Consider the following 53,428-nt stretch of genomic DNA (forward strand, 5'->3'; position numbering starts at 1 on the left):
ACCGGCGAACGCCGCCTCTATCTGGTGCTCGATGGCGGCAAGGCCATGCGCTATGGCATCGGCGTGGGTCGCGAAGGCTTCACCTGGGCCGGCACCAACCGCATTACCCGCAAGGCGGAATGGCCCGGCTGGACGCCGCCCCCGGCCATGCGCAAGCGCGTGCCCGACCTGCCGGCCTATATGCCCGGCGGCCCCGACAATCCGCTCGGCGCCCGCGCCCTCTATATCGGTTCGACGCTTTATCGCGTGCACGGCACCTCGGAACCCTGGACCATCGGCCAGGCCGTGTCGTCGGGCTGCATCCGCATGACCAATGACGACGTGATCGACCTCTATGAGCGCGTCCAGGTCGGCGCCCGCATCGTGGTCAATCACTGACACCGAACAACAGATGTTTCGAAAGGCCGCCGCGAGGCGGCCTTTTTTATGCGTGCGCCTTTGCATTCCCCCCGACCCGGACTAGATTTGCCGCATGACCGCGCCCACGAACCCGTCCCGCCCGCTCATCGACCGTTTCGGCCGGCGCATTTCCTATCTGCGCATTTCGGTGACGGATCGCTGCGATTTCCGCTGCGTCTATTGCATGGCCGAGGACATGACCTTCCTGCCCAAGAAGGAGGTCCTGAGCTTTGAGGAAATCGAGGCCATTGCCGGCGCCTTCATCGCGCGGGGCACCACCAAGATAAGGCTGACCGGCGGCGAGCCGCTGGTGCGCCGGGACATCATGGACCTGGTCCGCAGCCTGGGCGCCCGCATCGGTTCGGGGCTGGACGAGCTGACCATCACTACCAACGGCAGCCAATTGGCCCGGCATGCCGATGGGCTGTTCGCCGCGGGCGTCCGGCGCATCAATGTTTCGCTCGATACGCTGGATGCGGATCGCTTCGCCGCCATCACCAGGCGGGGGCGGATCGCCGACGTGCTCGCCGGGATCGCGGCGGCGCAGGCAGCGGGCCTCGCCATCAAGATCAACATGGTGGCCATGCGCGGCCTCAACGAGGACGAGATCGAGCCGATGATGGCCTGGGCGCATGCCGGCGGCATGGGCCTGACGCTGATCGAAGGCATGCCGCTGGGGGAAGTCGGCATGGATCGTGTCGATGCCTATCTGCCCCTGCGCGAGCTGCACGACCGTTTGGCGCGGCGCTATACGCTGACCCGGCTGGACAAGCGCACCGGCGGCCCGGCCCGCTATGTCCACGTCGCCGAAACCGGCGGCACTCTGGGCTTCATCACCCCGATGAGCCACAATTTCTGCGAAAGCTGCAACCGCGTCCGCCTGACCGCGACCGGCCAATTGTTCCTCTGCCTCGGCCAGGACGATCAGGTGAACCTCCGCGACGCCTGGCGCGATGGCGGCCCGGCCGCCCTCGACGCGGCCCTCGACCACGCCATGCTCATCAAGCCCAAGGGCCACGACTTCGTCCTCGACCGCACCCGGCCGGAACCCGCCGTGGCGCGGCATATGAGCGTGACGGGTGGGTAGCATTGAAAAACCCAACTACTTGGGTTATCTGGGATGGTGACGGTCCATCGTGAAGGCGGAATGCGTTTCGTGATCTATCTGAATGATCACGAGCCCGCCCATGTTCACGTCTATGGCGATGGGGAAGCACGCATCGACATCATGACCCTGAATGTTCTTTCCATTCACGGCATGAACCGGCGTGATGCGGCCCGTGCCTTGGCGATCACGATGGAACACCGATCCCTGTTTCTACAACGCTGGACTGAAATTCATGGCTGAGATCGAGTTGGATGATCAGCATTACAAGGAGGCGGTGGAGCGCGGGCTGACGGAGCGCACTGGCCGCCCTGCTCCCGTCTCGGTCCGATACGAACGGTCATCGGGCCGAATTGTCGTGGAATTTGACAACGGCACCGCCTTTCTCGTTCCCGCGGGCCTGTTGCAGGGGCTGGAGAAGGCCGAAGCGGACGATATTGCCAATGTGGAGCTGCTCGGCGAAACGGGGCTGCACTGGCCGTCTCTGGATGTGGATTTCACCATTGCCGGATTGATGCAGGGCATCTTCGGCACCGCCAGGTTTATGGATGCAAGCCGCAAAGGCGGGCAATCCCGCTCTGCCGCGAAGATCGCTGCGGCACGGCGCAACGGGATGCGCGGCGGGAGGCCCCGGAAATCGTCGTAAGCGTTACTTGTCGTCGTCCACCATGGCGAAGTCGGCATGCGGGCGGGTTTGCGGTCCGTCACCAGTGAAGCGGACGGACCAGCCAACCGGCAGTCAACGGTCCAGCACCGCGTCGACAAGAGCACTCAAGTCCTCTTGGGATGCTCCCGCTGACATGGCCACGATGGCGACCCCAGTAGATGGGCTTCGGACCGCCTTGGCAGTGCATCCGGTCCATTCCCCGCCATGGATTAGCAGTGGTTGTCCATGGCGTTGGCGCAGCCCTATGCCCCAACCGTATTCCACGAGGCCGCCGTTGATCAGATTACCCGGCCTGGTGACGAGATCAGCGATGCCGAGCGTGTCACGGTTTTGATGGTGCAGCCACAGCGAAAAAGCTCTGGCTGTTGTCCAGAGCCCGCCATCGCCTGTCGTGAGCGGGCGGCTCGATCCCATCAAGGAGGTCTGAGGAAAGCCGCTGACATCAGGCTCCGCAAACCCCATGCCATCCAATCCCAGCGGCTCGAGTAGGCGAGTTCTGATGAAACGCGCGAAGGCACATCCAGCAGCTTTCGCGACCACGTGCGCCAGCAGCACGTAGCCGAGATTGGAATAGATGTGGGTTGTGCCAGGCTTGGAGATGAGGTGCGGAAGGCGCTGCACGGCCGCCAGAGCGAATGCATCCGTCCAGTCTTCCTCGGCAGGCTCGACTTCTCCCGCGGCTGGCAGGCCCGAAATATGGTGGACGAGATGGCGTGTGGTGATGTCTCCGGCCCATCCTGGTAAATCCGGAAGGTAGTGTGCGACGGGCAAATCCGGATCAAGTTGGCCTTCTTGCACCAACAAGGCAGCGGCCGCACCGGTGATCTGTTTTGCGAGGCTCGCCGCATAGAAACGATCCGTGAGCCGGACAAAATTTCCGTCGGGCCACTTCCCCCTCCCGACCTCTTCCACCTGGCCAGCACCATCACAAACGGCGATCATCAGGGGCACATGGGAGGCCACCGCGCTCTGATCAACAAGTCGGGCGAGTTCGTCCACCATATGAACTGTCTAGCACACGATCATGCCCAAATGTCTGGTTTTGGCGATCCGCTAGGCGCATCTCGCATCGGTATACGCCAGATTTCGGGAATGGTGCTGATCGGCCTGAACGACCGGAATGGGATCGAAAACCATCATCGGTCCTGACGCCATGCTGCTGGCAGTCATCGCCGCATGCCTTCGCGCGACGGCGCGGTCAGCCTACTTGTCGTCGTCCACCACGATGGCGAAGTCGAGCGGCAGGGCGGTGGTGTATTTGATCTGGCCCATGGCGAAGGCCGAGCTGACATCGGTGAGGTTTATCTTGCTGATCAGGCGCTTATAGAAGGTGTCATAGGCGCCGATATCGGGCACCACCACCCGCATCAGGTAATCGACATCCCCGCTCATGCGGTAGAATTCCACCACTTCGGGAAATTCGTCGATCACACCGGAGAATTTGCGCATCCAGGCTTCGTTGTGCTCGTTGGTCTTGACCGAGACGAAGACGGTGACCCCGACATTGACCTTGGCCGGATCGAGCACGGCGACGCGGCGCTGGATGACGCCGTCTTCTTCCATCTTCTGGATGCGGCGCCAGCAGGGCGTGGTGGACAGGCCGACCTTGCGGCCGATTTCAGCCACCGGCATGGTCGCATCCCGTTGCAGGAGCGACAGAATTTTCCGGTCGATCTTGTCCAGTGCCATGACGCCCTCGTGAAATCAGTTTTTATCTTTACCCGCCAGACCCGACGACGGCGCGGAGATCAGTGCCACATACGCCCTTCTCGCGCAATAAAATTGCGCAAAGCAAGCTATGGAACCGGAAAAGAGAAAATTAACCATGCCAGTCCCGGCGCGGTCCGTCCAGTGGGTACGATGCCCCCCGCGATTTCATAGGCTGTTAACCACACGGCCCTAATCTGCCGCCTGTGTGTCGCGAGCGCGTCTTATGCTCGCCTTATCGAGTAACGAGTACGAGTTCCATGCCGTCCCAGCTGGCCAATGAAGCTGAAATTCGCGCGCCTGTGAGCGCCGACGGCAAGCGAAATGCCCAGAAGGCGGTGAGCGAGGCGCGCCAGCGGCTGACCTCCAGTTCGGGCACGCGCGCCGATTTCGATTTCGAACTGATGCATGATTATGCCGCCTCGCGCGTCGGGGCGGCGTTGCCTATGGCGGCGATCGTGGGCATTCTGGCCATCGTCGCCAGCTTCTGGGTGCCGATCACCATCACCGCGCTCTGGGCCGGGCTCGTCATCGCCAGCCTGCTGATCGTGGTGCAGATGGCGCGGCGCTTCACCCTGGCCGATCCGTCCAAGTTCAATGCCGGGCGCTGGACCACCAGCTTCGTGGCCGTGGAAACCATAGGCGGGGTGGCGCTGTCGCTCCTGGCGCTGTTCACCCTGGTGGCCGAACCCTCCGATCTCACCCCGGTCATGTTCGCCATGGCGCTGGTGGCCATTGCCAGCAATGCCATCGCCACCCATACCCTGCCCCCGGCCACCCTGATGAGCACCCTGCCGGTGACCATGACCGTCTCGGCGGCGCTGATAGCGGTGGGCGGCACGCTCAATTACACGCTGGCCGCCGTCACCGTCTGCGGCGAAATCTTCTTCCTGTTCCTCGCCCGCCAATTGCACAGCTCCGAGCTCGAGACGATTTCGCACCAGTCCGAAAAGGACACGCTGATTTACGAGCTGGAGGAAGCGCGCAACATGTCGGACGAGGCGCGCCGGCATGCCGAGCAGGCCAATGTCGCCAAGAGCCAGTTCCTGGCCACGATGAGCCACGAGCTGCGCACGCCGCTCAACGCCATTATCGGCTTTTCCGAGGTGCTGAAATCGGAGCTGCTGGGGCCCCACCAGGTGCCGCAATACAGGGAATATGCCGGCGACATCCATGGCAGCGGGCAGCACCTGCTGAACCTCATCAACGAGTTGCTCGATCTCAGCCGCATCGAGGCGGGCAAATACGAGCTCAACGAGGAAGTGGTGTCGCTGGTCGATATTGCCGAGGATTGCCGGCGCATGATGGAATTGCGCGCCAAGGCCAAGGGCATCGAGCTGGTCTTCAGCTATGGCGATGGCCTGCCCCGGCTGTGGGGCGACGAACGCGCCATCCGCCAGGTCATGCTGAACCTGTTGTCCAACGCCATCAAGTTCACGCCCCAGCACGGCAAGGTGACGCTGGTGGTGCAGCGCAGCCGCGATGGCGGCCAGATGGTTTCGGTCAAGGATAACGGCCCCGGCATTCCGCAGAACGAGATCGAAACCGTGCTCTCCTCCTTCGGCCAGGGCTCGCTGGCGCAGAAGACGGCCGAACAGGGCGCCGGGCTCGGCCTGCCCATCGTGCAGAAGATCATGGACCTGCATCAGGGCCGTTTCGATCTTTATTCCAAGCTGCGCTTCGGCACCGAGGTCTTCGCCACCTTCCCCCGCGCCCGCGTCATGGACGCACTGGCCCCTGTGGTGGAAAAGCGCAATCGGCTCGAGATTTATTCCGAAGCCGGCTGAGCGGGCGCCGCCCTATCGCAAATTCGCCGTTATCGGCTGGAGGATGGCGCCATGCCCGCATTGAAATTCCCCCGCCTCGCCCTCGCCCTTGTCGCCCTGATGCTGGCTTTTCCGGCCGTGGCGCAGGAGCCGGCGGCGCAGATGAATGTCGCGCCGGTTCCCGAAACCGATCCGGCCGTCGATTTCGACACCAGCTATCGCCCCTCGCCCACCGTATCGTCCCGCCTGCAACGGGAATTCCTGGATTCGGTGCGCTGGTCCGCCGGGGTGGAGGCGCGCGACAATCTGGCCGCCGCCTTCGCCGAGCGCTCGCCGGTGGAAATCTGGCATGAGCTGGTGGCCGGGCAGGGCCTGGAGCCCAACAATGTCGCCGACGCGCTGACCGCCTATTGGGTGCTCAACTGGATCACCGCCAATGGCGCCTATACTGCCGAGATCGACAATGCGCCGATCCAGCGGCAATTGCGCGTGGCCTTTGCCAACGACGCCAACTTCCGCACCATGGGCGATCAGCAACGCCAGCAGCTCGCCGAGGGATATATCTTCAATTTCCTGCTCGAGCATGCCGCGCTCAACCGGGCCGTGGCGGCGCGCGATCTCGACGCGCTGAACCGGCTTGCCGCCGCGTCGGTCACCCGTTTCCAGCGCAGCATGGGCGTCAACCTTTTGGCGCTGGTGCCCAGCGCCCAGGGTTTCGGCCCGCGCCCGCGTCCGTGATCAGGCCGATTTCCCGCTGACGGCGGCGCTTTCGAAGGTCGCCATATTGTCGTGCAAGTGCAGGGCCGTCTTGGCCATGACGGCGGCGAGGGCGGCGCCGCTGCCCTCGCCCAGCCGCATGCCCAGGTCGAGCAAGCCGGTCTGGCCCATCTTGTCCAGCACGCGGGCATGGGCGCCCTCTGCCGAGACATGGGCGAACAGGCAATGGTTGATGGCGGCCGGATTGACCGCATGGGCGATGGCGGCGGCCGCGCTGGCCACATAGCCGTCGATGATGACCGGCACCTTCTGGTGCCGCGCGGCCAGGAGCGCCCCCAGCATGGCGGCGATCTCGCGACCGCCGAGCCGCGCCAGAATGGCCAGCGGATGATCCAGCGCGCCGGCATGCCGCGCCAAAGCCCGGTCCACCGCATCGGCCTTGCGCGCCAGGCCCGCATCGTCGACGCCGGTGCCCCGGCCGACCCAGTCGGCGCCGGTGCCGCCATAGAGCGCGGCATAGATGGCCGCGGCGATGGTGGTGTTGCCGATGCCCATTTCCCCGATGCAGATCAGGTCGGGCTTGCCCGCCACCGCTTCCATGCCATAGGCGATGGTGGCCGCGCACATCTGGTCGTCCAGTGCCGGTTCCTTGGTGATGTCACCCGTCGGCAGTTCCAGCGCCAGCTCGAATACCCGCAGGTTGATCTCGTGCAGCCCGCAGATCTGCGAAATCGCCGCGCCGCCATTGGTGAAATTGGCGACCATCTGCGCCGTCACCTCGCGCGGAAAGGCCGAGACGCCCTGGTCGGTCACGCCGTGATTGCCGGCGAAGATCGTCACCATGGGATTGCCCAGGCGCGGCTTGGCCCGGTGTTGCCAGCGGGCGAGGAACTCCACCAATTCTTCCATGCGCCCCAGCGAGCCCGGCGGCTTGGTCAATTGCGCGTCGCGCGCGCGCACGGCGGCAACCGCGGTTTCGTCGCCATCGGGCACGGCCACGAGCAGTTCGACGATATCGGCAAAGGCGGGATTGAGGGCGGGCATGGCAGGTCCGGCGCGATGTGTTAGGAAGGCGGGGACTTGTTGCCCATTACGGAGACAATTGCAATTGACGCCGGAGACTGGCATCGATCCCGGCCTGCGCGACGCGTACCGGCCCGAACCGCCCCCGAGAGGCTTCGGGCTCAAGGACGATCTGGTCATGGCCCTGCGGTTCTTCTCCCGCCTGCCGACCGGCGACAGCCCGCACGAAAAGCCGGATCTCGGCCGAATCGCCATGGCCCTGCCGCTCGCCAGTCTGGTGATGGGCGTTCTGCCAGTGCTGCTGCTGATCGGCGGCGTCGGGGCCGGGCTGCCGCCCTATTTCGCCGCCGCCCTGGCGGTCGCCGCCATGGTGGTGGTGGGCGGCGGCATGATGGAGGATTCGCTGGCCGATGCTGCCGACGGATTGTTCGGTGGCGCCACCCGCGAGCGGCGGCTGGAAATCCTCAAGGACAGCCGCCACGGCACGTACGGCGTCGCGGCCTTGTGCCTCTTCCTGGTATTGCGGGTGACTGCCCTGGGGAGCATTGCCGCCATCAATCCGCTGGCGGCCGGCGCGCTCTGGCTGGCCGCCAATATTGCCGGGCGCTCGGGTGGCCTCTGGATCGCAGTGGCCCTGCCCCCGGCGCGACCGGACGGTGCCTCGGCGACCGCCGGCGCCCTGCCCCGCTCGCGCTTTGCCATCGGCGCGGCCCTGGCGGCCCTGCTCGTCTTCGTCATCGGCGCGCCGGCCTCGAGTCTCTTGGGCGTCATCCTCGCCCTCGTGGCGGTGATGCTGGCGGCCCTGGCCTGGACGGCCCTGTGCCGGCATCTGGTCGGCGGCCAGACGGGCGACCTGATCGGCGCGGCCGCCGGACTGGGCGAGATCGCGGCGCTCGCCATCCTGCTCATCTTCGCATGACGCCTTGAATTTGCCTTGCGCCGTGCCTTTATCGGGAGGGACGGCCAGGAAGCGGAAGGACCGGGACAGCATGATCTTTATCGGCATCGCCCTGCTCGTCGCCATCGGCATCGCCCTGATGATCAGCGCCGATGCCGGCAGCCTTATCGGGCTCAGCCAGATGCAGACGGCGCAATTGGTGCCATTGGTCGTCATTCTCATCGTGTTCGCCGGCGGCCTTTTCGCCCGCCGCCATCGCGCCTCCGAGCTGGTGGGCGGCGTCCTGCTCTGGGTCGGCATCTTCGCCATCGCCATGGTGACCTATGCCTATCGCGACGAATTGATGGGCGTGGTGGGCCGGGTGGCCGGCGAAATGCAGCCCGGCCTCGCCATTGTCGACGCCAATGCGGGCACCGCCACGTTCCGGCGCGGTTTCGGCGGGCATTTCGAAGTGCAGGCGACCATTAACGGGCATACCACCCCGATGATCTTCGACACCGGCGCCAGCGCCGTGGTGCTGACCATCCAGGATGCGGAAGCGGCGGGCGTCGATACGGCGGGCCTGCGCTACATGGTGCCCGTTTCCACCGCCAATGGCCGCGGCATGGCGGCGCGGATCCGGCTGGACAGCATCGTGGTGGGCGGCATCGAACGGCGCAATGTCACCGCTTTCGTCACCGAGGCCGGCGCGCTGGAAACGAGCCTGCTCGGCATGACCTTCCTCGAAACGCTGAGCCGCTATTCGGTGACGCAGAACGCGCTGGAGCTGGTGGATTGATGGCGGAGCAAGCCGGACAGTTCAGCCGCGAGGGTTGCACGCTTCATTACTGGATATCCGGGCCGGACGACGCGCCCGCCCTGGTCTTCAGCCACGGCGCGACGCTCGACAATCAAAGCTGGGCCGTGCAGGCGGACGCCCTGGCCGAGACCCATCGCGTCATCCGCTGGGACCTGCGCGGCCATGGCCTTTCCCGCCCGAGCAGCGGAGCGCACAGCATTGACCGCTTCGCTGCCGACCTGATCGCCCTGCTCGATCATCTCGGTATCGGGCAAGCCGTGCTGGTGGGCCTGTCGCTGGGTGGCTATGTCTCGCAGGCGGTCGCCCACGACCATCCCGAGCGCGTCGCCGCCCTGGCCGTGTTCGACGCCACCAATCTGTACGATACGCCGCTTTCGGGCTTCATGACTGCAATGATGGCGCAGTCCTCCCTCCTGATCGGTCTGTTCCCCTGGCGCCGCCTGATCGAGATGACGGCGCGCCAATCGGCCGTCACGCCCGAGGCGCAGGATTATATCCGCCAGGTCGTGTCGCAGCTCACCAAGCCCGAATATATCGCCATCTGGGGCGCGGTGCAGACCGGCTTGCGGCGCGATGCCGACTACCGCTTCGCGGGGCCGACGCTCCTGGCCATGGGCGATCGGGACAAGGTCGGCGTGGTGGATGCCGGCATGCGCCATTGGGCGAAGCGCTGGCCGGGCGCCCGGTTCGAGATCGTTCCGGGCGCCGGTCATTGTTCCAATCAGGACAATCCCGAATTCGTAACGCAGGTGCTGCGGGACTTCCTCAAGTGAAAGGGCCGGTCTTTCGACCGGCCCTTCGGTTTTGCTTCAGCTCACGGCGAACTGGATCGCCTGGCTGCCCACCACGTACCAGGTGACGAAAAGCGCATTGATGAATGCGCCCGGCAGATAGCTGCCGGTCCGGCGCCAGGCAAAGGTGGACAGGAAGGCCACGATGGCCAGCAGCGGCACGAATTGCATGCCGATCACGGTGGTCAGCGATTCATTCATGCTGAACAGGTGCCCGGTGAACAGCAGCGTCAGGTACTGGAAGCCCAGGAAGATTATGAAGCCGACGATCAGCACCGCGATGTTGGACAGGTATTGCGCCACGCGGCCGTCGGTGCGCACCGACATGCCTTTGTGCAGGCCGCGCATTGCCAATACGAAATAGATCGTGAACGGTACCAGATAGATCAGGGCGATCTTGGTGCGGACCAAGTCCAGCGGCTTGAGGGCGACGACCCAGAAGCGGAAATCCACCTTGAAGAAGAAATCGGTGGCGGCGACGACGATGTAGCCGATGCCGACGGTGGCCAGCGCGATCAGCACCGAACCCCAGATATCGCCGCGTCCTTCGACCTTGCTGCCCTTGAACACCAGGCCCAGCGCCAGAACGATGACCCCGTTCAGCACCGCCCAGAGGGCGATCTGGCTGGTGAAGCTCTGCGGCAGGATGGCCGAAGCCGGAAACACCAGCGTCGCCCAATAGAAGAAGGGATAATAGGTCAGGACCGGGATCATGGTGGCGAGCGCGAAATGCAGCCACCACTTGCCGTTGCGCTTTTCATAGGCGGCGCCGGTCGGCTCCTTGCGCAGATGCGCGAAAGCCTGCGTCTTGAGCAGCATGTCGAAGGTGCCGGCCAGAAGGACGACGAAACCGATCAGCGCGATCAGCGTGCCGATTTCCTTCCAGAGCCAGATCTGGTCGCCGGCCGGAATCGGCTTGGCCCCGTCAAGAGTCTGGTCGAACCAGGCGATGGCGTCCCCGATGGCCTCGGGCGAGAAATGATTGCCCGGATGGGTGGTATTCGGCTGCTGCAGGATGCGGGCGGTGCCGTCCGCGATATCCCCATAGACCTGGCCGATGACGACCGGCTCGCTGACGCCGAAGGCCGTCTGCAGCTTGGTGCTGGTCGGCACGTCCTGGGCGCGATCGACGCCCCACATGGTGCCCGAGAACTCGTCATACTTGGAGAAGACGACGGCGAGATTACGCGGCCAGGTGGTGTCGGCCTCCTTGGCAAAGGGCGCGCCGGTGCTCGAGCCCTGCAAGACCACGGCCTTATAGGCATCGGGCATGGCCGCCGCGGCTGCGAGGACAGTCCAGCCGCCCATGGAATGGCCTTCGAGGCCGATATTGTCGGTATCCACGAAGTCAAGCGAGCGCAGATAGGCCAGGCCTCCGGGGCCGCCGAAGCCATTGGCGAAGGCCGGGGCATCCGAATAGCCGTGGCCGCCCTGGTCCAGCGCCAGCACCACATAGCCGCGACGGGCGAATTCGATGGCGAAGCCGTCCTGGGTTTCGCGGCTATTGAAATAGCCATGCACGGCCAGGATGGCCGGGGCCTTGTTTTCCGCCGAAACGCCGGGCGGCACATAGAGCAGGCCGCTCAGCACCTGGCCATTGGTGCCATGAAACCGCAGATCCCGAATGGAAATGCCGCCGGATGTCTGGATGAAATGCGCGAGCAGCGCGCCGATGAGTATGATGATCCAGCCTGCGTGAAACAGGCGATTTTTTATTGCCATTGAAAGGCGCTCCCCACTTTCCTGCTGAAACCATTCAGCAAAGCCACGCGCGGAAATTACACCGGAGACGAAAGAAAATCGAACGAAAACGAAAGATTATTCAGCGCAAACCGAAAGCCGCCGCCGGGCCGAATTTTGTCATGCGGCACAATGGGATCGCACCGGCGCCGGCGCCGGCCGCTTCAGGGGCGGCGGAAAATTTCGATCCGCTCAGGCGGATGCAGCCAGTTCGCGGTTTTCCACCACGTCCAGCGCGCGCATGAAGACGTCCGGCCCGGCCTTGGGCTTGCAGGCATCGACGCTGAGGATCTGGCGGAACTGCCGCGCGCCGGGACGGCCATTGGCGAGGCCGAGCATGTGGCGGGCAATATTGTTGAGCCGCACCCCCTGCCCCAATTGCGTTTCGGCATAATCGGCCATGGCCGCCATGATGCCGGCGAGGTTCGGCACGGGCCGGTCGTCGCCGAAGATACGCGCATCCACCTCGGCCAGCAGCATGGGATTGTGATAGGCGGCCCGCCCGAGCATGACCCCGTCGGTATGGCCAAGCTGTTCATCGGCCTGGTCCAGGGTCTCGATTCCACCATTGATCATCACCGGCAGCGGCGCCAGCCGGGCGCGCAGGCGGTGGACGCGGGGATAGTTCAGTGGCGGGATGGTGCGGTTTTCCTTGGGGCTCAGGCCCTGCAGCCAGGCCTTGCGGGCATGGACGTAGAGCGCGGCCACGCCGGCTTCCACCATGGCATCGGCGAAACGATCCAGGCTTTCCTCGATATCCTGGTCATCGATGCCGATGCGGCACTTGACCGTCACCGGCCTGTCGGTGGCGCCGCGCATGGCGCGCACGCATTCGGCCACCAGCTCCGGCTCGGCCATCAGGCAGGCCCCGAACCTGCCCGATTGCACACGGTCCGAAGGGCAGCCGACATTGAGATTGATCTCGTCATAGCCGAAGCCTTCGGCAATGCGCACCGCTGCCGCCAGCTCCGCCGGATCGGACCCGCCGAGCTGAAGCGCCACGGGATGCTCGACCGGATCGAACCGCAAATGCCGCTCCGCATCCCCATGCACGATCGCCCCGCTATTGACCATCTCGGTAAACAGCAGGGCATGGCGCGTCAGCAGGCGATGGAGGACCCGACAATGCCTGTCGGTCCAGTCCATCATCGGGGCAATGGAAAATCTGCGCGATTGGTCCAGCAAAACGGTTCCGATTGTTCTTCTAGGCCATCCCATATGGGATCGTTCGGGGCGTTTTGCACCAGTGGGGGCGCGGGGACAAGGGCCGCGCCCGCCGCAGGGGTTCAAAGCCGCGTCAGCCGAGCCTGGTCTTGCGGCGCATGAGGCCGATGAAGAAGATGCCGCCGACCAGGCCTGTGATGATGCCGATGGGCATGTCCTGGGGCGGGATGATCACCCGTGCGGCCATGTCGGCCAGGACCAGCACGATGGCGCCGACCAGGGCCGAGAGCGGCAGGACGCGGCGATAATCGCCGCCCACCACCATGCGCACCAGATGCGGGATCATCAGGCCCACGAAGGAAATGATGCCGGAAAAGGCCACGGCCGCGCCGGTCAGCAGGGCGCAGACGACGAAGACCAGGATGCGGAAGCGCCCGGCGGGCAGGCCGAGCGTGGTCGCCGATTCATCGCCCAGGGTCATGGCGTTGAAATTGCGCGCATTGAACAGCAGAAAGGCGCCGCAGCCGGCCAGCGCCAGCAGCGGATAGGGCAATTGCGCCCATTGGGCCAGGCCCAGCCCGCCCAGCATCCAGAAGACCACCGTATGGGTGGCGCGCGGATCGCCCAGGAAAATGCCCAGGCTGCCCAGCGAGGTGATGACGAAGGAGATGGCCACCCCGGTCAGGACCAGGCGGCTGGCGTCGCGCGCCTGGGTGAAATTGGCGATGCCCACCACCAGGGCCGTGGTCGCGAGGGCCCCGCCAAAGGCGAAGAGCGGCACGGTGATGAGGCCCAGGAACATGCCGGTATGCAAGAGCACGATGATGGCCCCCAGGGCGGCGCCCGAGGAAATGCCGAGCAGGTGCGGATCGGCCAGGGCATTGCGCGTCACCGATTGCAGGGCCGCGCCCACCAGCGACAGGCTGGCCCCGACAATGGCGCCCAGCACCACGCGCGGCAGGCGCACTTCCCACACGATATTGTCCCGCCCCGGCGACCAGGTCTGTTCGACGCTGCCCGGCGCGAGGTGGCTGAGAATGACGCTCCAGACGATATCGGGCGGGATGCCCACCGCCCCGACGCTGACCGCGAGGACCGAAATGACGAAAAGCAGGACCACCAGGCCGCAGACGATGAGCGGCATGGAATGGATCAGCGCGTGGCGCGGGCCGTCGACGAGATGCTTGTGGGACATGAACATGCGGGCCGGCTTGCGCCGGCCCTACTCCGAATTACTCGCGGAAGGCCGCGGCGAGGGTCTTGATGGCGTCGATATTGCGCGGCCCCGGCGTCGCCTCGACATAGGGCAGCACCACGAAGCGGTCGTTGACCACCGCCGGAACATCCTTGAAGGCGGGATTGTCGCGCATGAAATCGGCTTTCTGCTCGGCGGTCACGCTGCCGTAATCGACGATGACCACGACATCGGGATTGCGCTCGATCACCGGTTCCCAGCCGATTTCCACCCAGCTCGAGTCCACGTCGTCCATGATATTGACGCCGCCCGCCGCCTCGATCAGCGCCGTGGGCATGGCATAGCGCCCGGCCGTGAACGGCTTGTTCTCGCCGGAATCGTAGACGAAGACCTTGACCGGCGCATCGAGCACGGCGAGCCCGGCGGTGAATGCGTCGAGGTCCTGCCGATATCCGGCCACCAGCGCCTCGGCCTGTTCCGCCACGCCGAAAATACGGCCGAGATTGAGTAGGTCGGCATACATGTCCTCGATGGAGGCCTTGGGCTTGTCCATGATATGGATGCAGCTCTCGGTCAGCTCGTAGACGGCGATGCCGAACTCGGCCAGTGTATCGGGCGTCACTTCCCCGCCCACGCGCATGCCGTAATTCCAGCCTGCGAAATAGAAATCGGCATCGGCGCCGAGCAGCACTTCCTTGGTGGGATAATTGGGCGACAGCTCGGGCAGGTCGGCCACACCTTCGCGCAGGGTTTCGTCCAGCGTCTTCCAGTCCGAAATGCCGGTATAGCCCACCATATTGCCGGTAAGGCCCAGGGCCAGCATCATCTCGGTCAGGTTCACGTCGTTGGAAACCGCGCGGCTGGGCGCGGCCTCGAAGGTCACCGCGCGGTCGCAGCTTTCGACCGTGACGGGAAAGCCCGATGCCATGGCGCCGCTGGTCAGCAGCGTGGTGGACACGGCAAGGATCGGCAGGAACAGACGCATGGATTTGCCCTCAGGGATCGGATGAATTCAGGTGAAAGGAAAAGCGCGGCCGGCCGGTGGCCGGATGGCTGTCGATGGCGGCCTCGACCGCGAAAATCCGCCTTATATTGTCCGGCGTCAGCGCCTCGAGCGGCGTGCCCAATTGCACGCTGCGCCCCTGTTCCAACACCAGCACCCGGTCGGCATGGGCCGAGGCCAGCGCCAGGTCGTGCAGCGAGACGATCACCGTGGTCGGCAGGCCCGCCAGCAGGTCCAGCACTTCGAGCTGGTGGCGGATATCGAGATGGTTGGTGGGCTCGTCCAGGATGAGCAGGTCCGGCTTCTGCACCAGCGCCCGCGCGATCATCACCCGCTGCTTCTCGCCGCCCGAGAGCGAGCCGAAATCGCGCCCGGCAAAGGGGGTGAGGTTCATCAGCGCCAGCGCATCCTCGACCGGGCCATAGGCCGGGTCGCTGAACTGGTCGAGATGGGGCGTGAGGCCCAGTTCGATGATCTCGGCCACGCTGAGCCCGAAATCGGAGGCCGGCTCCTGCAGGACAGTGGCGACCCGCCGCGCGATGGACCGGGGCTTGAGCGCCCAGATATCCTCGCCATCCAGCAGGACGGCGCCCTGGCTGGGTCGGTGGAAGCGATAGAGGCAGCGCAACAGGCTCGATTTGCCGGCGCCGTTGGGGCCGACCACGGCCAGCATCTCGCCGGGCTCGACGGAAAAATCGATATCCCGGACGATGGGCGCCATGCCCTGCGGCCCCCAGTTGAGGCCGCGAACGGTCAGGCGCGCCGGATTAGCGCCGACTAGGCGTCGTGCAAGCTCCATCGGAACCTCCGCCATAGAGGCAGGGAGGCTCGGAAGAACCGGTCAGGCAATAAGCATCGATATGGTCGTCGTGCGCCATCGTCGTTCCCCTCGGCACACCCCGGCCGGGTTTCGTTGATGTCGACGGCAGGTCTCCTGGCTCGCGGGTCCTGGCGCTTCCGGCCTTCCCAGCCTTTCGGCCAGTGGCATTCCGGAAGAACTCACCGCTTACAGTTGCGGGGGCAGCCACGGTTTTGGTCCCTGATGGGTACGCCGCACCGTGTTCCCTTTTGATCCCCTTGGAGATGTCTCGGCGGGGAACCTTCGACGGGGCGATATGGCCGCAGGCCGGCGGCGATGTCAACGGCCTGATGACAGAATGGCCGGGAAAGCGCCATTATGCCTTGGCCCGGCGCGCCTGATCTGGATCAAAGCGGTTTGCGGCGCGTTGCACCAATGTGGCCGGCACCGAAGCGGGAAAGGAACCGAAATGTACCAGAACATCATCTGCGCCATCGACGGCTCGGAATTGAGCAGCAAGGCACTCGGGCAGGCCCTGGCGCTGGCCGGCGCCACGGGCGGCAAGGTCACCGCCGTCACGGTCACCGAGCCTTCCGTCATCGTCTCGCCCGGCGCGGAGATGATGATGGTCGATACCAGCGCCATCATCGACGATCTCGACAAGGCCAAGTCCGAATCCGCCAAATCCATCCTGGCGGAAGCCGAAAGCCAGGCCGCCGCGACCGGCGCCGCCATCGCCAAGCTGCATGTCGCCAACAGCACGGCGGCCGACGGCATCCTGCATGCGGCGCGCGAGCAAAAGGCCGATCTCATCGTCATGGGCTCGCATGGCCGGCGCGGCCTCGGCCGCCTGCTCCTGGGCAGCCAGGCCTCCGAAGTCCTGTCCCATTCCGAGCTGCCGGTGCTGATCGTCAAGTAGCGGCATTTGCCGGATTAAGCAGGTTTACCCCCAGTAGACCTCACCCTGAGCCTGTCGAAGGGCGAGGTCGTGGCACTCGGCTTTCGGCGGGCCCGCCCTCGTGGTTCGACAGGCTCACCATCAGGTCTTCGGGACAACCTGCTCGCACACTCACGGATCGTCAAAGCCAGCTAACATGTCAGTTCTGGCGCCTTGACCTGAAATCGGCTAAATCCCGGCCAGACCTTACCGGGGCCGGACATGACGCAGACAATCCCCCGCCATATCGCCGTCATCGATATCGGCAAGACCAATGCCAAGGTGGTGCTCATCGACAGCGCCGGCGGGCAGCAGGTCGCCGCCCGCAGCACGCCCAATGTCGTCCGCCGGGACGGTCCCTATCCGCATATGGATGTCGACATGCTCTGGGCCTTCATCCTGGACAGCCTCAAGACGCTGGGCGCGGCGCATGGCATAGACGGCATTTCCATCACCACCCATGGCGCCTGCGGCGCGCTGCTGGCGGGCGACGCCCTCGCGCTCCCCATCCTCGATTATGAATTCGACGGGCCGGAGCGCCTGGCGGACGATTACGCCCTTGTCCGCCCCGATTTTTCCGAGAGCCTCTCGCCCAGATTGCCGGCGGGCCTCAACCTGGGCGCCCAGTTCTTCTGGCAGGCGAGGACGTTCCCGGAGGATTTCGCCCGCGTCACCGCGCTCCTCACCTATGCCCAATATTGGGCCTGGCGGCTGACCGGAATGCAGGCAAGCGAGGTGACCTCGCTGGGCTGCCATACCGATCTCTGGGCCCCCGCCGGCGGCGCGTTTTCCAGCCTCGTCGACAGGATGGGCTGGCGCGGCCGGTTCCCGCCGGTTCGCCCGGCCGCATCGGTGCTCGGTCCGCTTCTGCCGGAAATCGCGGCGGCGACGGGGCTTGCCGCCGCCACGCCCGTCACCTGCGGCATTCACGATTCCAATGCCTCCCTCCTGCCGCATCTGGGCCGGCAAGAGCCGCCCTTCACCATCATCTCCACCGGCACCTGGACCATCCTGATGACTGTCGGCGGCGACACCGGCGCGCTGGACCAGAGCCGCGACAGCCTTGCCAATGTCGATGCCCATGGCCGTCCGGTTCCCACCGCCCGCTTCATGGGCGGGCGCGAATTCGATGCGCTGGCGCCCGAGATCGCCGAGCCCTCGCCCGCCGATATCGCCCATGTCATCGCCCATGACATCCAGGCCCTGCCCAGCTTCATGCCCGGCGTCGGGCCCTTTGGCGGGCAGGCGGGACGCTGGACACACGATCCGGCCGGCCTCACGCCCGGCCAGCGCAATGCGGCGGCGTCCTTCTACCTGGCGCTGATGGCGCGCGCCTGCCTCGATCTTTGCGGCCTTGGCCGCTCGATCACCATCGAGGGACCGCTGGCGCGCAACACGCTGTTCGGCGCGACCCTGGCGCGGCTGACAGGCGTGCCGGTGCTGGCCTCGGGCGATGCGACGGGAACCAGCCTCGGCGCCAGCCTGTTGTTCGGGGGAGCCCTGCGGGAGGCAGGGGGCAGGAATGCATTCGCGCCCCTCGAGGCGCCGGGATTGGATGCCTATGTTGAATCCTGGCGCCAAAAGGTCCAATCCTGATCCAGCACGGCGCCGGCAAGGAGAGATCGATGGCAGACCGCAAGCACCGCGTCATTATCGTGGGCGGCGGTTTCGGGGGGCTGGCGGCGGCAAAGGCGCTCAAGCGCGCCGATGTCGATATCGTCCTCATCGACCGGCGCAATCATCACCTGTTCCAGCCCCTGCTCTACCAGGTCGCAACCGCGGCGCTCAATCCGTCCGAGATTGCCTGGCCGATCCGCCATCTGCTGCGCCGGCAGGACAATGTCCGCGTGCTGATGGCCACGGTCACCGGCGTGGACGCCGCAAGCCGCCAGGTGCTGCTCGAAGACGGCAGCCGCGAGCCCTATGACAGCCTCATCCTCGCCACAGGCGCCCAGCACGCCTATTTCGGCCATGACGAATGGGAGCCCTTCGCGCCCGGCCTCAAGACGGTGGAAGACGCCACCGCCATTCGCCGCAAGCTCCTCCTGGCGCTGGAGGCCGCCGAGCGGGAAAGCGCTCCGGCGCGGCGGCGGGCGCTGCTGACCTTCGCCATTATCGGGGCCGGCCCCACCGGCGTCGAAATGGCCGGGGCGATCATCGAGCTGGGCCGCGCCAGCATCAAGGGCCAGTTCAACACCATCGACCCGCATGACCTGCGCGTCGTGCTCATCGAGGGCGGCGAGCGGGTCCTGCCCAATTTCGCGCCGGAATTGTCCGATTACACCCTCGCATCGCTCCGCCGCATGGGCGTCGAGGTCGAGCTGGGCCACATGGTGTCGGCGCTCGATGCCGATGGCGTGTCCTTCGGCGACAAGCGCATCGAGACCAAGACCATCATCTGGGCGGCCGGCGTCGCCGCCTCGCCGGTCGCCGAATGGCTCGGAATCGAGAGCGACCGGGCCGGGCGGATCAAGGTGGCGCCGGATCTCTCGGTGCCCTTCATGCCCGATATCTTCGTCATCGGCGATGTCGCCAGCATCACCCGGGAAGACGGCAAGCCCGTGCCCGGCGTGGCGCCGGCCGCCAAGCAGGCGGGCAAGCACGTGGCGCGGGTCATCATGCGGCGGCTGGCCGGCGACGCCACGCCCCTGCCCTTCCGCTACCAGCATGCCGGCGACCTCGCCACCATCGGCAAGAGTTCGGCGGTGATCGATTTCGGCTGGCTCAAGCTCAAGGGCTGGTTCGCCTGGTGGGTCTGGGGCCTCGCCCATATCTATTTCCTGGTCGAAACGCGCACCCGCATCGTCATCACGCTGAGCTGGCTATGGATTTACCTCAGCGGCCAGCGCAGCGCCCGGCTCATCACCCATGGCATGGCGCCGGAGAGAAAGCCCCTCGAAGAGGTCGACGAAAACTAGGTCTCGGTGTCGAGCGCGGTGACGCGCTTGGCCAATTGCCGCTCGCGCAGCCAGATATAGAGCCCGCTCATGACGATGATCGCCACGCCCAGCACGAACCATTCGTCGGGCGGCTGGTTGAAGATCAGCCAACTGGCGATGGAGAGATAGACCAGGCTCAGATAGCTGAACGGGGCCAGCGTGGCAGGCGTGGCGAAGCGATGCGCCACCGAATTGAGGAAATGCCCGCCCAGCCCCGCCGCCCCCATGATGAAGAAGGCCACCCAGGAGATCGGCTGGCTGGGCCAGGTCCAGTCGGTGAAGGCCACCGGCAGCAGCAGGATGATCGGCATGGCGCCGGCATAGAATTGCTGGGTCTGGGCGCTGTCCACCCCGGCCAGCTTGCGCGTCAGGATGGAGAACAGCGCCAGGAAGACGGCGCAGCCCAGGCTGAGCAGGGCCGCCGGCTGGAAGGCTTCCGAACCCGGCCGCACGATGATCAGGATACCGCAGAAGCCCACGGCGATGGCCAGCCAGCGCCGCCAGCCCACCGCCTCGCCCAGCAGCGGCCCGGACAGGGCGCAGATGATCAGCGGCGAGGTGAACTGGATGGCGCTGGTCACCGTCAGCGGCAGATAGCGCATGGCCAGGAAATTGAGCCCCGTGGTGATCAGCAGGCAGGTGCCGCGCAGGATTTCCAGCTTGAGATTGTTGCTGACGAAGAGCTGCCGGCCGCTCACCGGCAGAAACAGGAGCAGCAACAGCAGAAAGTGCATGCCATAGCGCATGAACACGATCTCGGTCGTCGGCAGGCCCTCCACCGACAGCCATTTCGCCGACACGTCCAGCACCAGCAACACAAGCTGGGACATCAGCACCAGCAGGATGCCGAAATTGGCCCGGCTTTCGATGGGAGAAACGACGCTAGCCATGGGCCAACGGCAAAGGCAGGAAAAACGGAGACATTACGGATCCAGACGCCGCGCGAACAGCGGCCCGGACAGGGTCGAAGATCGCCCGCGGGAAGTCAAGCTTGTATGGAAGCTGAAATTCCCGCGGGCGCGGGATCAGAATGTCTGGGCCAGGTGCCGCACCTGCAGCGATCCGGCCAGGTCTGCCGAGGTGACGCTCGCCCCATGGCGCGGATGGAAGACCAGCTCCACCGGGCGCCCGGGCAATAGCGTCAGCGCATTGTCGGAGAAATAGCCCGGCCGGTCGACGCTGGCCGTGGCGAAGAAGGCCGGCCGGTCCGCTTCCAGCGTCAGCACCGCCTGCCCGTCCCGGTCGCTCCAGCGCGCCGCCACATTGGCGGGCACCAGGTCATAGGCCTTGTAGGGCTTGGGGAAATAATCGTTCTCGCCCAGCGCCCGGCCCCCGGCATCCGTCCAGGCGAAGAACAGGAATTCGTCGGCGGCCAGCCCTGCCATGGGCAAGGTGGTGACCGCGATGGCCGCATCGGCGCCGATGGCGCTGTTGCCGGAGAAGACGACACGGCTTTCCCCGGTGACCTTCACCGCCCGGACCTCGAGCCCGATCGATACCGGGCGGCCCGTGTCATTGATGGCCTTGAGCGCGATTTCACTGCTGTCGCCATTGGGCACGGCCACGACATTGACGAGATTGTAGAAGCGCCGCGCCATATAGTGCATCAGCTTCCACTGCCCGCCATAATCCAGGCTCGACCAGCTCGCCACCGGCCAGATATCGTTGATCTGCCAATAGAGCGTGCCCATGCAGCGCGGCTTGGTGGAGCGCCAATATTCGATGGCGGTCTTGATGGCCAGGCCCTGCTGGATCTGGCTCAGGAACACCATCTGGTCGAAATCGCGCGGGAAGCGGAAATAGCGCGTCATCGTCTCGATGATGCGGGCATTGCCGCCATTGTTGCGCTGGTGGTTCTCCATCACCGGCGAAGAGGGGTTGCGATCCTCGGGCTGGGCGAAGGTCTCGATGACATTCATCGAGGTGAAGGACTGGAAGCCGAATTCGCTGGCAAAGCGCGGATTGATGGAGCGATAGGCATCGAAGCTCTTGGCCGAGTGCCACACATCCCAGTAATGCAGGTCGCCGCGCGTATCGGAATGCCAGCCATCGGAGAAATCGAGATAGCCCAGCGAGGGCGAGGAGGGCCAGAAGCGCTGCGCCGGGTCCTCGTCCTCGACGATGCGATGCAGCAGGGAATTGAGCCGGTCGTAATTGGCCAGGTATCGGCCCGGATCGGCCTTGGTCTCAGGATACCAGTTGAGCGAGCCGATCACTTCGTTGTCGCCGCACCACAGCGCGATGGAGGCATGATGGCTCAGCCGGCGCACCTGCTGGGTGATTTCCAGCGCCACGCTGTCGAGGAATTCGCGATTGGATGGATAGCTCATGCACGAGAACATGAAATCGTGCCAGATGAGGATGCCGAGCTCGTCGCAAAGATCATAGAACCAGTCCGGCTCATATTGCCCGCCGCCCCAGATGCGCAGCATGTTCATGTTGGCGGCCCTGGCGCTTTCCAGCAGGTCGCGGATGACGGCGGGCGTCACCCGGCTCGGAATGGCGTCGGCGGGAATCCAGTTGGCGCCCATCATGGTGATGTCGCGGCCATTGACCCGGCACTTGAACGAATGGTCGATCTCGTCCTTCTCGATCACCCAAGCCAGATCGCGCAGCCCGATCTTGCGCGTTGTCAGCTCGCCTTCGAGGTCGGTCACCAGCTCATAGAGCGGCTGCGCGCCCTGCCCCGCCGGCCACCAGATTTTCGGGTTCCGGATGGTGACCTTATGGATGAAGACGTTTTCGCCCTTCTCGACCACCACTTTGTCGGTGATCACCTGCCCGTCGATCCTGTGCTCCAGTTCCACCTCGCCCTGGGCGAAGGCGAAAAGTCGGGTCTTTATCGAGAGTTCGACTGCGTTCTCGCCGTGCACCTGGTCCACCTGCACGCTGTCCTGCCGCGCGAGCCGGGCCTTGCGCAGGCTCATCGTGCCATAGATGCCGATGGGCATGGTGCAGATGCCCCAGTCCCAGCCGGCATGGCAGGCGGCCTTGCGGATGAAGTTCATATGAATGCCCTTCAGCCCGTTGGTCTGGTAATTGTAGGTGAAGGGGATCGGGAAGGGATGCGCGTCGGCGCGGGCCTTGGCCACGTCCGGGGCGATGGCGAATTCGATGCGCAGCCGGTTCTCGCCGGCATGCACCTTGCCGGTCACGTCGATATCGTTGCGCACGAAACTGTTATCTGTGCGCGCCACTTCCGCGCCATTGAGGAAGATGGTGGCGATGCAATCGACCTCGGCCAGGGTCAGGGTCAGGTAGCCGTCGATATCGGCCGGCGTGGCCAGGAAGCTGCGCTCCATCACCCAGGCGGTTTCGTTGACCCACATCACCTCTTTCTCGTTCTCGCCGAAATAGGGATCGGGGATCAGTCCGGCCTCGAGCAGCGCGTAATGCACGTCGCCCGGCAGGTTTATGCTGGTCGTAATGTCGCGGCTGGGCGCGGTCAGGCTGAACGGACCGCCCAAGTCGAGGGCGGAATTACGGGCGACGATGGCCATGTGTCCTCCAGGGCCGGCAGGACGGCAAGACAAGTCCGAGCGCCGGCGAAATCGATTTCGATGCCCTTTTAGCGGGAAGGCGGCACGCTTCCAATGGGCAAGAGCGTGCTTTCGGCACCGCCCATGCAAGCCCGGTCCGGGCAGCCGCCCACCGAAAACGTTTTACGATTCTATTAGTGTATTTCCCCGTACCGTCGCGCCGGGGGGATGAGCAACATGTTAGTGTTCCGGTACATACGCGACGCATTTACCGATCCACCGGATATTCCGGAGCTGACACTGGCCCAATGGCGGGCGCTGGGCCGGCAGGTGCCGCTGCTCTACGCCATGCTGGTCAGCAATTCGCTCATCGTGGCCTGGACGCATTTCAGCGTCGCCCCCATCGAGCTCACCCTCTATGTCCCCGTCATTCTCACCGTGCTGTGCGTGGTCCGCACCGGGATGTGGTGGCGCAATCGCGACCTGGCCATTTCCGCCGACAAGGCCCGGCGGAGCCTGATGACGATGATCTGGGTCAGCACGGCCATGGCGATCGGCTTTGCCGCCTGGAGCCTCAGCCTCTTTCCCTATGGCGATGCCTATCAGCAATCGCAGATCGCCTTCTATATGGGCATCACCACCATAGGCTGCATGTTCTGCCTCATGCATGTGCGCGCCGCCGCCCTCATGGTCGGCATCTGCGTTCTCGTGCCCTTCACGATCTTTTTCGCTGCTTCGGGCCAGGCCACCTTCGTCGCCATTGCCATCAACATGGTCATGGTCATCGTCGCGCTGCTGATCATCCTGCTCAACAACAACAACGATTTCGCCGCACTGGTCAGCTCGCGCAATGCGGTGGCGCAACGCCAGGTCGAGACCCAGCGCCTCCTGGACGAAAACCATCGCCTCGCCAATCTCGACAGCCTGACCGGCCTGCCCAATCGGCGCAGTTTCGACCGCCACCTGGCCGCTGCCCTGCGCGAGGCCGATTTGCGCAATGGCGCCGTCGCCGTCGGCCGGCTCGATTTCGACGGCTTCAAGTCGGTCAACCAGATCTTCGGGCAATTGACCGGAGACCGCGTGCTGATCGAAGCGGCCCGCCGCATCGAAAGCCTGCGCCGGCCCGATACCGTCGTGGCCCGCCTCGACAGCAACAGTTTCGCGCTGATCGTCCAGGGCCCGGTCGACGATGCCTTCATGGCGCGATGCGGCGAGACGCTGTGCGATGCCATGCGCCAGCCTTTCGACATGCCCAGCGGCCCCATCCGGCTCTCCGCCTCCGCCGGCTTTGCCGCCTCGCGTCCCGGCGACAGCGCCCATAGCCTTTATGACCGCGCCGATTACGCCACCTCCGCCGCCAAGCGCGAGGCGCGCGGCCGGGCGGTGGTGTTTTCCGAGCGCCATGCCAGCGAGATCACCAGGGTGCGCCGCATGGAGCATCTGCTGCACACCGCGCGCCTTGAGGACGAGATCTATATCCTGGTGCAGCCGCAATTCGACGTCACCCTGGGGGCCACGACCGGGTTCGAGGTGCTGGCCCGCTGGCGCAGCCCGGTGCTGGGCGAAGTCTCCCCGGGCGAATTCATTCCCATGGCCGAGCGCACCGGCCAGATCAGCAAGATCACCCGGATCGTGCTGCGCCAGGCCCTGGCGCTGGGGGCCCTGCTGCCGCCGCGCCTGCGGCTCTCGGTCAATCTGTCCGCCCACGATATCGGCTCGCCCACGGCCATCGAGCAGATCGTCGCTCTGGTCGGGTCGCATGGCAAATCCTGCCGCGTCGATTTCGAGATCACCGAAACCGCCGTCATGCGCGACCTGGACCAGGCCAATCAATCCCTGCTCGCGCTGCTGGGCCTGGGCGCCCGCATCGCGCTGGACGATTTCGGCACCGGCCATTCCAGTCTTACCCATGTGCAGAAGCTGCCGCTGCACCGCATCAAGATCGACCGGTCCTTCGTGATGGAGGTCACCAGCGATCCGGCCAGCCGCGCCATCGTCAAGACCATGGTGGACCTCTGCCGCAACCTGGGCATTTCCTGCGTGTTCGAGGGCATCGAAACCGAGGAGCAATTGGAAGCCCTGGTCTCGCTGGGCGGCAGGATCATGCAGGGCTATCTCTTCGGCCGCCCCATGCTGCCCGAGGACATGGACGAATACCTCGCCCGCGAAGCCAGCCTGCAACGCCTGGAAACCCGCGCGGTGAGCTAAAACCCACCGCTCGTCACTCTCGGGCTTGACCCGAGGGCTCTTGCCTCGCCCATGAAGGCAAACAAAAGGGGGCGGATTTATCATCCGCCCCCCTGATCATTGCGCCGCGTCCAGGTCGAGGAAGCCGCCCGACTGGCGCTCCCACAGCATGGCGTAATGGCCGCCGGAGGCGAGGAGCTGGGCATGGGTGCCCTCCTCCACGATCCGGCCCTTTTCCAGCACCACCAGCCGATCCATGGCCGCGATGGTGGAGAGGCGATGGGCGATGGCGATCACCGTCTTGCCGGCCATCAATTGCGTCAATTGCTCCTGAATAGCCGCCTCGACCTCGGAATCGAGCGCCGAGGTGGCTTCGTCCAGCACCAGGATCGGCGCATTCTTGAGCAGGACCCGGGCGATGGCGACGCGCTGCCGCTGCCCGCCCGAGAGCTTCACCCCGCGTTCGCCGACATGGGCGTCGTAGCCCTTGCGGCCCTGCGGATCGGAAAGGCTCATGATGACGTCATGCACATTGGCCTGTTCGGCGGCGCGGATCATCTCCGCGTCGCTCGCGTCGTGGCGGCCATATTTGAGGTTCTCCCGCACCGAGCGATGCAGCAGGGATGTATCCTGGCTCACGAGCCCGATGGCGCCCCGCAGGCTTTCCTGCGTCACCCCGCGCACGTCCTTGCCATCGATGCGGATCGCGCCGTCCTGCACGTCGAACATGCGCAGGGCCAGGTTCACCAGCGTCGACTTGCCCGAACCCGAACGCCCCACGAGCCCGATCTTCTCCCCCGGCGCCACTTTGAGGCTGAAGCCGTCGATGACCGAGCCTTCCTTGCCGCGCCAGTAGTTGAAGCTGACATTGTCATAGACCAGCTCGCCCGCCGTCACCGCCAGCGGCCTGGCCTCGGGCGCGTCCAGCATGGTCAGGGGCTGGGCGATGGTGTCCATCGAATCCCGCGTCGTGCCGATCTGGCGGAAGATGTTGGAGCCGATTTCCAGGATCCAGCCGCTCATGTTCATGATCTGGAGCGCGAAGGGAATGGCCGTGGCCACCGCCGCCGCGCTGAGCACGCCATCGTTCCAGCCGGCCAGGGCCAGCCAGGTGACGGATACGACCAGCCCCGCATTCAGCAGGAACAGGATGGACCACATATAGGTGAAGACCCGCATCAATTTGCGGAACTCCACCGCGTGATCCATCACGCTGTCGGCGACATATTTGTCCTCGTGCCCGCCGGTGGCGAAGGTCTTGAGCGTCTGGATATTGGTGTAGCTGTCCACGATCCGCCCCGTCATCACCGACTTGGCTTCCGAGAGCGTTTCGGAATAGCGGGCGATGAGCGGCATGGTGATGGTGAACAGGATCGCATAGAGCAGCATCCACACCCCGATCGGCACCAGCAGCACCGGATCGAGCCCCGCCAGCACGATGATCGCCACGATCACGAAGACCAGGGCATACCAGGCCGCGTCGATGGTCAGGTTCACCCCGATCTCGATGGCCTCGCCGGCCTGGATGATCTTGTTGGCGATGCGCCCGGCAAAGTCGTTCTGGAAGAAGGTCCAGCTCTGGCGGATGACATGCCAATGGCTCTGCCAGCGGATCAGGTCCACCAGGTTGGGCACGATGGCGTGGTTGCGGATCATCGTATCCATGAGGAAGGCCGCTGGCCGCACCAGCACGACGACGACAATCATCCAGAGCAGGGTCTGGCCGTGCTGGTCAAAGATGTCGCCGGGATTGGTTGTCGCCAGCATGCCCACGATCAACCCGACGAAAACGGGCATCAGCGCATCGGCGACCGAGCCGATGGCCACCAGCACGATGCGGAACCAGAACGCGGCGCGGAACTGGCCGACGAAGTAGGAAACGAAAGCTTTGAGGCCCATGGGCGGCTGGCGGTTCTCGGCCAGGGCCACGGGCGAATAGAGGTTGTCGAAATAGGAGACGACGCGGTTGAACATTTTCAGTGCTCTTATTGTGAGCCGCGCCTGACGCTTTGGGTGAAAGGCGGTCAGGTTCGGTGACGATCGATGGGTTTGCTTGGCAGGCCGGCATGCGCACCGGGATTGGATCGGTCCATGATCTTGATGATGTCACCCATCTGGGTTCTCCTTTGGTTTGAATTCCGCCGCCCTCCCTTCTCCCCTTGCGGGAGAAGGTGGATCGGCCGCAGGCCGAGACGGATGAGGGGTTTCTCACCACGATCCCGGTATTCGTCTATCCCGCCATTCGAGCATAGCTCTCATGGCTTTCTCGCCTCCAATCGCTCCACAGGAGCGATTGGCCCGTGGGGCCGGCTCGAAACCCCTCACCCGACGCTACGCGTCGACCTCTCCCCCAAGGGAGAGGTAAACAAGACTATTCCGCCGCGTCCTCGGCCTCGTCGGCGTCGATGAAGCCGCCGGACTGGCGGTGCCAGAGCTGGCTGTAGATGCCGCCCGAATCCACGAGCTGGGCATGACTGCCCTGCTCCACGATCCGGCCTTTGTCCAGCACCACCAGCCGATCCATCATGGCGATGGTGGAGAGCCGGTGGGCGATGGCGATGACGGTCTTGCCGCGCATCAGCATCTGCAATTGCCCTTGGATGGCCGCTTCCACCTCGGAATCGAGCGCCGAGGTAGCCTCGTCCAGCACCAGGATCGGCGCGTTCTTGAGCAGCACCCGGGCAATGGCGATACGCTGCCGCTGCCCGCCCGAGAGCTTGACGCCGCGTTCGCCCACATGGGCGTCATAGCCCATGCGGCCCTGCGGATCGGTCAGCGTCTCGACGAAGTCGGAGGCCTCGGCCTGTTCGGCAGCGGCGCGCATCATCTCCTCGGTCGCATCGGGCCGGCCATAGAGGATGTTCTCGCGCACCGAGCGGTGCAGGAGCGAAGTATCCTGCGTCACCACCCCGATATTGGCCCGCAGGCTGTCCTGCGTCACATGGGCGATATCGTGCCCGTCGATCAGGATGCGGCCATCGGCCCGGTCGTAGAAGCGCAGAAGCAGATTGACGATGGTGGATTTACCCGCGCCCGAGCGCCCCACCAGGCCGATCTTCTCGCCCGGACGGACATGCAGGTTCAGGTCGTCGATCACGCCCTTGTCCTTGCCGTAATGGAACGAGACCTTGTCGAACTTGATATCGCCCTGCACTGCCGGCAGCGGCTTGGCCTCGGGCTGGTCCGACACGACGCGCGGCAGCGAGATGGAGGAAATGCCGTCCTTGACCGTGCCGATATTCTCGAACAGCGAGGACATTTCCCACATCACCCATTGGCTCATGCCCTGGAAGCGCATGACCAGGCCCAGCGACACCGCGAGCGAGCCCGGCGACATCAGCCCCTGCATCCACAGCCAGATGCCGACCGCGCCCACCGAGAACAGCAGCAGCGCATTCGACCACAGCACCAGCATGTTGAGCACGGTGAACAGCCGCATCTGCCGGTAGACCGTGTCGAGGAAGCCGTCCATGGCCTCCTTGGCATAGGTTTCCTCGCGGTTGGAATGGCTGAACAGCTTGACCGTGGCGATATTGGTGTAGCTGTCCACGATGCGGCCGGTCATCATCGAGCGCGCATCGGCCTGCGCCTGGGAAATCCGGCCCATGCGCGGGATGAAATAGACCATCATCGCCACATAGCCGGCCAGCCAGACCAGGAAGGGAATGGTCAGCCGCCAGTCGGCCGCCGCCACCAGCACCACCGCGCCGGTGAAATAGACGACGACATAGACCAGCATGTCGAGCAGCTTCATCACCACTTCGCGCACGGCGAGCGAGGTCTGCATCAGCTTGGCGCCGATGCGGCCGGCGAACTCGTCCTGGAAATAGCTCATCGACTGCCGGATCAGGTAGCGATGCGCCATCCAGCGGATGCGCTGGGGGAAATTGCCCAGCAGCGTCTGGTGCATGGTCAGCGTCGAGATCAGCGCGATGCCGGGTACGATGAAGACGATCATCGCCCCCATCATCGCCAGCTTCCATCCATCGGTCTCGAGGAAGGTTTCGGGATCGGCGCCGGCCAGCCAGTTCACCACATCCCCGATAAAGCCGAAGATGATGATTTCGCCGATGGCGACGCCCGCGGCGGCAAGCGCCATCAGCGCCAGCCAGCGCTTGGCGCCGTCGCTATAGTGCAGGCAGAAGGCCAGGAGGCCCTTGGGGGGCTCGACCGGATCATCCTTCGGATAAGGATCGAGCCGTTTTTCAAACCAACGCAGCATTATTCAAACCACTTCGTTACAACGTGTTCAGCGCAAGGAGCCCACAGCCATGCGACCTCAACCGCGGTTGAGGTCAAGGCGCTAAGATGGGCCGACGGCAAAACCCGTGCGGAAATTTCGGAACCGGCGCTCATGCGATCCAACAGACGCAGAGGAGCGGCGTGCAGACAGCTTCATAGCGCCTCCTCCCCATTGCCGTCTCAATTGAGGGCAATGAGTCATGCTATGCAGCCGAGAGCCGCACAGGATACACGAGAACGACGAATGGGCTGTAGCCGGACAGACACAGCCGCGAGTGATTGACAAATTTTGTTCTCATCTCAGGGTGATGAAAATGCCGGCACATCGCCACCCGTCCCGGATCGTCACCCTCGGGCTTGACCCGAGGGCTCTTCACTTCAAAGTTCTCGACACAAATATAGAACCCTCCTGCCAGGCCCGAGGGTGACGAGCAGCGAGTTGGAATGACACGGTGGGCCGAACATGGCACACCGAATACACAAAACAAAAACTGGACCGCTTCATGCGCACCGACAGCGAACAGACTATCTACCTCAAGGACTATGCACCCACCCCCTACCGGATCGTGTCAGTAGATCTGGATTTCCGCATTCTTGAGGACGGCACCCGCGTGCGGGCGCAATTGACCATCGAGCCGCGCGCCGAAACCGCGCCCGGCACGCCGCTGGTTCTGGACGGTGACGAGCTCAAGCTCGACAGTATCGCCATCGATGGCGCGCCGCTGGTCCTGTCCGCCTATGTCGCGGACGCTAACAGCCTGACCATTGTGGAACCGCCGAATCGCCGCTTCGTGCTCGATACCCAGGTGACGCTCCAGCCCGAGGCCAATACCAGGCTGATGGGCCTTTACCGCTCCAGCGGCACCTGGTGCACCCAGTGCGAGCCGGAAGGCTTCCGCCGCATCACCTATTATCTCGACCGCCCCGATATTCTCGCGCCCTTCAAGGTGCGGATGACAGCGCCGGTCGCGGTCGCGCCGGTGCTGCTGGCCAATGGCAATCCCATCGACCGGGGCGATGCCGGCGATGGCCTGCATTATGCGGTCTGGGAAGACCCCTTCCCCAAGCCGGCCTATCTCTTCGCCCTCGTGGCCGGCGATCTCGGCGCCATCACCGACAGCTTCACCACCATGAGCGGGCGCAAGGTCGATCTCGCGATCTATTGCACCCATGGCAAGGAAGGCGAATGCCATTACGCCATGGACAGCCTCAAGCGCTCCATGGCTTGGGACGAGCGTCGATTCGGGCGCGAATACGATCTCGATATCTTCAACATCGTCGCCGTTTCCGATTTCAATTTCGGCGCCATGGAGAACAAAGGGCTCAATATCTTCAACGACCGGCTGGTCTTCGCCAAGCCGGAGACGGCCACCGATGCCAATTACCATGGCATCGAGCGGGTCATCGCCCACGAATATTTCCACAACTGGACCGGCAATCGCATCACTTGCCGCGACTGGTTCCAGCTCTGCCTCAAGGAAGGTCTGACCGTCTATCGCGACCAGGAATTCACCTCCGACGAGCGCAGCCGCCCGGTGCAGCGCATCCATGACGTGCAGAACCTGCGCACCAGCCAGTTCCCCGAGGATGGCGGCCCCCTCGCCCACCCGCCGCGCCCCGATCATTATCGGGAGATCAACAACTTCTACACCACCACCGTCTACGAAAAGGGCGCCGAGATCGTCCGCATGCTGGCGACGCTGCTGGGCGAGGTGGATTTCCGCAAGGGCATGGATCTCTATTTCGAGCGCCATGACGGCGAGGCCACCACGATCGAGGCCTTCATCAAGGTTTTCGAGGATGCGACCGGAACCGATCTGGGGCAGTTCATCACCTGGTATCTGCAAGCCGGCACGCCGCAGGTCGAGGTGAGCGACAGCTTCGACGCCGCCAGCCAGACCTATACGCTCACCCTCAGCCAGAAGGTCGATCCCACGCCGGGCCAGCCGGACAAGCAATCACTGCTGATCCCGGTCCGCTTTGGCCTGATCGGCCCCAATGGCAATGCCATGAGCTGGAGCGGCGTTTCGGGCGGCACGGTTCGCGACGATCTCATCCTGCTCGACAAGGACAGCGTCACCCTGACCTTTACCGGCGTTGCCAACAAGCCGGTGCCCTCACTGTTCCGCGGCTTCTCGGCCCCGGTCAAGCTCCGGTCCAGCCTCACCCAGGACGACCTTCTGTTCCTGGCGCGGCATGACAGCGATCCCTTCAATCGCTGGGATGCGCTGCAGACCGTCTCGACCAATCTCATCGCCGAGGCGGCCCAGGGCCGCCGCTGGACGGCGGCGCAGGCCGATGCCCTGCGCCAGGCGCTGATCGATACGCTGGACAATCCCGAGCTCGATCCGGCCTTCAAGGCCCAGGCCATCGCCATCCCGGCCGAGACGGCGCTGGGGCGTCATATCGGCAAGGACGTCGATCCCGATGCCATAGCCCGCGCCCGCCACGATTTCGTCACCACGCTGGTCGGGCCCATGGCCGACCAGTTGGAGGCGCGATACGACGCGCTGACCGTGCCGGAGCCCTATAGCCCCGACGCGGCCCAGGCCGGCCGCCGTTCGCTGCGCAATGGCCTGCTCACCCTGCTGACCGCTGGATCGGATCGCGGAGCCGCTCTCGCCGCCTCGCAATACGAGGCCGCTTCCAACATGACCGACCGTTATGCCGCCATGGCCATATCGGCGCATTACTGGACGGACGAGGCTCAGGCCCTGCTCGGCGATTTCCGCACCCGCTTCGCCGGCGATCCGCTGGTGTTCGACAAATGGCTCACCGCCTCGGCCCAGGCGCCGGACGACGGCGTCATCGAACGCATGCGGGCCATTCTGGCCGCCCCGGATTTCCCGCGGACCAACCCCAATCGCCTGCGTTCGCTGCTGGGCAGCTTCGTCATGAGCAACCCGACCCAGTTCGCCCGCGCCGACGGCGCCGGCTTCCGCTTCGTCACCGAGGCGGTGGCCGAGATCGACAAGGTCAATCCGCAGGTCGCCTCGCGCGTCCTCACCGGCTTCCGCATCCTGCCGACGCTGGAAGCGGGTCGCCGCGATGCCGGTCGGGCCGCGCTCGATGCGTTGAAGGCGCAGCACACGCTCAGCCGCAATGTCGGGGAAATTCTCGACCGAATCCTGGCCGGCTGACCACATCGGAGGGGGGAAGCGACACTTGCTTTCCCCTTTTCCGCGCATCGTCGGCACCCGGCGTCAACCGTCTGCTAACCTTATCCCTGTCGCGTCAACGCGGCCTTTCCACAAAGTTGGAAGAATTTTTCTTCACCGCTAAGTGATTCAGCCGACTCTGCTTTTTCCATTGGCGCCCAAAGCGGCCCCGAACCGACTCTAGACAAGCGCCCCCGACCTGATTCATACCTCATTAAGGGTTGAATAGTTTGGGGCTAAACCCCTCTGCGAAATGGAGGATTTCATGCGGTCGTCGGAGGCATCCGGCGCTGACGCGCTCGGATTCCGCGTCAGCAACAAGGACAGGACCAGGGGGCAACTGCCCCGGGTCAGCGTGGCCGTCGCCGCCGCCGCTTTCCTCTCCGCCGGCCTCTTCGTCGCCTACGACGCCACCCGCACCTTCGCCGAAACCGGCGCCGCGCCGCCGTTCGCCGCCATATCCCAGGCGGGCACCGGCAGGGATGCCATCATCGTCGCACCGGAAAAAGCCGCGCTTTTTCAATCCTTTGCGCCCGCCGAGCCGGACGCAATCACCGGCATAGCCGGGCGCGGACTGCTCGCGCTGGCCCTTGCCGGTCTCATCACCCTCACCGCCGCCCGCCGCCGCGATCCCGATGCGGCGGAGCTGGTGCGGCGCGAAGCGGAGCGCCGGCGCGCCGAGGCGGCCCTCGCCGCCATCCGCGAAGAGCAACGCCTCCTCGCCCGCCGCTATCACGAAGAAAAGCTGCGCGCCGAAGCGGCCAGCCGCGCCAAGACCAATTTCCTGGCCCATGTCAGCCACGACATCCGCACCCCGCTCAATCACATCATCGGCTTTGCGGAACTGATGGAGCACGAAACCTACGGAAAACTGGGCGACACGCGCTATCGCGACTATGTGCAATCCATAAAATCCTCCGGCCAGCACCTGCTCAATTCCTTCGCCACGATCCTCGACCTGGTGGAGCTGGAAGGCGGCCAGAAGCCGTTGCGCCGGGACCCCGTCCTGCTCGACGAGGTGATGGAAAGCGTCGCCAAGCGCTTCAAAGGCCAGATCGAACGCGCCGGCCTGCATCTCAAGCTCGGCGCCCCGACCGGGGCCGTGCTGCGCGGCGACCGGCTGGGCCTGGTGCGGATGATCGGCAATATCATGGAAAACGCCGTCCGCTTCACCCATGCGGGCGGCAGCATCACCCTGTCCGCCTTCGCCGCCGATGATGGCGTCGTCATCGAGATCAGCGATACCGGCATCGGCATGAGCGAGGAGCGCCTGGCCAGCCTCAGCCAGCCCTTTGCACTGGGCGACGCCACCTTTACCCGCGAAGGCGGCGGCCCGGGCCTGGGCATTTCCATCGCTCGCGCCATAGCGTCGCTGAGCGGCGGTCACATGGCCATCGATTCCGCACCCTCGCTGGGCACGACCGTCGCCATTTCGCTGCCCACCGAGCCGGCCGCGGCCGACCTGGCGGCCTGATCAGAGCCGCGCCGCCCGCTCGTACCAATCCCGCGCGGCCGCCTCCACCTCGCCCTGCATGTCCTGCACATCCAGCGCCAGCCGGCCGAAATCGGGATAATGGCAAAGCTGGGCCAGCAAGTCCTTGAATGCGGGCGTCCAGGCCTCCTCCCTGAAGGGGCTGATCAGCGCCGAACTCATCACCTGCAGCACGGTTGAATAGAGGCCGTGAATCTCGACCAGGCGCTGGCCTGCCGGCACGAGGCCGATTTCGCCCAGCCGCGCCAGCACCCGGGCCGTCGAAGCCTGTGGCAGGCCGATCTGCCGGCTGGCCACCAATTGGGCGGATTGGGCGATGAATTCAAGATCGACCAGGCCGCCATTGGCGAGCTTGAGATCGAAGGCATGGCGCGGCTTGCGCTCGCGGGCCATCAGGGCGCGCATCGAGACGACATCTTCTATCGTCTTGGCGATGTCACGTTGCCGGCCCATCACTTCGGCAATCTCGGCATTGATCTTTTCCGCCAGGGACCCGGTGGCGGCGACGACGCGCGCACGGCTCAAGGCCAGGTGCTCCCAGGTCCAGGCATTGTCCTTGTGATAGGCCTTGAAGCCGGCAAGGCTGGTCGCCAATGGCCCGGCATTGCCCGACGGGCGCAGGCGCATATCCACTTCATAGAGTACGCCCTCTGTCGTCGGCGCGGTCACGGCCGCGACCAGGCGCTGCGTCAGACGCGCGAAGTAATGCGAGGTCGAGAGCGAGCGTTCGCCGTCGGATTCGGTGTTGGGCGCGTCATAGAGCAGAAAGAAATCGAGGTCGGAGGTGAAGGTCATCTCGCCGCTCGCCATCTTGCCGAAAGCAAGCAGCGCCACTTCGGCGTCCGGAATGCGGCCATGGCGGATCGCGAATTCGTCCTGGACCTTGTCGAACAGGCGATGCAGCAGCGTTTCGGCCAGCGCGGTGAATTGCTCCCCTGCCCCCTGCGCACTGACCGTGCCCGAGAGCAGGCCGGCCGCCACCAGGAATTTCTGTTCCTGTCCGATAATGCGCGCCCGGTCGATCAATTCCTCATAGGACCGCGCATCGGCCAGGAATGCATCCACCTTGCCGATCAGTACCTCGCGGTGGGTCACGTCATTGGCGAAGGCCGGGTCGATCAGGCCGTCCACCACATGGGCGCGATGGATCACCGCCTCGGCCATGCGCGGGGCCGAAGCCATGAATTGCACGAGCAGCGTGCGCAATTGCGCATGGTTGCGCAGCAGGGCAAAGAGCTGCACCCCGCCCGGCAGGCGCGAGAGGAAATTGTCCATCCGCGCCAGGGCCTCGTCGGCATTGCCCGCCCGGCCCAGCGTGGCCAGCAGGGCCGGCAGAAGCTCGGTGAGATGGGCTCGTGCGGCCGATGTGCGGGTGGCGGCATAGCTGCCGTAATGCCATTTGCGCACCGTCTCGACGGCTTTATGGGCATCGGCGAAACCCATCGCCGCCAGGGTTTCCAGCGTTTCGGGGTCGTCGTCGCTGCCGGTGAACACCAGATTGCCTTCGCCCGAGCCCAGCGTTTCGCCCTCGGTGAAAAGCTCGGCATAATAGCGGGCCACCAGTTCGAGCGCCGCGCGGTAATCGGCCTCGAAGGCGGCCCGGTCCGGCTGGTCCATCAGCCGGCCGATGGTGGCCACGCCTTCGGCATTGTCCGGCATGATATGGGTCTGCTCGTCGCGCAGCATCTGCAGCCGGTTTTCCACCGCCCGCAGATACCAATAGGTGCGCGTCAATTCCTCCGCCGTTTCCGGGCTGATCCAGCCGGCTTCGGCCAGGGCGGCCAGAGCGCGGGAGGTTGGGCGCACGCGCAGGGCCTTGTCGCGCCCGCCGGCGATCAATTGCTGGGTCTGGGCGAAGAATTCGATCTCGCGAATGCCGCCGCGCCCCAGCTTGACATTGTGCCCTTCCACACGAATGTCGCCGACCTTCTTGGACACATTGATCTGCCGTTTCATCGCCTGGATGTCGGCGATGGTGGCGAAGTCGAGATGCTTGCGCCAGATATAGGGGGCCAGCTCCTTGAGGAAGGTTTCGCCCACCTGCTTGTCACCGGCGCAGGGCCGCGCCTTGATCCAGGCGGCGCGCTCCCAATTCTGCCCCCGGACCTCGTAATAGGCCAGCGCCGCATCGACGGAGAGCGCCACCGGGGTCGAGCCCGGATCGGGCCGCAGACGCAGGTCGGTGCGGAAGACATAGCCACCCCATTGCTGGTCCTCCATCAGCCCGACCAGCCGCTGCACCATGCGGGAATAAATCCTGGTCGCCTCGTCCGGTTCGGCCAGGACGCCTTTATGCGGATCGAAAAAAGCGACGATGTCGATATCGGAGGAATAATTGAGCTCCCGTCCGCCATGCTTGCCCAAAGCGAAGAGGGCGAGCCCCGAATTGGCGGCGCGCGCCTGCTCGGGCGCGATGGCCAGGCGCCCTTTTTCGGCGGCATCCCGCATCAGGAGATCCATGCCCGCTTCCAGCGCGGCGTCGGCCAGGTCGGACAAGGCCTCGGTGGCGCGGGCCGTGGTCCAGGCGCCGCCGGTTTCGGCCAGGGCCGCCAGCAGCGCGGTGCGTCCCTTGGCGACGCGCAGCGCGCGGCCGAGTTCGGCTTCATCGTACACACGCCCCGCCTCGGCAATGGCAGCCAGTACGGCGCCGAAGGCCGTTTCGGCATCCGATGCCAGCGTTTCGGCCAGCCAATCGGCATGGCCCCGCGCCAGGTCCAGGAGATAGGGCGCCGATTCCAGCAGCGGCCCGAGCGTCGGCGCGGCCGCCTCGAAGGCCGCCGCGATCGGGGTGGGCAATTGCGCCACCAGCGCATCGAATTGCGGATGATCGAGGGGCGGCAGGGGCGAGAGAAGGATGCTCATTTTTCAGGCATAGCTTGGCGCGTCATGGGCGGCAAGCGGGCTCGCTAGCCGGCGGGCAGCTCCAGCACGGCGCGCACGCCGGGCGCATTGTCCTCGATGCGGAACTGGCCGTCGTGCAGCCGCGCCACCGCGTTGACCAGCGCCAGGCCCAGCCCGGAGCCCGGCTCGGAGCGGCTTTCCTCGAGCCGCACGAACCGCTCCAGCACGCGCTTGCGCTCGGCCTCGGGAATGCCCGGCCCGCTATCGGCCACGACGATGCGCACCAGATTGGCGTCCCTTTGCAGCTCGACAACGATCCGCCCCGAGCCTCCGTCCTCGGGACGCGCATATTTGACGGCGTTTTCCAGGAGGTTCACCATGGCCTGCCCGATCAGTTCCCGATTGGCCTTGAGCCGTACATCGGGGGCCACCCGGTCGATCACCTCGATGCCGGCGTCTTCGGCGACCGGCCCATAGAGCTCGGCCACATCGGATGCAATCTCGCTGACATTGATTTCGGACAAGACGCCGGACGGCGCTCCGGCCTCGACCCGGGCAATCATCAAGAGCGCGTTGAAGGTCTGGATCAGCCGGTCGCTCTCGACGATCACCGCTTCGAGCGCCTCCTCGCGGCTGGCTTCGCTCGCGGTGTCGCGCAAAGCCGCCTCGGCCTTGTTGCGCAGGCGGGTCAGCGGCGTCTTGAGATCATGCGCCACATTGTCGGTGACCTCCTTGAGGCCCTGCAGCAATTGCTCGATCCGGTCCAGCATGGCGTTGAGATTGGTGGCGAGACCGTCGAATTCGTCATTGCGCCTGGTGATCGGCACGCGCTCGGAGAGATTGCCCGACATGATCTTGGTCGAGGTATCGCGAATGGTATCGATGCGGCGCAGCACGCGCCGGGCAGTGATGCCGCCGGCAATGAGGGAGAACACGATGATCCCGGCGACCCCGACCAGGAAGCTTTGCAGGATGATGGCCGAATAGCCGCGCCGCTCCACCACGTCGCGCCCGACCACCAGGCGCATGCCATTGCTCAACTCCACCGAGCGCACCACGGCCACCCCGGTCCGGCGCGGGGCGTCGGGATTGGCATTGTCTTCGAACCAGGGATTAGGCCGCTCGTAGTCGAAACTGTAGACGCCCGGATCGATGAGCACGTCGGGGGGAATATCGGCGACATTGCCGAGCAGGTAGAGACCGGAGGCGTCGCCCAGGAAATAGAGGCCGGGCCCGGGCTGCGTCGAGACGCGGTTCACCGCGAAGGCCAGCGCTCTGATGCCCTGATTGGCCTCGATCCGCTGGAACAGGCGCACTTCGCGGTCGATATCGTTGGTCTGCTGGCGCTGGATCTGCACACTGGACTGCCAGCCGATAAAGGCCATGAGCAGGATGGCGAAGACGCTGAAAATGGTAATGAAGGTCGCGGTCAGCCGGACCGTCGATGTCCGCCAGACGTGGTCGAAGCGGCTCACGATCTAGTCTCGGATCATGTAGCCGGCCCCGCGCACCGTATGCAGCAGGGGCACCGCATGGCCCTTGTCGATCTTGGAGCGCAGCCGGGACATGTGCACGTCGATGACATTGGTTTGCGGATCGAAGTGGTAATCCCAGACATTTTCCAGCAGCATGGTGCGGGTTACCACCTTGCCGGCATGTTTCATCAGATATTCGAGCAGGCGAAATTCGCGCGGCTGCAACAGGATGGCTTCGCCGTCGCGCTCCACCTTGCGGCTCAGCCGGTCCAGGTTGAGTCCACCCACAGAATAACTGGTGGCCGCTTCGGCCGGGCTGGAGCGGCGGGCCAGGACCTCGATCCGCGCCAGCAGTTCGGTGAAGGCATAAGGCTTGGTGAGATAATCGTCGCCGCCGGCGCGCAGGCCGGTCACGCGGTCGTCCACCTCGCCCAGGGCCGACAGGATCAGCACCGGCGTCTTGTCGCCCTCGGCCCGCAGGCTTTCGACGATCGACAGCCCGTCGCGGCGCGGCAGCATGCGATCGACCACCAGCACATCATAATCCATACCCGAGGCCATGGCGTAGCCGGTTTCGCCGTCAGCGGCATGATGGGTCACATGGCCGGCTTCATCCAGCGCCTGGACGAGATAGCTCGCCGCTTCCCGATCATCCTCTATCAGCAGAATCTTCAAGGTTCGACGCTCCGGCGGAAAAGGCCCCGGAACCAAAGCTCCGGGGCCGATAGTCTTACTCGGTGATGGGCAATCCGATAAAGCGGGCTTCACCACCGCGCGACACCTTGAGCAGGGCCGTGTTCAGGCCCTTCTGCTGCACGCCGGCAATGGCCTGGTCGAAATCGCCGGGGGTCTGCACGACCTGGTTGTCGACTTCGAGCACCACGTCGCCGGTGGCGATGCCACGCTGGCCGGCAGCGCTGCCGTCCTCGACATTCTGCACCAGCAGGCCGCCCGAGCCGTCACCATTGGGCACCAGGGTCATGCCGAGGCTGGTCGCCGCCTCGGGCAGGGCCTCGGGCGGAACCGGGTTGTCCGGCGTCGCCTGGGCCGTCTCGTCGAGCTGGGTGAGCTGCACCGAAATCGTGGTCTCGGCACCGTCGCGCCACAGGGTCAGCTCGACGGTCGAATCCGGGGCCTTGCCGGCAATGGTGCGGCTGAGGTCCAGGGCGTCGTCGATCTGGTCGCCATCCACCTTGAGGATGATGTCGCCAGACTTGATGCCGGCGGCACCGGCCGGGCCGTCTTCGGTGGGCTCGCGAACGATGGCGCCGCGCGCATTGGGCAGGCCGACGCCGTCGGCGATGTCCTTGCTGACATCCTGGATGGAGACGCCGAGATAACCGCGGGTCACCGAGCCGTTCTCGATCAGCTGGGTCACGATCTGCTTGACAGTATGGGCCGGGATGGCAAAGGCGATGCCGACATTGCCGCCATTGGGCGAATAGATGGCGGTATTGACGCCCACCACTTCACCATTGGTGTTGAAGGCCGGGCCGCCCGAATTGCCGGTATTCACCGCCGCATCGATCTGCAGGAAGTCGCCATAGCTGGAACCGCCAATATTGCGGCCCGAACCGGAGATGACGCCCACGGTGACCGTACCGCCGAGGCCGAACGGATTACCCACGGCGACCACCCAGTCGCCCACGCGGCTCGGTTCGTTCTCGAAGCTGACGAAGGGCAGGTCGTCGCCTTCCACCTTGAGCACGGCCAGGTCGGTGCGCTCGTCGGTGCCGACGATTTCGGCGACCTGCTCGCTGCCATCCTCGAACACGACCGTCACCTTGGTGGCGTCTTCGACCACGTGGTTATTGGTCACCACATAGCCGTCCTCGGAGACGATGAAGCCCGAACCGGCGGCGAGGAACTGGCGCGGGCGGCTTTCACCACCGGGGCCGGGAGCGCCGCCGCGCCCGCCGAACTGGTCGAAGAAGTCACGGAAGGGGTGATCTTCGGGAAGGTCGGGGAAATTGAATTCGAAATTGAAGTCGCGGCCGCCGCGCTGCACGGTGCGGCCTGGCGCCTCGGCTTCGACGCGGATGGACACCACGGCCGGCTTGACGGCGTCCACCAGGTCGGCGAAGCCCTGCTGCACAGAGGTCTGGGGCACCACGATCTGCGCGGCGTTCTGCACCTGCGCATTGGCGGCCTGTCCGGTCATGACGAATGCGGTGGATACGCCGCCCACGCCGACCAGCAGCGCCAGCGCTGAAGCTCCGAGCCAGCGGCTTGTACGCGAGAGTAGAGTCGAACGCATAGGAACCAGTCTCCTTCGTTTAAGCTCTCAACAGCTTGTGGGATAGATATGGAACGGCGCGCCTTTCTGTGAAGTTGCGTCCACATTAAGCTTTGGCAATGTTGCCGGCGAGATTGCGGCTGGTTTATCGCCGTTCCGTGTCGTCGCGGAGCTGGTCGAGGACGGCCCGTTCCTCCGGCGTCAACCCGGCCGCCTGCGGCCGCGCCGTCCGGCGCCGGGCCAGCACCAGGGCGACCAGGCCGACCAGGAGCAACAGGGGCGCGGCAATCCACAGCACCAAAGTATGCGGGCCCAGCCGCGGATTGAGCAGCACATATTCGCCATAGCGGTCGACGATATATTGCTCGACCTCTTCATTGCTGTCGCCGGCCACCAGCCGCTCGCGCACCAGCAGGCGCAGATCGCGCGCCAGCTCGGCATCGCTATCGTCGATGGATTGGTTCTGACACACCAGGCAGCGCAGGCCCGCCGACAGGTCGCGGGCCCGGCTTTCCAGCGCCGGATCGGACAGGATTTCGTCCGGGCTCAGGGCCAGGGCCGGCGAGGAGAACGCCATCATCAGGCAGAGAAAGAGCGCCCGCCAGCTCATGACGCGGCCTCGGGCGCAGCCTTGCGCGCCCGCTGTGGCGCACCCAGCCGCAGACGGCGGTCGGTGAGCGACAGGATACCCGCCCCGGACATGACCAGGCAGCCGATCCAGATCAGCAGGATATAGGGCTTGTGCCAGACGCGGATCACATGGGTATCGTCCAGCGGCTCGCCGAGCTGCAGATAGAGCTGGGACAGGCCATAGGTCTGGATGGCGGCTTCGGTGGTCGGGGTGCCGCTGGCCACATAGATGCGCCGTTCCGCGTCGAGCCGCGCCGTGCCGCCGCCCGGGGCGGTAACGGTGAAGATGCCAGTGTCGGCGAGATAGTTCGGCCCCGGGATTTGCTCGAAGCTGTCAAAGGCGATGGAATAGCCGGCCAGTTCAGTGGTCTCGCCCGGATTGAGCGTGGTGACGATTTCGGTTTCCCAGGCACTGACCGAGACGATCCCCAGCACGGTGAGGCCGAGGCCCAGATGGCCGATGGCGGTGGACCAGATGCTGCGCGGCAGGCCGGCCAGGCGCCGCAGGCTTTCCCCGAGCGGGATGCGGCCGATCTTGGCGCGCTCGATCAATTCGGCCACCGAGCCCAGGCTGACCCAGAATCCCAGCAGCAGGCCGAACGGCGCCAGCGAGATCGACACTCCGCCCAGGGCCGAAATGAGCACGGCCAGAAACACCGCCAGGGCAGCCATGCCCATGAGGCGCTGGCCGGCCGCCACCAGATCGGCGCGCTTCCAGGCCAGCAACGGCCCGAAGGGCAGTACCAACAGCAGCGGCGCCATCAGCGCTCCGAAGGTGAAGTCGAAGAAGGGGGCACCCACCGAAATGGTCGTGCCGGTCAGCGCATCGAGCACCAGGGGGTAGAGCGTGCCCACCAGCACGGCGCCGACCGCCGTGGCCAGGAACAGGTTGTTGAGAATGAGCGCGCCTTCGCGACTGATCGGGGCGAACAGCCCGCCCTGGCGCAGCATCGGCGCGCGCATGGCAAAGAGCAGGAAAGCACCGCCGATCAGGATGGCGAGGATGGAGAGGATCACCAGCCCGCGCGTCGGATCGCTGGCAAAGGTATGCACCGACGTCAGAATGCCCGAGCGCACCAGGAACGTGCCCAGCAGCGACAGCGAGAAGGTGATGATGGCGAGGAATATGGTCCAGATCTTGAGCGCGTTGCGCTTTTCCATCACCAGCGCCGAATGCAGCAGCGCCGTGCCCGCCAGCCAGGGCATGAAGCTGGCATTTTCCACCGGGTCCCAGAACCACCAGCCGCCCCAGCCCAGTTCGTAATAGGCCCAGTAGGAGCCCATGGCGATGCCCAGGGTCAGGAAGACCCAGCTCAGCATGGTCCAGGGGCGCACCCAGCGCGCCCAGGCCTGGTCGATCCGCCCCGAAATCAGCGCCGCGACGGCGAAGGAGAAGCAGATGGAAAAGCCGACATAGCCCGCATAGAGCAGCGGCGGATGGATGGCGAGGCCGATATCCTGCAGGATGGGATTGAGGTCGGCCCCTTCCAGCGGCGGCACCGCCAGGCGCTCGAACGGGTTCGAGGTGAGGAGGGTGAAACCGGCAAAGGCCGTCACCAGCAGGCTCTGCGTACCCAGCACCAGGCTGGCGAGGTCGGAAGGCAGGCGCCGCCCGAACGCGGCCACCAATGCCCCGAACAGGACCAGGATGAGGATCCAGAGCAGCATGGAGCCCTCATGGTTCCCCCAGACGCCGGAAATCTTGTAGATCAGCGGCTTGAGCGAATGCGAATGGTTGGCGGCCAGCGCTAGGCTGAAATCGGAGACGACGAAGGCCTGCACCAGCGCCAGGAAGGCCACGGCCACCAGCACGAATTGCAGCACGGCCGCCTGCCCCAGAACCAGCGCCAGCCGCTCGCCCCGCCGCCACAGCAGCAGGCCGCCAAACGCCGATACCAGGGAAATGGCGAAGGCCAGGATCAGCGAGAAATGGCCGAGTTCGATGCTCACTGCCCGCCCGCCTCCGGCCGCCATTCGCCCTGCGCCTTCAGCGCATCGACGACTTCCTTGGGAATGTAGTTCTCGTCGTGCTTGGCCAGCACATTGGTGGCGGTGAATTCGCCATCGCCGTTCATGCTGCCCTCGGCCACGACCCCCTGCCCCTCGCGAAACAGGTCCGGCAGGATGCCGTTATAATGGGCCACCACTTCCATGCCGCCATCGGTGATGGTGAAGGTGTTCTGCTGGCCCTGGCGGGTCCAGCTTGCTTCCTTGACCAGCCCGCCCAGCCGGATGGGCTGGCCGGCGGCCACTTCCCGCGCCACGACGTCGCTGGGCGAATAGAAGAAGACGATCTGGTCGCGCAGCGCCACCAGCACCAGACTGGTGGCAATGGCCAGCACGACCGCCAGCCCGGCAATGATGGTCAGGCGCTTCTGCTTCCGGGTCATGCCCTTGCGGCGCACATTGGTCTGCATGGTCATTGTGCAGCTCCGTTCAGCGTCAGTCCCGCGCCGAGCGCGAGCGTATCGAGTTCACCACGATCGAAGGCGGCGGGATAGGCCTGCACCGCGGCATCATAGGCGGCCTGCGCATTGTCCAGCTCGCCGAGAACGACATAGGACTGCACCAATTGCATCCATTCTTCCACCGATCCCCCCTCGCTGGCGAGGCGCTCGGCGAGGCCGCCGACCATGGACTGGATCATCTCGGCCTGGTCTCGGGCCGAATTGTCGACGCCGTCCGCCCGCGCCACCGCCAGCCCCTGCCGCGCGGCCGGCAGCCAGGCTTCGTCGCCCTCTGCCAGGTCCAGAGCCTGCTGCCAATATTCGGCCGCCGCCGGATAGTCCTCGGCCCGCATCAATTCGGCCGCCAGATAGAGGCGCGAGCGCACATGGGCCGGGTCGCCCGCCGCCGCCGCGCGCAGCAGTTCGACGGCGTCGTTCGAGCCAGCCCCGCCGGCCGCCAGCAGCAGCGCTTCGGCCAGGTTGGTCTGCAGGTCCGGAGTGGCTTCGGACAAGGCGATGACGCGACGATAGGCCTCGGCGGCATCGGCATAGCGGCCGGTTTCCACATAGGCCGGCGCGATCACCGTCCAGCCGCGCAAATCGTCGGGGGCCTGGGCCAGCCGCGCCTCGATCTGGAGAATGGCATCGCCGAGGCTGATATTCTGGGCGGCGATTTCCGGCCGCTCGGCCAGCGGCAATGCCGGCATATCCGGGCTGCCGAGAAAGCCATAGAGCCCCAGGCTGATTGCCGCGATGGCGCCCAACCCGGCGAGAACCGGGCCGCGCCCCAGCTCGGCCTTTGGCCGCTCCGTCGCGTCGTTCTTGAGACGCAGCATTTCGCGGGCCAGCTCGCCCCTGGCGGCATTGGCCTGCTCCTCATCCAGCTTGCCGCTGGCCAGGTCGGTTTCGATGCCGGCCAGCAGTGTGCGGAAATGGCTGTTGGGATCGGCCGATTCCGGCCCGGTTGCGTTGACCGTGCGCCCGGCCGCCGCGTAAAACAACGCGGCGCAGGCAATGGCGGTAACGGCTATGGCGATCGACCAGAAAATCATCGGCCCCAGATGCTTATGTGCTCAGCAGGACAAGGCATGGTCCTCTATAAGCCCAATGCGGCGAAAAACCACCAAAACAGCATGTGAAAGCAAGGACGCATTGCCACAGGGACCTCTTGCCTCAGGGCGGTTCGCCGCATGAGCGAGCCGATTGCCGATTTCGCCGTGATCGGATCGACGCCGCTGGCGCGCCTGCTGGCGGGGCGACTCGCGGGCAGCCATGGCCGAAGCGTGCTCTATATGGGCGAGAGCCAATCCTCCTATCGCCTGCCGCGCGGACTCGACCTCTCGGTCGCGCCGATCACCCGGCCGGAAAGCTGGGCCATGCTGCGCCAGGGAATCGGGGAAACGGTCAAGCTCATCGGCCGCATTGCCGGGCGTGGCGCCTGGAGCCATGTCGATCCCCTGTTCTTCGCCGGAGACCCGGCCACAGCTGAGGCATTGGGGCATATGCGACACATGGCGCTGGGCTTTGGCATCGCAGCCGAGCCGGCGGCGCCCACAATGCCGGTCGCGCATCGCTCCGGCATCGTGCTGCGCGACGCCTTGCGCCTCAACCGGCCGATCATCGAGCCCGCTTTGGACCAATGGCTCGAGCGTGAAGGCGTCCGCCGCCTCGCGCCCGAAGGCGTGACCATCGCCGAGGACGGCAGCGCCGTTCTGCAGGCCGGCGGCGCCCGTTTCGAGGCGCGCCAGGCCATCCTGGCCGATCATGACGCGATCCTGGCCCATCTGCCCCCGGCGCAATGGCCGGTCCTGCTCCGCCGCCATCCGGCATCCTGCATCCTCACCACACCCGCCCGGCCCTTGCCCACGCCGGTCATGCTGGAAATCCAGTCAGGCATCACCCTGCTGCAACAGAATGAAGGCGGCATCGCCGCCATCGGGCTTCAGGACATGGCGAGCTTTTCGGGTCGCATCCAGCTTCTGCTCGGCCGCGACAGGCAGGTCGAACAGGCCGGCCAGACGAGTTTTTCCGCCCTGGCCACCAGCGACGGCGCGCCGGCGCTCGGCCGCGTCGGCACGGTCGGCGCCGATGTCGTTGCCGGCATGGGCATGGCCGGTGCTTTCCTTGCCCCTGCCCTTGCCCGCTGGCTTTGCGGCGAGGCGTCGCCCTTCGAGGCGGATTGGTTCGGGGCGCGCCTGGTTTCCCGCGCGCCGCATGGCCCGTCCGTCGCCGAGTACGCGCCCCATATCTCGGGTACTGCGCCATGAGGCCGCAGCTCAACCGCCTCGACAAGGATCAGGCCGGCAATTTTTCCGGCAGCTTCATCGACCGGAGCCGCCCCTTGCGCTTCCGCCTCGATGGCCGACTGGTCTCGGGCTTTGCCGGCGACAGCGTGCTGAGCGCCGTCATGGCCTCCGGCATCGACACGCTCGGCACCTATCGGGATGTGCCCATCGCGCTCGGCCCCAGCGCCAATCCGGCCATCCGGCTCGCCGGGCGGGCCGATGAGCCGCAGCATGCCCTGCCCATGGCCCGTACGCCGGCCATCGCGGGCGCCGAATTCGTCACCTGCGGCATCCGGCGCAGCAATCCCCTGGCGCGCCTCTTCCTGCCCGGCCGCACGCTGGGGTTGGAACTGGACGAGCCGCATGCGCTCGACCGCCCCTGGCGGCGGCTTGCCGGCACCCCGTCCGCCTCCAGCGATCTCGTCGTCATCGGCGGCGGCGTCGCCGGCATGGAGGCCGCTCTGACGGCGGCCAGGGCGGGCCTGAGCGTCACCCTGGTCGAGGCCAGCGCGCAGCTCGGCGGACATTCGGGTCTGTTCGGCACCCAGGAGGGGGAGGACAATCCCGAGACCGACATGGCCCGGCGGCGCGACGCCATCGCGGCGAATGATGCGATCACCGCACTCACCCACAGCCATGCCTATGCGGTCCGGCCCGGCCTCGTCCGCATCCATCGCGTCGAGGTAAAGGAGGGCAAGCCGCAGGGCAGCGTTCTGGATTTGCCGGCACGCCATATCGTCCTTGCCACGGGTGCGCTGGAACGGCTGCCCATTTTCGCCGGCAACCGGCTGCCCGGCGTCATCGGCACGAGCGACGCGCATGCTCTGGCCTCGCGCTACGGCGTCTGGCCGGGCGAGGCGGCCATATTGGCCACGGGCAGCAATGTCGCCTATCGGCTGGCCATTCTCGCCAGCGATGCCGGCATCGCCATTGGCCGCATCCTTGACAGCCGGCCCAATCCGAGCTCGCGGTTCATCGCTTTCAGCCGCGCCTATGGCATGGTGCAGACGCCCGGCGCCGCGCCACGATCGGCGGGATTGATCAAGGCCGGCGGCACGCTTTCGGTTCATACCGACCAGGCCGGGACCGAACCCATGCTGACCGGACGCCTGCTGGTCTGCGGCGGCTGGCAGCCGGACCTCACTCTCTGGCACCTCGCCGGTGGTCGCAGCCGCTGGCATGGACGACATCACCGGATCGAGGCGGAAGGCGGCCTCGACGGCATCGCCCTGGCCGGCAGCGCCGCCGGCTATTTCACCCGGCGCGGCTGTATCGAAAGCGGGCAGGATGCCGTCAATGCCCTGCTCGGGCGGCCTCGCGCCCCGGTGCAGGACCCCGTGATCGACCCGATCCATGAAAGCCCCGATGCGCCCGCCACCATCACCGAGCCGCCGGACGATGCCGCCCCGGCCTTCCTCGACAGCGGCCGGGAATTCCTGCAAAGGCCGTCGCCCCCGCCCCGATCCTGGACATCGATCTTCCGGCGCCGGCCGCCCCGCAACGGGCTGGTCGCGCTCTCGGAAGCGCCACAGCCCCTGGCCATCGGCGATGTGGCGGCCGGCGTCGATCTCGGCCTGATCCCGCCCGATGCCGCCGGCATCGTGGCCCAGGAACGGGTGGCCCTGGTGCCGCTCCTGCCGCCCACAGCGACAATTCCGCCGCCCGAGGACGAGGCTGTGGCCGAGCCGGTGCCGTCCTATCTGGAAGGGCGCTTCGGCGGGGATGCTGTCCTGGTCCGAATCGTGCCGGCAGAGCCGCGCCGGCTCGAAACCGGCGCTCTCATCTATCGCAATTCCGATGCGGCAAACCCGCTCCAGGCGGTCGGCGTCGTCCTGCGCCCCGACGGCGATGCGGCTCTCGCCCTGATGCACCGGCACATATCGCGCGCCGGCCTGCCGGTCAGCGTGCGCGACCAGGGCCGCGCCATCGCGGCGCGCATCGAAAGTCCGGAGAACTAGCCCCGCCGCTCGGCCGCGATGCGGGCGCGCTTGAGCGTTTCGGCGTAGTCGGCGTTGAAGCGTACTTCGGCCATCTTGATCGCGGCGTCGAGGCGCAGGCCGGTCATCGCGTCGCCCGGCATTCGCCGCAGCTGGTCGAGATTGCGCTGGATATGCAGTTCCAGGGCCTGGCCCGATTGGCTCCAGGCCTGGTCGAATACCGCGTTGAGCGCCAGCGAATCCCGGCAATCGCGCACGGCGGACAGCAGATAGACGCCGCTGATGGCGGCCAGCATGCGGTCGTTGTCGATGCGGTCGGCGCCCTCGCGCGGGCGGCGCATGGCCTGGTTGAGGTCGGTCACCACTTCCTTGAGGCGCGGCTCGATCCGGTCCGAAACCAGCTTGGTTACCGTGGAGAGCACCTGCGTGGCGCGGCTGCCGCGCTCGAACTCGATATAGCCGGTCAGCGCCCGCACCAGCCGGTGGAACCGGTCGAGGCCGCGGCAGACCAGGTCGACATCGGCGAAAGGCCCGGCCAATTGCACATGGTGCAGCTGGTTCTGCGCATGCGCCAGGCAGGCTTCGAGCAACGGCGTGAAGCCGGTGCGCGCCAATGTCGCCTCCTTGGCATTGCCCGAAAGCTTGATGGCGGCGGCGATCAACCGTGTGGGATTGGCCACCTGCCCCACGGCCGCATGGAAAAACAAGGCGGCCATTTGCGGATCGGACAGCGGTATGGATTGCAGCGCCGCGCCCAGCGCCCCATCATCGGTGATGGCATTGACCGCCTTGCCGAAGCCCTGCGCCTTGCCGAGCAGCATGCGGGCGCGCAAGGCGGCCAGCACCACATTCAGTTCGTCACGGGCATTGTCGCGGCCGAATTGCGCGCGGAAGCGGCGCATGGCCTCGTTGTCGGCATCGAAGCCGGCCAGGGCCCGTTTCGCACGGATGAGGATTTCGGCTATGACCGGCTCCAGATCGGCCGGGCGCAGCGTACCCTGCTCCACCGCGTCGGCGGAAATCAGATCGGGGCAGAGATCGCGCGCGATCCAGGTCCAGGCGGCCATGCCCCCCTCGCGCACCACTGATCCGGCAAAGGGATAGAGTACCGGCTCATCCACCAGCACCGCATCGATCATGCCGCAGAATGGCCGGCTGATGGCCGCATTCGGGCGGGCCGGCGCCTTGACGGCGCCGGGAACGGCGGCAGCGATGCTCTGGGCAGAGGGACGCATCAGGGCTCATGGGAGGGTGGACGTCGCTGTCCACCCTATTACCGCCCTGTTAAATAATCCTTTTCGAGGATGACTGGATCAGGCGGTGCCCTGCACCACGTTCCAATTGCCGTTCTGCTCGCGGCAGGCCGTGCCCTTGCGGACATAATCGGTGCCATTGACTTTCACCGTATGGGTGAAATCGCGGCAATCGAGATTGTTCACGCGCACATAGGGGCCCACGGCCACCGAACCGGTCGTGCCGCGGTCGCCGGCCCATTGGCGCGGCGCGCCGGGACGGCCGAATTGCAGCGCATAGAACTGGGCGCTGTTGGCCTCGTTGGAATCCTTGGCCGTCATCAGGGCCAGAGCGGCGGGATCGACGAAGCCATTGGCGATGCTGGTGGTCAGCCGCGCCGTCTGCACGTTCTGCGCCGAGGTCGGCACCATGGGCTGCACCACGACCGGCTGGGCCTGCACCGGCGCCTGGGACACCTGGGTCGTCGTGGCGGTGCTGGAGCAACCGGCCAGCGCCAGGGCGAAGAGCGGGAGAGCAAAAAGCGTCGAACGATTCATCTGTTGTGGCCTTATGGGTGCATTCAATGGGTTCATGTTGGCGTATTGCGGCGAAAGTGCGTCAACTTCCCGGCATGCGGGCCGTCCCCCCAAGCCGCGCGGTCGGCAGGCGCAATTCCGCCAGCAGCCCACCCAGCGCCGAACGCTTGAGCTCCAAGCTGCCACCATAGACATCGACCAGTTCCTTGACGATATCCAGCCCCAGACCGGTTCCGGGCGTTTTCTCGTCCAACCTGACGCCGCGGCGCAACACTTTGTCGACATCCGCCTCGGACAATCCGGGCCCGTTGTCGTCGATGCGGATCAACAATTGGCTGCCCTTTTCGCCGCGCTCGGCGGACAGCGACACCTCGACCTCGCCCCCGGACCATTTGCAGGCATTGTCGAGCAGGTTGCCGGCCATTTCCTCCAGATCCGCCTCGTCGCCGCGGAACCAGGGCAGCGCCTTGCCCCGGGGCTCGAAGGCGATGGCGATGTCGGGATGGATTTTCCGCATCACCCGCGTCAGGCGCTCCAGGGTCGCGACCGCATCGGTTTTCTTGCCGACCACCGAGGTGCGCGCCGCCAGCCGCGCCCGTTCGAGATAGGTGGCCACGATATTGCTCATCTTCTCGGTCTCGGCCGAAACCACTTCGGCCAGAGGCCCCTTGCCCGCCCCGGCCTCGTTACGCAGCACGGCGATGGGGGTCTTGAGGCCATGGGCCAGGTTGCCCACCTGGCTGCGCGCCCGCTCGATGATCTGGGCATTGGAGCGCAGCAGCTCGTTGACCTCCTCGGCCAGCGGGGCGATTTCGGTGGGATAGGTGCCCGACACCTCGGCGCTGTCGCCCTCGCGCACCGCCTCCACCGCCTGACTCAGCCGCGCGATCGGTCGCAGCGCGATACGGGCTATGATGGCGCTCATCACCGCCAGCATGATGCCGACGGCGCCGAGCACGATGAAGGCCTGGCCGCGGAAATCGTCGACCATGGCCAGGATTTCGGTGAGATTTCCGGCCACGGTGATGCGGTATTCGTCGTCGCCGAGCGAGACGACCCGCTCCACCATGCGCAGCCTGGTGCCGAAGGGATCGTCGATCACCTCGGTGCTGCGCCCCAGCGCGTCGGCGGCGGTGCCCACGGCCTGCAGGTCGATGCCGACCACGGATGTGGAGAGATTGACCAGGTTGCCGTTCCCGTCATGGATGATCCAGTACCAGCCCGAGCGCGGCCGCTCGAAGCGCGGGTCGGCCAGGGCGATATCGGGGTCCTGCGGATCGCGGGTTTCGAGCAGGGCGCCGGTCAGGCTTTCGATCTGGAAATCGAGCGTCTGGGTCAGCGTCGTGTCGAGCGCCCGGGAATAGAGGTCGGTGAGCAGGAAGCCGGTGGTCACCAGCGCCAGCACCAGCCAGCCGGCCGAAAGCCAGAACAGCGAGGCCGCGATCGAACCCTTACGCAGCATGGGCAGTATCCGGCAAGGCGGCGCGGCATCGGCCGGACGGTATCAAGGATCAGTCCCCGATGATCTGGTAGCCCAGCCCGCGCACGGTCTGGATGCAGTCGTCCGGCAGCTTCTTGCGCAGCCTGCCGACGAAAACCTCGATCGTATTGCTGTCGCGGTCGAAATCCTGGTCGTAGAGATGTTCGGTCAGCTCGGTGCGGGAGATGACCTTGCCCTTGTGATGCATGAGATAGCTCAAAAGGCGCAATTCGTGGCTGGTGAGCTTGATCGCCTGCCCGTCTACCGTCACCTTGCCCGAGCGCGCGTCGAGACGCACCGCGCCGCAGACGATCTCGTTGCTGGCATGGCCGGCCGCGCGGCGCACCAGGGCCCGCACCCGCGCCAGCACTTCCTCCATATGAAAGGGCTTGGCGACGTAATCGTCGGCGCCGGCATCGATCCCCTGGACCTTGTCGCTCCACCGGTCGCGCGCCGTCAGCAGCAGCACCGGCGTGGTCTTGCCGGCGCGCCGCCATTCTTCCAATACGGAGAGCCCATCCATCTGCGGCAGGCCGATATCGAGGATGATCGCGTCATAGGGCTCGGTATCGCCCAGGAAATGACCTTCCTCGCCATCGAAGGCGACGTCGACGGCATAGCCCGCCTCCGTCAGCGCCTCTTTCAGCTGCCGGTTGAGATTGGCATCGTCTTCAACGACCAGAATACGCATCGCAGCCCCCCGCCAGACGTCTCGCTATTGCGCGCTCAATGTCAGGTTCCGGGCCTGACCGTCCGGCGCGAGCACACCGATAACATATACCAATCTGCCGCCCTGGTCACAGACCTGCACGTTGAGAATTTCGGCGCCGGGATCGACGCCGCCCGAGGCGAGCACCGCATCGAGCGACATGATCTGTCCGGAAGCGACCGCCTCCTGGATCTGGCGCTTGTCGAGACAGGCCTGGGCCTGCGCCGAACCGGTGCCGGCAACAGCCAGCGCCAGGGCCAGCGCCAGGGCAATGGAAGCGGAGGGTTTGGGGGCTTTGGTTTTCATATCCGGATCAATAGCGGTTGCTTGCTGAATGGGACATGAATGAGGCGGGCGCCACATCCTGTCCACAATCGGTCATGCCTTGCCGATATCACCCTTGAGCCCGCGGCGCAGGAAAATGACGGCCAGGGCTTCGAGCATCAGGCTCCCCGCCGAACCGCCATCCAGCGCCGGAAGCTCGATACCCAGGATTTGGGCGAGGCCGGCCAGCAGCATGATTGCTGCCACGATATAGGTCTTGTAACCGGCAAGGACATGCATGTTCCCGTCTCCTGATGGGATTGTGATCGATTTGGGGGCCACGGCCAGGGCCGCCGCCCGGATGGAGGCGACGCGGCTGGTCCAGCCGCGCCCGAAGATTGCGAAAGTGGACAGCGCCCTGAGAAAGCCGAGCCGGCGGTCGCAGAGCGCGTTGATCACCGTTCGCGCATCGGCCCGGGCCGCCGCACCGATGGTCAGCGGCCCGACCAGCCCGTCCGTCACCACGCCCAGCACGGCCTGCAGCGCCTTCACCGCCCGGTCGGGGCCGGAATTGACCGCATAGTCGAACAGGGCGAGATCGATGCCCGCCGGCAGGTCGCCGGCGCGGCAGAGGTTCCAATAGCCCGCCTGGTAGATGCGCGCCGCCTCGCTGCGCGTCAGGCTCTGCACCGCGCTCTTGGGCAGGTCCCACCAGGGCGAGACATTGCGCCAGCGCGCCAGTGTCTTGCGGGTGATCCCCATATTGGTAGCCCCGCCCGGATCGGCGGGATGATCGACATAGCCGCCCTCGTGCCGCAGCACTTCGCTGAGGCAAAGCTCGAACCTGGTGTCAGCCATTGAATGCTCCCGATAGTGCATGGCCCGGCCCCAGGACCGGGCTCACCTGCGCGATGGTGAAGGTGAAGGCGGTGGCGGGACCGCCGAAATCGGCGGCCTGTTCGCCCGCGCCATAAAGGGCGGCGACATTGGCCGTCTCGATGGTCCGCACCGGCGTGCCGCCATCGAAAATGCGCAGGCGCCAGCGTTCCGGCGCATGCTCCAGCAAGGGTTCCGCCACGCCCCAGCCATCGCCATCGGCGCGGCTGCGGCGGGTCCAGGACAGCGCGATGGCGCCGTCTTCCCGCCGC

The 53,428-nt window shown here is 65.5% G+C and carries 44 protein-coding genes and 1 riboswitch (1 of these 45 running past the window's edge); of the genes, 17 read left to right on the forward strand and 27 right to left on the reverse strand.

Annotation, left to right across the window (positions count from 1 at the left end; genetic code table 11):
- From A3840_RS03390 to A3840_RS03405, 4 genes are all read left to right on the forward strand, one after another.
- Positions 1–378: the 3' portion of a L,D-transpeptidase gene (locus A3840_RS03390; RefSeq protein ID WP_067451862.1), read on the forward strand. Its footprint begins 210 nt before the window's first position; only the last 378 of its 588 coding nucleotides appear in the window; its start codon lies off the left edge, out of view; its stop codon occupies positions 376–378.
- A 94-nt stretch (positions 379–472) separates the two neighbouring features.
- Positions 473–1,486, forward strand: a complete 1,014-nt coding sequence (gene moaA, locus A3840_RS03395) for a GTP 3',8-cyclase MoaA (protein ID WP_067451865.1) — start codon at positions 473–475, stop codon at positions 1,484–1,486.
- 60 nt (positions 1,487–1,546) lie between these two features.
- Positions 1,547–1,747: a DUF4160 domain-containing protein gene (locus tag A3840_RS03400; protein WP_342669883.1), complete on the forward strand. Its 201-nt coding sequence runs from the start codon at positions 1,547–1,549 to the stop codon at positions 1,745–1,747.
- A complete protein-coding gene (locus A3840_RS03405) occupies positions 1,740–2,150 on the forward strand; it encodes a DUF2442 domain-containing protein (RefSeq protein WP_067451876.1) in 411 nt (136 codons plus the stop codon). The genes A3840_RS03400 and A3840_RS03405 overlap by 8 nt, the downstream gene beginning before the upstream one ends.
- Positions 2,151–2,243: 93 nt before the next feature.
- Here the strand turns inward: A3840_RS03405 and A3840_RS03410 are convergent, their stop codons facing one another.
- Positions 2,244–3,173 (reverse strand): serine hydrolase domain-containing protein, encoded by a 930-nt coding sequence (locus A3840_RS03410; RefSeq protein WP_067451878.1) that lies wholly within the window; start codon positions 3,171–3,173, stop codon positions 2,244–2,246.
- A gap of 201 nt (positions 3,174–3,374) precedes the next feature.
- On the reverse strand, positions 3,375–3,854 hold the full coding sequence (locus A3840_RS03415; RefSeq protein WP_067451998.1) for an Lrp/AsnC family transcriptional regulator: 480 nt from the start codon (positions 3,852–3,854) through the stop codon (positions 3,375–3,377).
- A 284-nt stretch (positions 3,855–4,138) separates the two neighbouring features.
- Here A3840_RS03415 and A3840_RS03420 point away from each other — a divergent pair, with 284 nt between their 5' ends.
- Complete coding sequence (locus A3840_RS03420) at positions 4,139–5,665, forward strand: sensor histidine kinase (RefSeq protein WP_067451881.1); 1,527 nt, start codon at positions 4,139–4,141, stop codon at positions 5,663–5,665.
- A gap of 51 nt (positions 5,666–5,716) precedes the next feature.
- Positions 5,717–6,382 carry a DUF6683 family protein gene (locus A3840_RS03425; RefSeq protein ID WP_067451884.1) on the forward strand — a complete coding sequence of 222 codons (666 nt, stop codon included), beginning with the start codon at positions 5,717–5,719 and terminating at the stop codon, positions 6,380–6,382.
- On the opposite strand, the gene cobT is transcribed toward A3840_RS03425, so the two are convergent.
- A complete protein-coding gene (gene cobT / locus A3840_RS03430) occupies positions 6,383–7,405 on the reverse strand; it encodes a nicotinate-nucleotide--dimethylbenzimidazole phosphoribosyltransferase (protein WP_067451891.1) in 1,023 nt (340 codons plus the stop codon).
- Between the two features lie 64 nt (positions 7,406–7,469).
- Between cobT and A3840_RS03435 the strand changes: the two genes are divergently transcribed.
- The 3 genes from A3840_RS03435 (at position 7,470) to A3840_RS03445 (ending at position 9,854) form a co-directional block, all read left to right on the forward strand.
- Positions 7,470–8,303: an adenosylcobinamide-GDP ribazoletransferase gene (locus tag A3840_RS03435; RefSeq protein WP_165603113.1), complete on the forward strand. Its 834-nt coding sequence runs from the start codon at positions 7,470–7,472 to the stop codon at positions 8,301–8,303.
- 70 nt (positions 8,304–8,373) lie between these two features.
- Positions 8,374–9,060: a retropepsin-like aspartic protease family protein gene (locus A3840_RS03440; protein WP_067451893.1), complete on the forward strand. Its 687-nt coding sequence runs from the start codon at positions 8,374–8,376 to the stop codon at positions 9,058–9,060.
- Positions 9,060–9,854: an alpha/beta fold hydrolase gene (locus A3840_RS03445; protein WP_067451897.1), complete on the forward strand. Its 795-nt coding sequence runs from the start codon at positions 9,060–9,062 to the stop codon at positions 9,852–9,854. Before A3840_RS03440 ends, A3840_RS03445 begins: the two co-directional genes overlap by 1 nt.
- 36 nt (positions 9,855–9,890) lie before the next feature.
- Here A3840_RS03445 and A3840_RS03450 read toward each other — a convergent pair whose 3' ends face one another.
- The 5 genes from A3840_RS03450 to A3840_RS03470 form a co-directional block, all read right to left on the reverse strand.
- Complete coding sequence (locus A3840_RS03450; RefSeq protein ID WP_067451900.1) at positions 9,891–11,594, reverse strand: alpha/beta hydrolase family protein; 1,704 nt, start codon at positions 11,592–11,594, stop codon at positions 9,891–9,893.
- Positions 11,595–11,804: 210 nt separating this feature from the next.
- Positions 11,805–12,797 carry a tRNA dihydrouridine(20/20a) synthase DusA gene (gene dusA / locus A3840_RS03455; protein ID WP_425388833.1) on the reverse strand — a complete coding sequence of 331 codons (993 nt, stop codon included), beginning with the start codon at positions 12,795–12,797 and terminating at the stop codon, positions 11,805–11,807.
- Between the two features lie 112 nt (positions 12,798–12,909).
- Positions 12,910–13,971 carry a FecCD family ABC transporter permease gene (locus A3840_RS03460; protein WP_425388835.1) on the reverse strand — a complete coding sequence of 354 codons (1,062 nt, stop codon included), beginning with the start codon at positions 13,969–13,971 and terminating at the stop codon, positions 12,910–12,912.
- Positions 13,972–14,008: 37 nt separating this feature from the next.
- Positions 14,009–14,956 carry an ABC transporter substrate-binding protein gene (locus tag A3840_RS03465; RefSeq protein ID WP_067451906.1) on the reverse strand — a complete coding sequence of 316 codons (948 nt, stop codon included), beginning with the start codon at positions 14,954–14,956 and terminating at the stop codon, positions 14,009–14,011.
- A gap of 10 nt (positions 14,957–14,966) precedes the next feature.
- Positions 14,967–15,773, reverse strand: a complete 807-nt coding sequence (locus tag A3840_RS03470) for an ABC transporter ATP-binding protein (protein ID WP_067452008.1) — start codon at positions 15,771–15,773, stop codon at positions 14,967–14,969.
- A gap of 108 nt (positions 15,774–15,881) precedes the next feature.
- Positions 15,882–16,093: riboswitch (cobalamin riboswitch) on the reverse strand.
- Positions 16,094–16,242: 149 nt separating this feature from the next.
- Between A3840_RS03470 and A3840_RS03475 the strand changes: the two genes are divergently transcribed.
- From A3840_RS03475 to A3840_RS03485, 3 genes are all read left to right on the forward strand, one after another.
- Positions 16,243–16,692: a universal stress protein gene (locus A3840_RS03475; protein ID WP_067451908.1), complete on the forward strand. Its 450-nt coding sequence runs from the start codon at positions 16,243–16,245 to the stop codon at positions 16,690–16,692.
- A gap of 240 nt (positions 16,693–16,932) precedes the next feature.
- Positions 16,933–18,306, forward strand: coding sequence for an FGGY-family carbohydrate kinase (locus A3840_RS03480; protein ID WP_067451913.1), 1,374 nt, complete (start codon positions 16,933–16,935; stop codon positions 18,304–18,306).
- 29 nt (positions 18,307–18,335) lie between these two features.
- Complete coding sequence (locus A3840_RS03485) at positions 18,336–19,628, forward strand: NAD(P)/FAD-dependent oxidoreductase (RefSeq protein ID WP_067451916.1); 1,293 nt, start codon at positions 18,336–18,338, stop codon at positions 19,626–19,628.
- On the opposite strand, the gene A3840_RS03490 is transcribed toward A3840_RS03485, so the two are convergent.
- Positions 19,625–20,539: a DMT family transporter gene (locus A3840_RS03490; protein WP_067451919.1), complete on the reverse strand. Its 915-nt coding sequence runs from the start codon at positions 20,537–20,539 to the stop codon at positions 19,625–19,627. The genes A3840_RS03485 and A3840_RS03490 overlap by 4 nt on opposite strands.
- A 135-nt stretch (positions 20,540–20,674) precedes the next feature.
- A complete protein-coding gene (locus tag A3840_RS03495) occupies positions 20,675–23,149 on the reverse strand; it encodes a beta-mannosidase (RefSeq protein WP_067451922.1) in 2,475 nt (824 codons plus the stop codon).
- Positions 23,150–23,365: 216 nt separating this feature from the next.
- Between A3840_RS03495 and A3840_RS03500 the strand changes: the two genes are divergently transcribed.
- On the forward strand, positions 23,366–25,336 hold the full coding sequence (locus tag A3840_RS03500; RefSeq protein WP_165603114.1) for a putative bifunctional diguanylate cyclase/phosphodiesterase: 1,971 nt from the start codon (positions 23,366–23,368) through the stop codon (positions 25,334–25,336).
- A gap of 96 nt (positions 25,337–25,432) precedes the next feature.
- On the opposite strand, the gene A3840_RS03505 is transcribed toward A3840_RS03500, so the two are convergent.
- Together A3840_RS03505 and A3840_RS03510 are read right to left on the reverse strand one after the other, a co-directional pair.
- Positions 25,433–27,289 (reverse strand): ABC transporter ATP-binding protein, encoded by a 1,857-nt coding sequence (locus A3840_RS03505; RefSeq protein ID WP_067451927.1) that lies wholly within the window; start codon positions 27,287–27,289, stop codon positions 25,433–25,435.
- A gap of 397 nt (positions 27,290–27,686) precedes the next feature.
- Complete coding sequence (locus A3840_RS03510) at positions 27,687–29,537, reverse strand: ABC transporter ATP-binding protein (protein ID WP_067451932.1); 1,851 nt, start codon at positions 29,535–29,537, stop codon at positions 27,687–27,689.
- Between the two features lie 523 nt (positions 29,538–30,060).
- Here A3840_RS03510 and pepN point away from each other — a divergent pair.
- The gene (gene pepN, locus A3840_RS03515; RefSeq protein ID WP_067451935.1) at positions 30,061–32,697 is read left to right on the forward strand and encodes an aminopeptidase N; all 2,637 of its coding nucleotides are present in this window, start codon (positions 30,061–30,063) and stop codon (positions 32,695–32,697) included.
- Between the two features lie 283 nt (positions 32,698–32,980).
- Positions 32,981–34,189 carry a sensor histidine kinase gene (locus A3840_RS03520; protein ID WP_131798236.1) on the forward strand — a complete coding sequence of 403 codons (1,209 nt, stop codon included), beginning with the start codon at positions 32,981–32,983 and terminating at the stop codon, positions 34,187–34,189.
- Here the strand turns inward: A3840_RS03520 and A3840_RS03525 are convergent, their stop codons facing one another.
- The 8 genes from A3840_RS03525 to ccmI all read right to left on the reverse strand — a co-directional run bounded on the left by A3840_RS03525 (position 34,190) and on the right by ccmI (position 44,888).
- Positions 34,190–37,069 carry a bifunctional [glutamine synthetase] adenylyltransferase/[glutamine synthetase]-adenylyl-L-tyrosine phosphorylase gene (locus A3840_RS03525; protein WP_067451944.1) on the reverse strand — a complete coding sequence of 960 codons (2,880 nt, stop codon included), beginning with the start codon at positions 37,067–37,069 and terminating at the stop codon, positions 34,190–34,192.
- Between the two features lie 44 nt (positions 37,070–37,113).
- Positions 37,114–38,523 carry a sensor histidine kinase gene (locus A3840_RS03530; protein WP_067451947.1) on the reverse strand — a complete coding sequence of 470 codons (1,410 nt, stop codon included), beginning with the start codon at positions 38,521–38,523 and terminating at the stop codon, positions 37,114–37,116.
- Positions 38,524–38,526: 3 nt separating this feature from the next.
- The gene (locus A3840_RS03535) at positions 38,527–39,198 is read right to left on the reverse strand and encodes a response regulator transcription factor (protein WP_067451950.1); all 672 of its coding nucleotides are present in this window, start codon (positions 39,196–39,198) and stop codon (positions 38,527–38,529) included.
- 55 nt (positions 39,199–39,253) lie between these two features.
- The gene (locus A3840_RS03540) at positions 39,254–40,780 is read right to left on the reverse strand and encodes a Do family serine endopeptidase (protein WP_067451952.1); all 1,527 of its coding nucleotides are present in this window, start codon (positions 40,778–40,780) and stop codon (positions 39,254–39,256) included.
- A 124-nt stretch (positions 40,781–40,904) separates the two neighbouring features.
- Positions 40,905–41,369: a cytochrome c-type biogenesis protein gene (locus tag A3840_RS03545; protein WP_067451953.1), complete on the reverse strand. Its 465-nt coding sequence runs from the start codon at positions 41,367–41,369 to the stop codon at positions 40,905–40,907.
- Positions 41,366–43,339 (reverse strand): heme lyase CcmF/NrfE family subunit, encoded by a 1,974-nt coding sequence (locus tag A3840_RS03550; RefSeq protein ID WP_082903624.1) that lies wholly within the window; start codon positions 43,337–43,339, stop codon positions 41,366–41,368. Before A3840_RS03550 ends, A3840_RS03545 begins: the two co-directional genes overlap by 4 nt.
- A complete protein-coding gene (ccmE, locus tag A3840_RS03555; RefSeq protein WP_245676540.1) occupies positions 43,336–43,812 on the reverse strand; it encodes a cytochrome c maturation protein CcmE in 477 nt (158 codons plus the stop codon). Before ccmE ends, A3840_RS03550 begins: the two co-directional genes overlap by 4 nt.
- Positions 43,809–44,888, reverse strand: coding sequence for a c-type cytochrome biogenesis protein CcmI (ccmI, locus tag A3840_RS03560; RefSeq protein ID WP_067451959.1), 1,080 nt, complete (start codon positions 44,886–44,888; stop codon positions 43,809–43,811). The genes ccmE and ccmI overlap by 4 nt, the downstream gene beginning before the upstream one ends.
- 138 nt (positions 44,889–45,026) lie before the next feature.
- Here ccmI and A3840_RS03565 point away from each other — a divergent pair, with 138 nt between their 5' ends.
- A complete protein-coding gene (locus tag A3840_RS03565; RefSeq protein ID WP_067451961.1) occupies positions 45,027–46,103 on the forward strand; it encodes a hypothetical protein in 1,077 nt (358 codons plus the stop codon).
- Positions 46,100–48,079, forward strand: coding sequence for an FAD-dependent oxidoreductase (locus A3840_RS03570; protein ID WP_067451964.1), 1,980 nt, complete (start codon positions 46,100–46,102; stop codon positions 48,077–48,079). The genes A3840_RS03565 and A3840_RS03570 overlap by 4 nt, the downstream gene beginning before the upstream one ends.
- Here the strand turns inward: A3840_RS03570 and A3840_RS03575 are convergent.
- The 7 genes from A3840_RS03575 to A3840_RS19575 all read right to left on the reverse strand — a co-directional run.
- The gene (locus tag A3840_RS03575; protein ID WP_067451967.1) at positions 48,076–49,293 is read right to left on the reverse strand and encodes a hypothetical protein; all 1,218 of its coding nucleotides are present in this window, start codon (positions 49,291–49,293) and stop codon (positions 48,076–48,078) included. The genes A3840_RS03570 and A3840_RS03575 overlap by 4 nt on opposite strands.
- 78 nt (positions 49,294–49,371) lie before the next feature.
- Positions 49,372–49,848, reverse strand: coding sequence for an RT0821/Lpp0805 family surface protein (locus A3840_RS03580; RefSeq protein ID WP_067451973.1), 477 nt, complete (start codon positions 49,846–49,848; stop codon positions 49,372–49,374).
- A 61-nt stretch (positions 49,849–49,909) separates the two neighbouring features.
- A complete protein-coding gene (locus tag A3840_RS03585) occupies positions 49,910–51,289 on the reverse strand; it encodes a sensor histidine kinase (RefSeq protein ID WP_067451976.1) in 1,380 nt (459 codons plus the stop codon).
- A gap of 49 nt (positions 51,290–51,338) precedes the next feature.
- Positions 51,339–51,998, reverse strand: coding sequence for a response regulator transcription factor (locus A3840_RS03590; RefSeq protein ID WP_067451979.1), 660 nt, complete (start codon positions 51,996–51,998; stop codon positions 51,339–51,341).
- Between the two features lie 24 nt (positions 51,999–52,022).
- Positions 52,023–52,322 (reverse strand): hypothetical protein, encoded by a 300-nt coding sequence (locus A3840_RS03595; protein ID WP_205633334.1) that lies wholly within the window; start codon positions 52,320–52,322, stop codon positions 52,023–52,025.
- 72 nt (positions 52,323–52,394) lie between these two features.
- Positions 52,395–53,138 carry a glycoside hydrolase family 108 protein gene (locus A3840_RS03600; RefSeq protein ID WP_067451981.1) on the reverse strand — a complete coding sequence of 248 codons (744 nt, stop codon included), beginning with the start codon at positions 53,136–53,138 and terminating at the stop codon, positions 52,395–52,397.
- Positions 53,131–53,428: hypothetical protein (locus A3840_RS19575; RefSeq protein ID WP_165603115.1), on the reverse strand; the 298-nt coding region annotated here is incomplete at its 5' end. The genes A3840_RS03600 and A3840_RS19575, both read right to left, overlap by 8 nt.

This window comes from Devosia elaeis (assembly GCF_001650025.1).
Lineage (GTDB): Bacteria > Pseudomonadota > Alphaproteobacteria > Rhizobiales > Devosiaceae > Devosia > Devosia elaeis.

Excerpts from the sequence above, each read along its gene's own strand:
- moaA (WP_067451865.1), top strand. The coding sequence starts at position 473 with ATGACCGCGCCCACGAACCCGTCCCGCCCGCTCATCGACCGTTTCGGC.
- A3840_RS03400 (WP_342669883.1), top strand. The coding sequence starts at position 1,547 with ATGCGTTTCGTGATCTATCTGAATGATCACGAGCCCGCCCATGTTCAC.
- A3840_RS03405 (WP_067451876.1), top strand. The coding sequence starts at position 1,740 with ATGGCTGAGATCGAGTTGGATGATCAGCATTACAAGGAGGCGGTGGAG.
- A3840_RS03410 (WP_067451878.1), bottom strand. The coding sequence starts at position 3,173 with ATGGTGGACGAACTCGCCCGACTTGTTGATCAGAGCGCGGTGGCCTCC.
- A3840_RS03420 (WP_067451881.1), top strand. The coding sequence starts at position 4,139 with ATGCCGTCCCAGCTGGCCAATGAAGCTGAAATTCGCGCGCCTGTGAGC.
- A3840_RS03425 (WP_067451884.1), top strand. The coding sequence starts at position 5,717 with ATGCCCGCATTGAAATTCCCCCGCCTCGCCCTCGCCCTTGTCGCCCTG.
- cobT (WP_067451891.1), bottom strand. The coding sequence starts at position 7,405 with ATGCCCGCCCTCAATCCCGCCTTTGCCGATATCGTCGAACTGCTCGTG.
- A3840_RS03440 (WP_067451893.1), top strand. The coding sequence starts at position 8,374 with ATGATCTTTATCGGCATCGCCCTGCTCGTCGCCATCGGCATCGCCCTG.
- A3840_RS03445 (WP_067451897.1), top strand. The coding sequence starts at position 9,060 with ATGGCGGAGCAAGCCGGACAGTTCAGCCGCGAGGGTTGCACGCTTCAT.
- A3840_RS03450 (WP_067451900.1), bottom strand. The coding sequence starts at position 11,594 with ATGGCAATAAAAAATCGCCTGTTTCACGCAGGCTGGATCATCATACTC.
- A3840_RS03460 (WP_425388835.1), bottom strand. The coding sequence starts at position 13,971 with ATGTCCCACAAGCATCTCGTCGACGGCCCGCGCCACGCGCTGATCCAT.
- A3840_RS03465 (WP_067451906.1), bottom strand. The coding sequence starts at position 14,956 with ATGCGTCTGTTCCTGCCGATCCTTGCCGTGTCCACCACGCTGCTGACC.
- A3840_RS03470 (WP_067452008.1), bottom strand. The coding sequence starts at position 15,773 with ATGGAGCTTGCACGACGCCTAGTCGGCGCTAATCCGGCGCGCCTGACC.
- A3840_RS03475 (WP_067451908.1), top strand. The coding sequence starts at position 16,243 with ATGTACCAGAACATCATCTGCGCCATCGACGGCTCGGAATTGAGCAGC.
- A3840_RS03480 (WP_067451913.1), top strand. The coding sequence starts at position 16,933 with ATGACGCAGACAATCCCCCGCCATATCGCCGTCATCGATATCGGCAAG.
- A3840_RS03485 (WP_067451916.1), top strand. The coding sequence starts at position 18,336 with ATGGCAGACCGCAAGCACCGCGTCATTATCGTGGGCGGCGGTTTCGGG.
- A3840_RS03490 (WP_067451919.1), bottom strand. The coding sequence starts at position 20,539 with ATGGCTAGCGTCGTTTCTCCCATCGAAAGCCGGGCCAATTTCGGCATC.
- A3840_RS03495 (WP_067451922.1), bottom strand. The coding sequence starts at position 23,149 with ATGGCCATCGTCGCCCGTAATTCCGCCCTCGACTTGGGCGGTCCGTTC.
- A3840_RS03500 (WP_165603114.1), top strand. The coding sequence starts at position 23,366 with ATGTTAGTGTTCCGGTACATACGCGACGCATTTACCGATCCACCGGAT.
- A3840_RS03505 (WP_067451927.1), bottom strand. The coding sequence starts at position 27,289 with ATGTTCAACCGCGTCGTCTCCTATTTCGACAACCTCTATTCGCCCGTG.
- A3840_RS03510 (WP_067451932.1), bottom strand. The coding sequence starts at position 29,537 with ATGCTGCGTTGGTTTGAAAAACGGCTCGATCCTTATCCGAAGGATGAT.
- pepN (WP_067451935.1), top strand. The coding sequence starts at position 30,061 with ATGCGCACCGACAGCGAACAGACTATCTACCTCAAGGACTATGCACCC.
- A3840_RS03520 (WP_131798236.1), top strand. The coding sequence starts at position 32,981 with ATGCGGTCGTCGGAGGCATCCGGCGCTGACGCGCTCGGATTCCGCGTC.
- A3840_RS03525 (WP_067451944.1), bottom strand. The coding sequence starts at position 37,069 with ATGAGCATCCTTCTCTCGCCCCTGCCGCCCCTCGATCATCCGCAATTC.
- A3840_RS03540 (WP_067451952.1), bottom strand. The coding sequence starts at position 40,780 with ATGCGTTCGACTCTACTCTCGCGTACAAGCCGCTGGCTCGGAGCTTCA.
- A3840_RS03545 (WP_067451953.1), bottom strand. The coding sequence starts at position 41,369 with ATGAGCTGGCGGGCGCTCTTTCTCTGCCTGATGATGGCGTTCTCCTCG.
- ccmE (WP_245676540.1), bottom strand. The coding sequence starts at position 43,812 with ATGACCATGCAGACCAATGTGCGCCGCAAGGGCATGACCCGGAAGCAG.
- ccmI (WP_067451959.1), bottom strand. The coding sequence starts at position 44,888 with ATGATTTTCTGGTCGATCGCCATAGCCGTTACCGCCATTGCCTGCGCC.
- A3840_RS03565 (WP_067451961.1), top strand. The coding sequence starts at position 45,027 with ATGAGCGAGCCGATTGCCGATTTCGCCGTGATCGGATCGACGCCGCTG.
- A3840_RS03570 (WP_067451964.1), top strand. The coding sequence starts at position 46,100 with ATGAGGCCGCAGCTCAACCGCCTCGACAAGGATCAGGCCGGCAATTTT.
- A3840_RS03575 (WP_067451967.1), bottom strand. The coding sequence starts at position 49,293 with ATGCGTCCCTCTGCCCAGAGCATCGCTGCCGCCGTTCCCGGCGCCGTC.
- A3840_RS03580 (WP_067451973.1), bottom strand. The coding sequence starts at position 49,848 with ATGAATCGTTCGACGCTTTTTGCTCTCCCGCTCTTCGCCCTGGCGCTG.
- A3840_RS03585 (WP_067451976.1), bottom strand. The coding sequence starts at position 51,289 with ATGCTGCGTAAGGGTTCGATCGCGGCCTCGCTGTTCTGGCTTTCGGCC.
- A3840_RS03590 (WP_067451979.1), bottom strand. The coding sequence starts at position 51,998 with ATGCGTATTCTGGTCGTTGAAGACGATGCCAATCTCAACCGGCAGCTG.
- A3840_RS03595 (WP_205633334.1), bottom strand. The coding sequence starts at position 52,322 with ATGAAAACCAAAGCCCCCAAACCCTCCGCTTCCATTGCCCTGGCGCTG.
- A3840_RS03600 (WP_067451981.1), bottom strand. The coding sequence starts at position 53,138 with ATGGCTGACACCAGGTTCGAGCTTTGCCTCAGCGAAGTGCTGCGGCAC.